The following is a 57,671-nucleotide window of genomic DNA, read 5'->3' as shown; positions in this document are numbered from 1 at the left end:
CGGCCCACTGCTCGATCGATTCCGGCAGGGGTTCGGCACCGGAGAGCGCAGGCGACTGCAACCCGTAGATCGGACGATCGTCGCCGAGGTACGCCGACAATCCACCGAAGGCCCAGGACAGCCCCACGATGGGATGGATGCAGAACAGTGGTGAAGAGGAACCACCGATCCGAAGAGGAATCAGTGTCTCCAGCCCGGTGGATTCGACCCCCTCGACCGGCGACGTTGTCGCTGCCGTGATCCGCACGGCGAGCGAGTCCACGGTCGCGTCGACGAACAACCAGTTCAGCGGTATCGGCCCGCCGCCCACGGCGGCTCTGAGCCTGGAGACCAACTTGACCGCCAGCAACGAGTTGCCACCCAACGCGAAGAAGTCGTCGTCCAGCCCGACGCGCTCGACTCCCAACACTTCCGCGAACACCGCGGCGACCGATTCCTCGACCGGCGTCTGAGGAGCCCGAAAGTCGCGGATCTCGAATTCCGGGGCAGGCAACGCCCGACGGTCCAGCTTCCCCGCTGCATTGAGCGGCAGCGCATCGAGCACCACGAACGCGGACGGCACCATGTACGACGGCACCGCCGACCCCAACTCCGACCGCACCGCCTCGACCTCGATATCGGCCCCGACCGCAGGCACCACGTACGCCGCCAACGACTCCCCCACCGACAACTGCGCCACCACCACGACGGCCTGACTCACCGACGACAACGCCGTCAACGCCGTCTCGATCTCCCCCAACTCGATTCGCTGCCCACGAAACTTGACCTGAAAGTCGGTACGACCGATGTACTCGAGCCGTCCGGCATCCATCGACCACCGCACCAGATCGCCGGTGCGATACATCCGCGCCCCAGCAGCACCGAACGGATCGGCAACGAAACGCTCCGACGACAGATCCGCCCGCGCAACGTAACCCCGAGCCAACTGCACCCCGGCGAGGTAGAGCTCACCCGGCACACCAGCAGGCACCGGATGCAACCGCGAATCCAGAACGTAGACAGAGGTATTCCACTCCGGCACCCCGATGGACACCGAACCATCCACCGCGACGTCCTCGGAGACGTCGCGGTACGTGACACTCACCGCGGCCTCGGTCGGACCGTACAAATTGTGCACCTGAGCATCCGACACGGCCCGGCACGCACCCACGGTCCGCGCGGGCAACGCCTCACCGATCACGAAGATATGCCGAAGCGAAGAAATGGACTGCGCAGCAACCGATTCGGCAAACACCGTGAGCATCGACGGCACGAAATCCGTCACCGTCACACCATGACGGGCGATATCGGCCGCAACGGCCTCCACATCGCGCTGCGCGCCCGGGGCCGCCACGATCAACCGACCCCCGGTACGCAGCGGCAGGAAGAACCCCCACAACGACACATCGAACGTCGTAGCAGTCTTCTGCAAATAGACATCCGCCGCGTCGAGACCGTACTCCTGCGCCATCCACGCCATCTGATTGACGATCGCACGATGCTCCACGGCCACCCCCTTGGGCCGACCGGTCGACCCCGACGTGAAGAGCACGTACGCCAGATCGCCACCCACAGCACGAGGGAACGCCACCGGCACACCCGGTACCGGCGGGTCCGTGATGTCGACAACCGGAATCGCTGTCCCCGTGACGAATTCATCCCGCGCCGTCGACAGAACGACAACCGGCGACGCCGTGTCGAGAATGTAGTCGTTACGCTCGGCCGGCTGATCCGGATCCACCGGCACGTACGCCGCACCGGACCGCAGCACGGCATACATCCCGACCACCAGCTCGACCGATCGACGCATGGCCAACCCCACCAAAACACCCGGCCCGGCACCACGCTCCTGCAACAACCACGCAGCCGCATCCACCCGGTCCGAGAACTCCCGATACGTCAACGACCGCTCACCGAACACCAACGCCACCGCATCCGGCGAATCGACCACCACGCGATCGAAACCATCCAACAACACCTCACCCGGAGCAGCCACCGAAACCCGAGTGTCGTTGACAACCGACACAATTCGATCATGCTCACCGGCGTCGAGCACATCGATGTCACCGACCGCGAGCTCGGGCCGAGCGGTCACCGCGTCCAGAACGGTCACCAACCGCTGCCCGAAGGACGTCACGGTCGACTCGTCGAACAGATCCGTCGCGTACATCAACTCGACGGCCAGTCCTGCGTCGTCGCCCCGCTCGGTGAAGGTCACCTGGAGGTCGAACTTCGCCGATGCCACGCCGGAACCGAACGCCTCGACACCGAGATCGGGCAGCTCGAACGAACCCTGTGAGAAGTTCTGGAAGAACAGTGCAATCTGCACCAGCGGGTGTCGTCCCTGCGAACGCACCGGATCGAGTACCTCGACCAGACGCTCGAAGGGAACGTCGACGTTCTCGAACGCCTCGAGGTCGGCCGTACGCACCGTGTCGAGAACCTCGACGAACGAGGCATCCGAGGCAACAGGGGTTCGAAGCACCACCGTGTTGACGAACATGCCGACCAGATCGTCCAGCCGGGCGTCACCACGGCCACCTACCGGCGCCCCCACGGCGATGTCGGCCGTACCTGACAATCTCGCCAGCAGCACGGCCAGCGCGGCGTGCACCACCATGAACGGGGTCGACTCGCTCGTCCGGGCGCACGCGAGCACTCGGGCGTGCAACTCGGGGTCGATATCGAACGACACCACAGCCCCTCGTCCCGACGCGACCCGTGGGCGCGGCCGGTCGGCTGGCAGCTCCAACTGTTCGGGTAGGCCGTCGAGCGCGTGCTGCCAGTACTGAATCTGCTTGTTGGCGAGAGATTTCGGGTCCGATTCGGAACCGAGCATGTCGAGTTGCCACAGCGTGTAGTCGACGTACTGAACCTGCAGCGGCGCCCACTGTGGTGCCGATCCGCTGCGGCGCGCGAGGTATGCCGTCATGACGTCCCGAGACAGCGGAGCCATCGACAGACCGTCGGCCGAGATGTGATGTGCCACGAAGGCGAGCACGTACTCCGGTACCGGACCGACGGGATCGGTGACCTCGAACAGTCGAACGCGGAACGGAATTTCGGTTGTGACGTCGAATCCACGCGTGAAGAACTGGGTGACGTCGGCCAGGGCGCTCTCGCGGGTGACGGGAACCACGGCCGTGTCGACCTGCGTGTCGACCTCGTCGAGCACGTGCTGATATCCGCTGCCGTCGATGTCGGGGTAGACGGTGCGCAGCGATTCGTGGCGCCCCACCACATCGAGGACGGCGGCCTGCAGCGCATCGATGTCGAGTGAACCGCGCAGCAGCAAGGCAACCGGCACATTGTTGATTGCCGACGCGGTGTCCAGTCGGTTCAGGAACCACATGCGTTGCTGAGCGGACGAGAGCGGAATGTGTTGCGGCCGAGCTCTCGTGGCGTCGAGCTGGGCCCGGACCGGAGAGTCGACCGAGTCGGCTGCGTTCGCGAGCGCTTCGACGGTGGACGACTCGAACACAGAACGCGCAGGCACGTGCACGCCGAGTGCCGAACCCAGCCGCGCAGCGAGTTTGGTAGCGATCAGCGAGTTGCCGCCGAGCGCGAAGAAGTCGTCGTCGAGACCGACTCGTTCGACCCCGAGCAACTCGACGAAGATGTCGGCTACCGCCTGCTCGGTAGAGGTCGCTGGAGCCCGGAACTCGGCGACCTCGAACACCGGCTCCGGCAATGCATCTCGGTCGAGTTTGCCGGTGGGAGTCAGCGGAATCGACTCGATCACGGTGACCACGGACGGCACCATGTGCGCAGGCAGACTGCGCCCGGCCGCGTCGAGCAGGTGGTCGACGTCGAGTTCGACCCCTGTCGTCGGCAGCACGTAAGCCGCGAGCACCGTTGCTCCCGTGGGCCCCCGGTAGCCGAGGGTCGCTGCGAACTCGACACCGTCGAGTGCGGTCAGAACCGCGTCGATCTCGCCGAGCTCGATCCGGAACCCCCGAATCTGGACCTGGAAGTCGTTGCGGCCCATGTATTCGATGACGCGTCCGGACGCCCCTTCGCGCCATCGCACCATGTCACCGGTTCGGTACAGCCGCGCCTGGTTCGAATCACCCTCGACCGCATAGGGGTTGGCGACGAAGCGGGCTGCCGTCAGCCCGAACCGACGATGGTAGCCGCGAGCAACGCCCGCCCCGGTGAGGTACAACTCGCCCGGCACTCCGGCAGGGACCTGACGAAGCCGGTCGTCGAGAACGTGATGACCCATCTCCCTGGTCGACTGCCCGAGCAGCACTGGCTCGCCTGCGGTCAGCGGTTGCGAGATGTTGCACACCATGGACGCTTCGGTGGGTCCGTAGACGTTGTGGAACCGTCGACCGGTGGCCCATTTCGACATCAGTTCGGACGAGAAGGCCTCACCGCCGACCGCGAGAACTCGAAGGTCGGGCACATCTGCCGGGTCGAGCGACGCCAGCGCCGCCGGAGTGATGAACGCATGCGTGACTCGGTGCCTGCGCAACACCTCGCTCAGATCGGCACCACCGTAGACGCCTGGTTCGATGATGACCATCGTCGAACCGGCCCCGACGGCCATGAGCAGTTCGAGGACGGACGCGTCGAAACTGGGAGACGCGAAATGCAGCGTGCGCGAGTCGGAGTCCAGGCCGTACGTCTCGACCTGAGTGACGGCCAGTGGTGCCAGGCCCGCCTGAGAGACCGCGACGCCCTTCGGTAGCCCCGTCGAGCCCGAGGTATAGATGACGTATGCGAGATCGGACGCGCGAATCGGTGCGCGTCGATCGTCCGCGACCACAGGACCGTCCGACAGCCCACGCAGTTCGTCCTCGATGTCGGATGCGTCGAGCGCGATCCACGACACCGTACTCGGCATCGCGGCCTCGAACTGTGTTGCCGTGATGCCCATTCGGACACCCGAATCGTCGGCCATGTGCTCGATGCGAGCAGCCGGGTAGTTGGGGTCGATCGGCACGAACGCTGCCCCGGTCTTGGCCACCGCCCACACCGCCATGACCGATTCGATCGATCGGGTCAGGGCCAGCGCCACGAAGTCCCCTGGCCCCACCCCACGTGCGAGCAGCAGGCGGGCCAGCCTGGAGGATCGGGAATCTATCTCCCGGTAGGTCAGTGACCGGTCCCCGAATTCCGCGGCAATGCCGTCCGGGTTCTTCTCCACCGCCGCCGCGAGCAGAGTCGGCAGCGCAACAGTACGGGCGGGGCGAGTACGCGTCGGCCGGGACCGGGTGGGCCTGGGACGGGCGGGTCGGCCCCCCACTCGGCCGCCGGACTCGGACGGTGTGCCGGTCGATCCATCCGCACTCATCTTAAGCAATGACTCCTCACCAGTTCTTCGCCGCACCGTCGACCGTGGGGGTGACCGGCGGTCGCCCCCACGGTTGATCGTTCACGCGGTGGTCGGCGTTGCAGTTCGCCTCAGCCTATCGGTCGGCCGGGCCCGATCGGTTCAGGCAGACGGTGCACCGGGGTGCCGTCCTCCATCGCCTCGTGGCGGTCACCGTCGACCGAAACGATGGCGACGAGATCCTCCAGATCGGCGGGTGCCAACTCTTCGACGGCGACGATCGATGCTGCGGTGAGGAATGCGTGCGTCACCCATTCCGCGGACACGATCTCGGCTGCGTCCTCGGCCGACTCCGCCTGGTCCAGCACCAGGGCCGCGCCCGCCGTCACCGCGACGACACCGGCCAACACCGCCTGCGCAGTGTCGAAACGGGCAGGTACCGCAAGCCGCGAATCGTACGCAACCGCCCAATCGCTGACTGCTCTGGCCGCCACGGCCGCGAGGGTTCCGTGGTCGACGACGGTTCCGTCGTTCCCGACCAGTGCCGGGCTGTCGGGCCCGAGTACCGCGGTCCGATCGGTGTACGTCACCGACCGCGAGGAATGGGCGGCGATCGCATCGACGATGTCGGTGCGACCGAGTTGGACGACCGTCATCGACCCGGCCCACGCCGGTACGTCGTCGTCGTCGAAGACCGCAACCGACGCACCCGTCCGCTCGACCGACGTAGGCGTGCCGTCCGAATCTGCCGAATCGACGGGAGCGAGGGCTGCTCCCGCTTTTGCGACCGCCCAGCGCGTCACCACTGCCTGGACCCCGTCCGAGACCGCGACGGCAACGACGACGCCCGGCCCGACGCCCGTGTCGATCAGTAGGCGGGCCAGACGCGACGAGTCCTCGTCGAGCTGACGATAGGTCGTCTCGGCACCGCCCGAGGACAATGCGGGCGCATCGGGATCGGTGTCGACCGCGGTGGTGAGCACCTGGGGCAGAGTCAGATCCGATCGAACCGGTGCCGCAACGGGATCCGCGGCCTCTCGGGCGTCGGACAGCACCGCACGCTCGGCGGCATCGAGTACGTCGATTTCTCCGACGATCACCGCCGGTGTTGCCGCCACGGTCTCGGCGATACGAGTGAATCGAGCTGCCAGAGAAGCCACGGTGGACTCGTCGAAGATGTCGGCGGCGTACACCCACTCCACGATCAGAGTTCCGGTTCCCGAGTCTCCTTCGGCGTGCTGTGTCTCCACCGTCACCTGCAGGTCGAACTTCGCCGTCGGCTCGAAGCCGCTCACGGGTTCGACCACCAGGTTCGGCAGTTCGAAGCGCGCATCACCGTGTGGTTCGACCGACAGGACCGTCTGGAACAGCGGGGTGTACCCGGCATGTCGGTCCGGGGCAATGGCGTCGACCACTCGCTCGAACGGTACGTCGGAGTTGGCGAAAGCACGAAGGTCGTTCTCGCGCAGTGTGTTCAGGAGCTCACCGAATGTGGCGTCCGGGTCCACATTCGTACGCAATGCCAGTGTGTTGACGAACATCCCGACGAGCCCGTCGAGCTGTTCGTGCCCGCGCCCGGCAATGGGTGTGCCGACCGCGAAGTCGCGGGACCCACTCATTCTCGACAACAACACACCGAGTACCGCGTGCAGCACCATGAACAGCGTGGCGTTGTTCTCGCGCGCGATGGCGACGAGCCCGGAGTGGGTCGATTCGTCGAGCTGGGTACTCACACCGGCCCCGCGCAGTGTCGCGGTGGCAGGGCGAGGTCGGTCCCACGGCAGCGACACGACCGGAGTGATGCCGGCCAGTTCGTCCGCCCAGAATGCCAGCTGCTCGGACAGTATCGAGCTGGGATCGCTGTCCGATCCCAGCACCTGACGTTGCCATACGGCGAAGTCGGCGTACTGCACCGTCAGCGGTTCGGGGCTGTAGGCCTGTCCCGAGGCTGCAGCGAGGTAGGCGGTCATGACGTCGCGGGCCAGGGGCGTCATGGAAGCGCCGTCGCCACTGATGTGGTGCATGACGATGACGAACACGTGGTCGTCCGGGCCGGCGCGGAACAGGGCTCCGCGGATCGGTGGTGCCACGGTGACATCGAAGCCGCCGTGGATCATCGCGCGTATGCGATCGGCGGTGTCGGCATCTCTCGGCGCATCGACGGGCGTCAGGTCGGGAACGACACCCTCGACGTCCATGATCTCCTGGTAGGGAGAACCGTCCGTGTTCTCGGGATACCGGGTACGAAGCGACTCGTGGCGTTCCACTGTCGACGTCACCGCAGCCTGCAGTGCAGCGACATCCAGTTCACCTCGAAGACGCAGGGCCAACGGCATGTTGTACGCCCCGGAATCGGGGTCGAGTCGGTTGAGCACCCACATGCGCTGCTGAGCGAGCGACAGCGGAACCTGTCCGCCGGGTGCCCTTCGCCGCAACGGCACGTCGTTCGCGTCGTCGATACGCGACTCGGCACGGGCTGCGAGCGCGGCAACGGTCGAGGCCTCGAACAGATCTCGAACACCGACCTTCTTGCCGAGCGCCGCCGCGACGCGTGCGGCAACTCGGGTCGCGATGAGCGAGTTGCCGCCCAGATCGAAGAAATCGTCGTCCGATCCGACGCGCTGCACGCCGAGCAGTTCGGCGTAGATCTGCGCGACCGTCTCCTCGACGGGGGTTGCAGGAGCGCGGAACGTCTTGACCTCGAACACCGGTTCCGGCAATGCTTTTCGGTCCAGCTTGCCGCTCGTGTTGAGCGGGAACTCCGAAAGCACCATCACGGTGGAGGGCACCATGTAGGCCGGTAGAGCGCCGCCGACGAACGTGCGCACCTCGGCCGGGTCGAGCGTTCGGCCCGGCGCAGGAACGACGTAGCCCACGAGCTGATCTCCGGCGCCTGTCGTCGCGACCACCGCGGTGGCCTGATTCACGTCGGGATGAGTCAACAGCGCGGTCTCGATCTCGCCGAGTTCTATGCGCTGGCCACGGAACTTGACCTGGAAGTCGGTGCGTCCGATGTACTCGAGCACCCCGACCTCGTCCTGGCCAGGACGCCATCTGACCAGGTCACCGGTGCGATACATCCGGTCACCGTTCGTCGCGAACGGGTTGGCCACGAATCGGTCCATCGTCAGGTCGACGCGGCCGAGGTAGCCGTCGGCGAGCTGGGTGCCCGCCAGATACAGCTCACCCGCGGTTCCTGCTGCCACGGGGTGCAGTCGCCCGTCGAGGACGTACGCCTGGGTGTTCCACTCGGGCGCACCGATCGGCACCGTCGAGAGATCCCCCGGCTCGGTCTCCCAGAACGTCACTGTCACAGCGGCTTCCGTGGGGCCGTACAGGTTGTGGATCCCGGCCGAGCTGATCGCCCGGAAATCGGTCACCGTTTCCGGCGGTAGCGCTTCACCGACCACGAACACATGTCGAAGCGAACGGCACTGATCGGCTGTGGCGTACGCAGCGAACACCGTGAGCATCGACGGCACGAAATCGGTGACGGTCACACCGTGCCGAGCGATCCGATCGGCAACGTACGCGGGATCGCGGTGGCCGTCCGGTGTGGCCAGAACAACCGTCGCACCGACCCAGAGCGGAAGGAAGAACCCCCACAGCGATACGTCGAAAGTCGTGGCGGTCTTCTGCAAGTAGACATCGTTCGCGTCGAGCGAGTACTGGTGCACCGTCCAGGCCATCTCGTTGACGACGGCACGGTGCGACACCGCGACGCCCTTGGGTCGTCCCGTCGAGCCCGAGGTGAAGATGACGTACGCGGTGTTTCCCGGGCGCACCGGTGCCAGTCGATCGGCGTCGGTCACGGCACCGGCCGAGTAGACGGTGAGGTCGAGAGTGTCGAGTTCGAGAATCGGGAAACGCTCCGGTAGACCCGTCCGATCGTGACTCGTGGAGAGCACCACGACCGGCTCTGCGGTGTCGAGGATGTACTCGATCCGATCCGAGGGGTGGTCCGGATCGATGGGCACGTAGGCACCACCGGCTTCGAGGACGGCGTAGATGCCGACCATGAGGTCGATTCCGCGCCGCATCCCGAGTGCGACGAGCGACTGCGGCCCCACACCGAGAGACACCAGGTGCCGCGCAAGGCGATTGACTCGATCCGAGAACTCCGCGTACGTGATGGTCGTGTCCTCGAACACCACTGCCGGCGCATCCGGGTTCGCGGCCACTCGAGCCCGGAACTGCCCGGTCAGCATGACGCCTGCGTCGACCTCGTGGGCGGTGTCGTTCCAGGTCTCGATCACTCGGGTTCGTTCTTCTGCCCCGAGCAGATCGATATCGCCGACCGCGACCGTCGTGTCGGATACGAAGGTTTCGAGTATGCCGACGAGGCGTGCCAGCACGGAGTCGATGTACGCGGGATCGAACAGATCGCTGATGTACTTGAGCGTGAACGAGATTCGGTCCTCGGCCACGACGAGCAACGTCAGTGGATAGTGGGTGTTGTCGTTGGAGCTCACGCCCTCGACGGTCATACCGTCGATGGCCGCAGCCTGTTGCGTCAGTTGCGCTTCGTCCACCGGGTAGGACTCGAAGATGGTCAGGGTGTCGAACAGATTCCCGACGCCGATAGCCCGCTGGATGTCGACCAGCCCCATGTGGTGATGGTCGAGAAGGTCGGCTTGCTCACCCTGGATCCGGCCGAGGTATGTCTCCACCGTCTCCGCCGGGTCGAATCGCACTCGGACGGGAATGGTGTTGATGAACAGCCCGATCATCGACTCCACGCCCGGCAGACCTGCGGGACGACCGGACACCGTTGCACCGAACACGACGTCGGTTCGCCCGGTGATGTGAGCGACCAGCAGACCGTACGCCGCCTGCACCAGAGTGTTGACGGTGACGCCGAGCCGGCCACCGAGCGCCACGAGCGCCGCGGTCGTCTCGACATCGGTCGACTTCTCCGCCTCGGCCGATCTCGACGAGATCTCTCGTCCGACGCTCGGCGGCGCGACGAAGGTCGGTTCCTCGACACCGTCCAGTGCCCGGGTCCACGCGCTCAGAGACACGGCCGGGTCCTGTTGGTCGAGCCACGCCAGGTACGAGCGATACGACCGCACCCGAGGCAGCGACGCCGTGGAGCTCTGCGCGGCGTACAGGTACAACAGTTCCTTCATCACCAGCGGCAACGACCATCCGTCGAGCAACACGTGATGATTGGTCATCGCGAGCTTGTACGTGGTCGGCGTGATCCTGACGAGCAGGAATCGCAGCAGGGGTGCCGTGGAGACATCGAAGTGTCGACGCTGATCCGCGGCCAGTGCGTCGGCGACGGCAGCGTCGCGCTCGAGCCCGTCGAGATGAGACAGATCGATCGTGTTCCAGGGCAGACGAACGTTCTGCTGGACGATCTGCACTGTCTCGCCGTCCGCGGTCGCGGTGAAGGACGTCCGTAGATTGTCGTACCGGTCCAGGAGTGTCTGCGCCGCGCGGTGCAGTCGATCGTCGTCGACATCACCAGCGAGGTCGAGCACCACCTGCATCGTGTAGACGTCGATCGACGCGTCCGCGAACAGGGCGTGGAAGAGCAGTCCCTGCTGCAGCGGCGACAGCGACCAGATGTCCGTCAGGTCCGGGTACCGCGCCTCGAACGACGAGATGTCGGACTGTGAGAGCCGCACCAGCGGCACGTCGGACGGCGTCAAGCCACCCGAGCCGGGGGCGTCTGCATGCGTTGCGAGAGCGGTCAACGCATCCGACCACAGCTGAGCGAGCCGCTCGACGGTCGCCTCGGTCACCGCCCCGGTCGGGAATGCGAACGAGGCACTCAGTACGCCGCCGTCGTCGGTGTCGAGGACGATGGCGTTGATGTCGACGGTCTTGTTGGCCGCCATATCGGCATCACCGGCAGCCGACAGCTCGTTGTCCGCGGCGGGTAGCCATCCGAGCGACTTCATCTCGTCCGGCACCTCGCCGGTGTTGACGCGCCCGAGGTAGTTGAAGCTGATCTGACCGGTGCCGAGTTCGGAGAGCTCCACTGCGGTCTCGGGGTTGAGGTACCGCAACAGCCCCCAGCCCATTCCTCGCTCGGGCAGCTCCAGCATCTGCTCCTTGACGGCCTTGACCGCGTCACTCAATTTCGGTCCACCGGCGAATGCGGCATCGACGTCGATACCGGTCAGGTCGAGGCGCACCGGGAACAAGCTTGTCAGCCATCCGACCGTGCGTCCCAGATCGGCTCCCGGCACCACTGCTTCCTCGCGGCCGTGCCCTTCGAGCTGCACCAGCGTGGCCGGTGCCGAAATTCCCTGCTCCGCACGCAGTTTCGTGACCGCGAGCGCCAACCCGGCGAGCAACCCGTCGGCGACGCCACCGCGGAAGATCTCCGGCACCGTCGTCAACAGGCTGCGCGTGACCTCGGGCGTCAGCTCGACATCGACCCTGTCGAGGGTGGCAACGACGTCGAGTGCAGGGTCGAAGGGACGGTCGCCGAGAACAGGGTCCTCGGTGTCGGCGATCCGACGCCACATCGGCAGTTCTGCCAGGCGCGCCTGACTCGATGCCGCATCGACCAACGCATGCGTCCACCGGCGCATCGACGTTCCCACCTCGGGAAGAGTCGGGACCGCTCCCGCGGACAACTGCGCCCAGGCGGAGACGAAGTCGGGGATCAGGATTCGCCAGGACACTCCGTCGATCACGAGGTGGTGGGCGATGACGGACAGCGTGCCTGCTTCGGTGGGACCGTGATCGACCCAGACGAAGGCCAGCATGCGTCCGGCCGCGGGGTCGAGGGTTCCGACAGCGGTGTCGAATGCCGTTGCGGCCGACTCCGCATCGGTCTCGGTCAGCAACGAGCCCGCATCGACACTCCCTGGTGCCGCAGCGTCGAGCCCCCACCCGCGGTCGTCGTGGACCAGGGTGGAACGCACGACGTCGTGTCGATCGATCACGGCGTTCAGCGTCGCGAGAATTCGGGCCCGGTCTATGCCGATCGGCAGTTCGAGCGTGACGGCCTGATGGAAGCGCGACCAGCCCCCGCCGCGCTCGATCAGTGCAACACCGAACGGCGGCAACGGCATCCAGCCGATTCCCCCGCCGTCGAGTTCCTCGAGCACGACAGCGTCGCTGCCTTCACCCACGGTCACCGCGATCTCGGCGAGACCCGCGACGGTCTTGCGCTCGAACACATCTCGCGGTCCGAACTGGATTCCCCGTGCCTTCGCGCGGGAGACCAGCTGGATGGAGACGATGCTGTCGCCCCCGAGCGCGAAGAACGAATCGTCCACGCCCACGGTGCCGAGCCCGAGTACGTCCGCGAAGACCTCCGCGATGATGCGTTCGGTATCGGTACTGGCGGTGCGGTATTCGGCGTCGCTGCCGAATTCGGGTTCGGGTAGCGCTCGTCGGTCGAGCTTGCCGTTCGGGCCGAGCGGCAATGCGTCGAGGACCACGAGACCGGCGGGAACCATGTACTCGGGCACCGATGCGGCGACGGCGGCGGTGACCGTGTCGGTGCCGATCGTCGCCCCGGCAGCGGGCACGAGGTAGCCCACGAGGATTTCACCGGACGACGGTGTCTGCCGAACGAGCACCACGGCCTGATCCACGGTCGGGTGTGCGGTCAGGGCGGCCTCGATCTCGCCCAGTTCGATGCGCAGTCCGCGCAGCTTGACCTGGAAGTCGGTGCGGCCGAGGTAGTCGAGCTCACCGTCGGCGTTCCACCGAACGAGGTCTCCGGTGCGGTACATCCGCGAGCCGGCAGTGCCGTGCGGGTCGGCGACGAACCGGTCGGCGGTGAGATCCGCTCGCCCCAGATATCCACGAGCGAGTTGAACTCCGGCGAGATACAGCTCCCCGGGTACCCCGACCGGGACCGGGTGCAGGCGTGCATCGAGCACGGTGACTCGGGTGTTCCAGACCGGAGCACCGATGGGGACCGACGCGATGTCGGCCGGCACCACGCGGTGGTAGGTGACGTCGACCGCGGCCTCGGTCGGGCCGTACAGGTTGTGCAGTTCGGTGGTCGGCAGTGCAGCGCGTAGGGCCGAGGCAACCGAGGCAGGCAGCGCCTCGCCGGAGGCGAAGACCGCACGCAGGCCGGTGCAGTTCGAGACGCCCTCGGCGGTCGCGAACACCGCGAGCAGCGACGGCACGAAGTGGGCAACGGTGATGCCTCGTTCGGCGACGGTGCTCACCAGATAGATCGGATCCCGATGGCCGTCGGGTTCGGCGATCACGAGCTCGGCACCGATCTGCAAAGGCCAGAACAGCTCCCACACCGACACGTCGAACGTGACCGGCGTCTTCTGCAGCACCTTGTCGCTGTCGGTGAGTGAGTACTCCGACTGCATCCACAGCAATCGGTTGACGATCGACTCGTGGCTGACCGCGACACCCTTGGGGCGTCCGGTCGATCCGGACGTGAAGATGACATAGGCGATGCCGGTCGGCCGCAGCGGTGCGATCCGCTCCGCGTCGGTCACCGGTGCGGCGGACACACCTGTGGTGTCGACGGCGTCGACCAGGATTCGGGTGACATCGGACCGGAGCGCGGTGCCGTCCCGCTCCGTCGTGAGCAGGACCACGGGTGCCGCGGTGTCGAGGATGTACCCGATTCGTTCGGCGGGCAGATCCGGATCGACCGGCACGTAGGCCCCACCTGCGGTCAGCACCGCGTAGATACCCACCAGCATGTCGACCGATCGCCGCATGGCGGTCGCAACGACGGTTTCCGGCCCCACGCCTTCCGAGATGAGAACTCGGGCCAGTGCGTTCACGCGGTCCGAGAACTCGCGGTAGCTCACCCGTTCGTCGCCGAAGCTCGTCGCGATGTTCTCCGGACTCGCCGCAACCTGTGATTCGAAGAGAGACACCAGCGTCGCCGCAGCATCCACCTCGTACCCGGTGGCGTTCCACTCGTCCAGGACGCGGGACCGCTCACCGTCCTCGAGAATGTCGATGTCACCGACGATCCGATCCGGATCGTCGACGAGAGTGCCGAGAACGCGCACCAGGCGACGCGCGAGCGAGCTCATGGTCGACTCGTCGAACAGATCTGTGGCGTAATCGAATTGGACGTCGACACCGGCAGGAGCGCCGGATTTGTCGACGTTCTCCCACAGCGTGACCTGCAGATCGAACTTGGCGAACGCGCTGCCGAGGTCGATTCCCTCGACGCTCAGCCCGGGCAGGGCCAATGTCTGACGGTTCAGGTTCTGGAACGTCAACATGACCTGGAAGATCGGGTGACGAGCCTGAGAGCGGTCCGGTGCCAGCTCGTCGACGAGCCGCTCGAACGGCACGTCGGCGTGCCCGAAGGCACCCAGGTCGGCCTCACGAACTGCGGCGAGTTGCTCGCGCAACGTGGCCGCAGGGTGCACCCCGGTACGGAGGGCGAGCGTGTTGACGAACATGCCGACCAGCTCGTCCAGATCCGCATCACCGCGGCCGGCGACCGGGGTTCCGATCGTCACGTCGTCGGTACCCGCCATCGCGCCGAGGAGCACCGCGAGCGCGGTGTGCACCACCATGAAGTTCGTGGCGTTACCGGCTCGGGCGGCCCGAGCGATGTTCGACTGCAGTGTCGAGTCGATCGAGAAGTTGTATGCCGCACCGCGATACGACGCCACCGCCGGGCGCGGTCGGTCGGTCGCGAGATCGAGCTGCGCCGGGGCACCGGCCAGAGCCGACGTCCAGTAGGCGAGCTGCTTCGCCAACGGCGAATCGGGGTCGTCCTCGGAACCGAGTACCTCGCGTTGCCACAACGCGTAGTCCGCGTACTGCACCGGAAGTGGTGCCCACTGCGGGCTCTCACCCGCGGCACGGGCGGTGTAGGCCACCATGACGTCGCGCGTCAGGGGTCCCATCGAGAACCCGTCCGCGGCGATGTGGTGGGCGACGAATGCCAATACGTGCTCGGTCTCGCTCACCCGCAAGATCCGGATTCGCACCGGAACAGCTCGGGTCACATCGAATCCCGTGGAAACGAAGTCGCGCAGGGCCTGCTCGATCGAACTCTCGTCCACGTCGTCGACGACAACCGTCACGCCGGCCTCCGCGGTACCGAGCACCACCTGATGGCCTCGTCCGTCGACCTCCGGGTACACGGTGCGCAGAATTTCGTGCCGCGCCAGCACGTCGTGCACGGCGCCGGTGAGTGCATCGACATCGACGTTGCCGGACAACCGAATTGCCACCGGAATGTTGTTCACGGCAGAAGTCGGATCGAACTGGCTCAGGAACCACATGCGCTGCTGCGCCATCGACAGCGGCACCACATCGGGCCGCGGGCGTGCCGTGAGTGCTCGTCGTGCACCGGTGCCCACCTTGGATTCGACGGCACGGGCGAGCGAGAGAACCGTCGGCGACTCGAAGATCGATCGCACCGGCACCTGAGTGTCGAGCGCTGCTCCCAGTCGGGAGACCACCTGAGTCGCGATCAGCGAGTTGCCGCCGAGTGCGAAGAAGTCGTCGTCCAGACCGACCCGCTCCACCGAGAGCACCTCGGCGAACACCGCCGCCACCGCTTCTTCGACCGGGTTGGTCGGTGCGCGGAACTGTGCCGTCTGGAACTGCGGCTCCGGCAACGCTTGTCGGTCCAGCTTCCCGTTCGCGTTGCGGGGCAACGCATCGAGGATCACGAAAGCCGACGGAACCATGTACGACGGCAACCGGCCGGACAGAGCTGTGCGCAACCTGTCGGAGTCAACCGTGGCACCGACAGCGGGCACGACGTAGGCCACGAGGCGCGCACCGAGTCCGGTGTCGTCGAGCGCAAGCACCGCAACGTCGCCGACCTCGTTCAGCGACCCCAGCGCGGCATCGATATCGCCGAGTTCGATGCGGAATCCACGAATCTTCACCTGGAAGTCGGTCCGACCGACGTACTCGAGTTCGCCGTCCTTGCGCCAGGTGACCAGGTCGCCGGTGCGGTACAGCCGTCCGCCTGGAGTGAACGGGTCGGCTACGAACCGCTCCGCAGTCAGGTCAGGCCGAGCGACATAGCCATCGGCCAGCTGTGCTCCCGCGAGATAGAGTTCGCCCGCTACGCCCACCGGTACCGGCGCGAGGCGCGAGTCCAGGACGTAGACCCGGGTGTTCCATTCGGGTCCACCGATGGGCACGGAGGTGCCGGTCGTGTCGACGACGCGATGCGCGGTGACCGACACAGCGGCTTCCGTCGGCCCGTACAGATTGTCCAAACGTGCGGTGGAACCGCGCAGTGCGCGGTCTGCCGTCGCGACCGGAAGCGCCTCACCGATCGCCAGGATTCTCTTCAGGCTCTTCGGAAGTGATCCCGCCGACGCAGCGACGATGGCGTCGAGCACGGAGGGCACGGTGTGCAGCGTGGTGACCGATCGTTCGGCGATCAGGTCCACCAGATAGGCCGCATCGCCCTGCGCACCGGCCTCGGCGATGACGACGGCACCGCCGGAGATCGTGGCCACCCAGAATTCCCAGACGGACAGGTCGAATGTCGCCGCGGTCTTGAGCAGCACTCGGTCGGTGCTGTCGATTCCGTAATGCTCTGCCTGCCAGAGCAACTGGTTGACGATCGCGCGGTGGCTCACCGCCACGCCCTTGGGTCGACCGGTCGAACCGGACGTGAAGATGACGTACGCGGTGTTCGGTGCGCGCAGCGGCGCGGTGCGCTCGGCGTCGGTGACGGGCGCATCGGACATCACCGCATCCGAACCGTGCAGCCTGTCGTCGGTGTCGACCGACACGACCGGCACCGTTCCTGTGTCGATGTCGACTCCGGTGGTGCTGAGCACCAGAGCCGGAGCGGCGACCTCGAGGATGTAGGTGTTCCGCTCGGCAGGCTGATCGGGGTCGATCGGCACGTACGCGCCACCGGCCTTGGTGACCGCGTACATGGCCACCAGCAACTCGACGGACCTGCGGATCGCCAGGGCCACGGTCACCTGCGGGCCGACCCCCGAGGCGATGAGGACACGTGCCAGCCGGTTGATCCGTGCGTCGAACTCACGGTAGGTCAACGACTCTCGTGCGTCGATCAGTGCGATCGCGTCCGGGTCCGCCTGCACCCGACGGTCGAACAGTGTCGCCAGGGTCAGCTCGGAATCGACCGGATGCGCGGTGTCGTTCCACTCGCGCAGAATGGTGCGGCGCTCTGTCGCAGTGAGGACATCGAGATCCCCGACGACGACCGAGGGGTCGCTGGCCACGGTCCGCAGCACCTCGACGAATCGCTCGACGAAACCGTCGATGGTCGACCGATCGAACAGGTCTGTGGCGTAACTGAATTCGGCTACCAACTCGGCCGGCGAACCATCCGGGGCGTACTGGTCCGATATCGACAGCTGCAGATCGGTCTTGGCCGTCGTCGTGTCGGCGTCGACCGCACTGACCGTCAACCCGGGCAGCTCGAACGTCGAATCGGCGAGATTCTGGAAACTCAGGCCGATCTGGAACAACGGGTTGCGGGCGGTCGAACGTATCGGGTTGAGCACCTCGACGAGGCGCTCGAACGGTACGTCCGCATGCGCGAATGCGGACAGGTCGCGCTCACGCGACTGCGCGATCAGCTCCTCGAACGTCATCGACGGCTCGACCGTCGACCGGAACACCAACGTGTTGACGAACATGCCGATCATCGGATCGAGTGCACGCTCGCCGCGCCCGGCGATGGGGGTGCCGATGGCGATGTCCTCGGAACCGGAGAGCTTGGCGAGGAACACCGCGAACGCCGAGTGCACGACCATGAACAACGTGGACTGATGTGCGCGTGCGAGTTCGGCGAGCCCCTCGTGCAGTCCCGCGTCGACGGTGAAGCGCACCGTATCGCCGCGGAAACTCTGACTCGGCGGGCGTGGGCGATCGGCGGGGAGCGCCAGCTGGTCCGGTAGCTCGGCCAAGGCGCGCTTCCAGAACGAGACCTGCTGTGCAGCAACAGAATCAGGATCGGATTCGGAACCGAGCACGTCACGCTGCCACAACGCGAAGTCGACGTACTGCACGGTGAGAGGTTCCCAATCCGGCGCGCTACCAGTCGATCGCGCGGTGTACGCAGTCATGATGTCCACTGCCAACGGGCCCATCGAGGCACCGTCCGCCGAGACGTGGTGGACGACGAATGCCAGGACGTACTCGGCGTCGGCCACGCGGAACAGTCGTGCGTCGACGGGCACCTCGCTGGTGACGTCGAAGCCGCGTCGGAAGAATTCCCCGACGACCGCCACCACATCGGCCTGCCCACCGGCGGACAGGTCACGGACAGTGAGGTCGAGGGCGACCCCGGAGGCCGGGAGTACCTGCTGGTAAGGACCTTCGGGTGAGTCGGGGTACTGCGTCCGCAGCGATTCGTGACGTTCGAGAACGTCGAGAACGGCCGACTGCAACGCCACGACATCGAGGTCACCCGACAACCGGACCGCAAACGGGATGTTGTCCACCGACGACGTGGTGTCGAACCGGTTCAGGAACCAATAGCGCTGCTGGGCCGACGACAGGGGCGGGCGTTCCGGACGCGGCCTCGGTGCGAGTGCCGCCCTGGCACCGGATCCGACGGCTGTCTCCACGTGCGCCGCCAGTGCCGCAACGGTGGGGCTCTCGAACAACGCCCGTACCGGCACCACGGTGTCCAGAGCCGCGCCGAGCCGCGACACCACCTGCGTTGCGATCAACGAGTTACCGCCGAGCGCGAAGAAGTCGTCGTCGAGCCCCACCCGGTCGATACCGAGCACACCGGCGAACACACCCGCGACGGTCTCCTCGACCGCGGTGGTGGGTGCCCTGAACCGAGCGGCCTCGAACACCGGGGCAGGTAGTGCGGTCCGGTCGAGCTTGCCCACCGGGGTCAGCGGGATCGCATCGAGAACGATGATGGACGCCGGAATCATGTACCCCGGCAGGGACTTCCCGATGAACGCGGCGAGTTCCTCGACATCGATCACGCTGCCGCGCACGGGCAGAACGTACGACACGAGAGTCGTGACGCCGGAGGGAAGCAGATGACCTACCGTCACCGCGAAGTCGACGCTGGGATCGGCGGCGAGCGCCGAGTCGATCTCGCCGAGCTCGATGCGGAATCCGCGCACCTTCACCTGGAAATCGGTACGCCCCACGAACTGCAGCTGCAGATCCTCCGTCCACCGCACCACGTCACCGGTGCGGTACATCCGGCCACCGTCGACCCCGTACGGATTGGCCACGAATCGGTCCGAGGACAGACCCGGCCTGCCGAGGTATCCGCGGGCCAGCGCGCCGCCGGACAGATAGAGATCGCCCGGTACTCCGGTCGGCACCGGCTCGAGTCGGGAGTCGAGGATGAGCACGGACATGCCGTGAATCGGTCGACCGATGGTGATCGGCTCACCGGGCGTCAACTCGGCGAAGCTGGAGATGATCGTGGTCTCGGTCGGCCCGTAGCCGTTGAAGTACTTCCGGTCCCCCGCCCACCGGGCGAGGAGTTCGGGAGTGGTCACGTCGCCGCCCACTGAGAGCACCTCGAGCGAATCGATCCCGTGGGGATCCATCGTGCCCAGTACCGCGGGGGTGATGATGGAGTGAGTGACCCTCTCCGCCTTCATCAATTCGGCCAGTTCCGTCCCGCCGAGGATCGAAGCCGGTACGACGACCAATGTCGCCCCGACGGAGAACGCAGCCATCCATTCCAGGACCGACGGGTCGAAGTTGGGCGAGCAGACGTGCAGGAATCTCGACGCCGGCTTCAGGTGGTATAGATCGGTTGCTGCGTCGAGGACACCGCCGAGTCCGGCATGCGTGACCACCACGCCCTTCGGCTTTCCGGTCGAACCCGAGGTGTAGATGACGTAGGCCGGATTCTGGAATGTGACGGGCCGTAGCCGATCGGCGTCGGTAACCGGCTCGGCCGAGCAGGTGCGAACCTCGGCCACGAACTCGTCCTCGTCGAGGCTCAGCCAGGCCAGATCCCGCTGCCCGGCGGCCACCTGTGCCGAGTGCGCGCGGGTGGTCAAGCCGAAGACGGCCTCGGAGTCCGAGACCATGTGGCCGATGCGATCCTGCGGATACGTGGGGTCGACGGGTAGATGTGCAGCACCGGATTTCGCTACGGCCCAGACCGCCAGCACCATGAAGTAGGAACGCTGAAATCCCAGCGCCACAACGGATTCGGGGCCCGCGCCGCGCTCGATGAGCACACGGGCAAGCTGCGACGACGTCGCGTCGAGTTCGGCATACGAGATCGAGCGACCCTCGGAGCGAATCGCGGTCGCGGACGGATCGAGGGCGGCTCCGGCCGTGAGGATCTCGGCCAGCGTGCCGCCGGCCAACACGTCGTCACCGTGCACGTGAGTGAGGCGGTCGTACTCGTCGTCGTAGAGGATCGACAGGTCGCCGACCGGAACATCCGGTGTGGCGGCGACCGCGTCGAGCAACCAACGGAATCGGCGAGAGAACACTTCGATCGTGTTCTCGTCGAACAGGTCTCGCGCATAGACGAAGCTGGCCGCAAGGCCGGTTCCGTCGGGCTTCTCGTGCAGGGTCAACGACAGGTCGAACTTCGCGGTGTCGACCTCGACGTCCACGGCAGAGACCGTGAGTCCCGGAAGCTCGAAGTGGCTCGGCGGGAGATTCTCGAAGGCGATCGCCACCTGGAACAGCGGATGACGCGCCGTCGACCGTTCGGGCTCGAGCAGATCGACGAGCCGCTCGAACGGTATGTCTGCGTGCGCGAACGCCTCCAGGTCGACGTCACGAACCTGTGCCAGCAGTTCGGTGAATCCTCGGTTCCTGTCGACTTTCGTTCGCAGGACCAAGGTATTGACGAACATGCCGATCACATCGTCGAGTACGGCCTCGCCTCGTCCGGCTACGGCAGTACCGACGGCGACGTCGTCGGATGTCGACATGCGCGCCAGGAACAGGGCGAGGGCGCTGTGGACGACCATGAACAACGTGGTGCCGGTCGACTTGGCGAGCTCGACCAGCGACGCATGCACATCGGCATCGATGTCGAACTGGAATCGCCCGCCCTCGTAGGACTGCACGGCCGGACGTGGTCGGTCGTACGGCAACGTCAGCTCACTCGGCAGATCCGCCAGCGCAGTGCGCCAGTAGTCTGCCTGTGTTGCCATCAGGCTGCCCGGTTCGGTGTCGTCACCCAGAACTTCGCGCTGCCACACGGCGAAGTCGGCGTATTGCACTGCCAGCGGTGTCCACGCGGGAGAATCTCCGGCCACTCGGGCCACGTACGCAGTCATGACGTCGCGGGTCAACGGCCCCATCGACCAACCGTCGGCACTGATGTGGTGCACCACGAACGCGAGCACGTACTCGCCGTCTGCGATCTCGAACAGCTCGGCGCGCAACGGAGCCGACTCCGTCACGTCGAAGCCCTCGGACGCGAACGCGATGAGGTCGCCGATCACCTGTTCCGCCGAGGAGGCGGTCGGGGTCAGGTCCGGCGCGACCGACGCGGCGGACAGGACCACCTGATGCCCTGTGCCGTCCACGCTCGGGTACACGGTGCGCAGCGCTTCGTGTCGGTCGAGGACATCGGTGACGGCGGACTGCAGCGCCGACACGTTCAGCGCACCGGAGAGCCGGATGGCCACCGGAATGTTGTTGACGGCCGATTCGGGCTCGAATCGGTTCAGGAACCACATCCGCTGCTGTGCAAGGGACAGCGGGATCTGCTCGGGGCGCTCCTGCGGCACCAACGGTGCCGAGGTACCGGTTCCGACATGGCTTTCCAATGCCGCAGCCAGGGCCGCAACGGTACTGGCCTCGAACATCACACGGACGGGCACGGTCGTCCGCAATTCGGTACCCAGCCGCGAGGCGACCCGAGTTGCGACGAGCGAGTTTCCGCCGAGGGCGAAGAAGTCGTCGTCGACGCCGATGCGATCGATGCCGAGAACGGCAGCGAACACGTTCGCGACGATCTCCTCCAGAGGATTCGTCGGAGCTCTGTACTCGGTTGCCTCGAAGTGCGGATCCGGCAGCGCTTTTCGATCGAGCTTGCCACTCGCACCGAGCGGGAACTCGGCCAGTTCGACAAGTGCGGCCGGAACCATGTACTCGGCCAACCGTTCACGCAGCGCCCCGAGGACCTGGGTGTGGTCGACCGATCCGTCGGCGGGAACGACGTAGCCCACCAGCTGGTCTCGGCGGACCAGCACCACCGCTTGCGCGATGCCGGGCAGTTCCAGCAATGCCGATTCGATCTCGCCGAGTTCGATGCGCAGGCCGCGCAGCTTCACCTGGAAATCCGACCGACCCACGTATTCCAGCTCACCACCGGGGAGCCACCGCACCACATCGCCGGTGCGGTACATCCGAGAACCGTCGGACCCGAACGGATCTGCGACGAAGCGGTCCGCGGTCAGGTCGGGGCGGCTCACGTAGCCGCGGGCCAGCTGGGTACCTGCGAGATAGAGCTCGCCGGAGATCCCTGCCGGTACGGGAACCAAGTGGGAGTCGAGCACGTACACGGAGGTGTTCCACACCGGTGCACCGATGGGCATCACGTCCGAATCCTCGTCCGTGACAGAGTGATAGGTCACGTCGACGGCAGCCTCGGTGGGGCCGTACAGGTTGTGAAGCGACAACTGTGGCAGGGCAGTACGCAACGCATGCGCCGTCGCGGGAGGGAGTGCTTCGCCCGAGGCGAAGACCAGGCGAAGCGATTCTGCAGCGTGCGGTGCGCGCCGAGCTTCGGGCACGAACACCGACATCATCGACGGCACGAAGTGCACCACCGACACATGCTCACGAGCAATGACATCGAGCAGATACAACGCATCCCGATGACCATCCGGAACAGCGATCGCCACCGACGCACCGTTCTGCAACGCCCAGAAGAACTCCCACACCGACACATCGAACGTCGACGGAGTCTTCTGCAACACCACATCCCCGGCACTCAACCCGTACTCGTGCTGCATCCACAACAACCGGTTGACGATCGCCTCGTGCGACACCCCGACGCCCTTCGGACGACCCGTCGACCCCGACGTGAAAATCACATAGGCGATGTTCGAGGGCCGAAGCGGCGCTCTGCGCTCGGCGTCGGTCAGCAGCGTCGGCGACAGGTCCGACACGTCGAGAGTGTCGATATCGATCGTCTCCACGCCGGCGAACTCCACATGATCGCGCGTGGTCGACAACACTCGAACCGGCGCAGCCGTAGCCACGATGTACTCGTTGCGATCAGCCGGCTGCGTCGGATCGATCGGCACGTACCCGGCACCGGCCTTCACGATCGCGTACATACCCACGAACAGGTCGAGGCTTCGACCGATCGCAAGCCCGACGAGTGAATCAGGCCCCACCCCGGTCGATACCAGATGTCGCGCAAGACGATTGGCTCGTGCTGCGAACTCCGCATACGTCAACCGCTCACCCTCGAACACCAACGCCTGCGCATCGGGACTCTCGGCCACCTGACGATCGAACAGATCGACCAGCGTTGCACCCGGATCGATCTCGGACACCGCTCCGGCTCCGAGCGCGAGAATCGACGTGCGCTCGGCCGGGTCGAGCAGGTGGATGTCTCCGATCGCCGTGGTGGGCGAGTCGGTGACCGCAGTCAACAACCGCTCGAAGCGCCGACCGAATTCGGCCATCGTGGATTCGTCGAAGAGGTCGGCGGCATAGGTCAGGGCCACGGTCAAACCCGACGGTGCACCTTCTGCGGCAATCGAATTCCACAACGTCACCTGCAGGTCGAACTTTGCCAGATCGGCCTCGTAGTCGAGTGCGGCAACGCGAAGACCCGGGATCTCCACGGAGGTCTGATCGAGATTCTGGAACGTGAGCATCACCTGGAAGAGTGGATGCCGGGCCTGCGACCGCGCGGGAGCCAACGCGTCGACCAACTTCTCGAACGGCACGTCGGCGTGCGAGAACGCCGCGAGGTCGACGCCCCTCACCTCACGCAGGAAGTCTTCGAACGTCGCGCCCGGTTCGACGGCGGTGCGCAGAACCAGAGTGTTGACGAACATACCGATGACGTTGTCGAGGACTGCGTCACCACGTCCGGCCACAGGTGTGCCGATCGAGATGTCCTCGCTGGCAGACAGTTTGGCGAGCAGGATCGCCAGTGCGGCGTGCACGACCATGAAGGTGGTCGCGCCGTGTGCGCGGCCGAGCTTCTCGAGCGAGAGAACCAGATCTGCATAGATCTCGAACTTGTACGTGCCACCTCGGGTAGTGGCGACGGCGGGACGGGGCCGGTCGGTGGGCAGTTCCAGTTGATCGGGCGCTCCGCCGAGGCGCCCGCGCCAGTAATCCTGCTGAGCTGACAGCACCGACTCGGGGTCGTCCTCGTTGCCGAGAACCTTTCTCTGCCACAGCGTGAAGTCGGCGTACTGCACCTCGAGCGGAGTCCACTGCGGAGCCTGCCCGTTCGAGCGGGAAACGTAAGCCGTCACCACGTCGCGAGTGAGCGGACCCATGGAGAATCCGTCGGCGGCGATGTGATGGACCACGAACGCGAGCACGTGCTCGGTGTCCGACAACGCGAGCAGCAATGTCCGGAAAGGCAGCTGAACCGAGAGATCGAACGGGCGGAGAGCGAACTCGAGCAGGGTGGCGGGAAGCTCCGCTTCCTCCGCAGCCGAGATCTCCAGTTCGACTGTGGCCGAATCGGATCGGAGTACGTGCTGGTAGCCGACACCGTCGCGGTCCGGGAACACGGTGCGCAGCGATTCGTGCCGATCGAGAACGTCGGCGAGCGCGGCACGCAGTGCCGTGAGGTCGAGCGCCCCGGACAGGGTCAGGGCCACCGGGATGTTGTTCACGGCAGATTCTGGCTCGAATCTGTTGAGGAACCACATGCGCTGCTGAGCCAGCGACAGAGGGACGTGATCGTGATCCGGCTGCGCCGTCAACGGAATGCGGTGGCCGGTCGAATCCGACGCGTCCACGGCCGCAGCGAGTTCGGCAACGGTCGGAGCGTCGAAGAATGCGCGGACGTCGACGGCGGATCCGCGTTCGGCGTTGACCCGAGCGATCACGCGGGTGGCGTTGAGAGAGTTGCCGCCGAGTGTGAAGAAGTCGTCGTCGACGCCGATGAGGTCGATGCCGAGTACGGTCTCGAAGATCGCGACCAATGCCGACTCGGTCTCCGTGCTCGGTGCGCGATATTCCCGCGCCAGGGACGCGAAATCGGGCGCGGGCAACGCCTTTCGGTCGAGCTTTCCGCTGGCGCCCAGCGGGAACTCGTCCAGGACGACGAACACCGACGGCACCATGTACTCCGGCATGCGCCGTCTCACCGCGTCCGCGAGGCCGCCGTGATCGAGATCGGGATCGGTGCTGACGACGTAGCCGACGAGCTGTTGTTCCGACTGCTCCGACGAATGAACCAGCACAGCCGCTTGAGTCACCTCGGGCTCGGCGAGCAGAGCCGATTCGATTTCGCCCAGCTCGATGCGCAGGCCGCGTAGCTTGACCTGGAAGTCGGTGCGCCCGATGTACTCGATGAGGCCGTCGCCGCGTCGGCGCACCAGGTCGCCGGTGCGGTACATGCGGTCGCCCGGCTCACCGAACGGGTCGGCCACGAACCGGTCGGCGGTCAGGTCGGTGCGTCCGAGGTATCCGCGAGCGAGCTGCACGCCCGCGAGATAGAGCTCACCCTCGACTCCACGGGGCGATCGCCGCAGTCCTTCGTCGAGCACGTACAGATCGGTGTCGTCGACGGCAGCGCCGATGGGAACCGAGGCTTCTTCCACCTGCTGGGTTCGGTAGTACGTGACGTCCACTGCCGCTTCGGTGGGACCGTAGAGGTTGTGCAGTTCCGCGTTCGAGATCGAGTGGAACGCGTTGACGGTGCGTGCCGGGAGCGCCTCGCCGGAGGCGAATACCATCCGAAGCGAATCATCCTGCGCAGCAGTGGGTTCGGCGACGTACACCGAGAGCATGGACGGTACGAAGTGCGTCACGCTCACGCTCCGCTCGCCGATGATGCGGGCGAGGTATGCGGGGTCGCGGTGGCCCTCGGGCTCGGCGATCACGAGTGTGGCACCGATCTGCAACGGCCAGAAGAACTCCCACACCGATACGTCGAACGTGAACGGTGTCTTCTGCAACACGACGTCGGCAGCGCTCATCGCGTATTCGCGCTGACGCCAGGAGATGTTGGCGACGATGGCCCGGTGACTCACCGCCACACCCTTCGGACGTCCCGTCGAACCGGAGGTGAAGATGACGTAGGCGAGGTCGTCCTCGGTCAGGGCAGCTGCTCGATCCGCATCGGTGATCCGTCCTCCCGGCACGTCGGTCAGGTCGACGTCGTCAAGAAGAACGGTGACGGTGCCCTCGGGCAACTGCGGCATGTCGTTCGTGGTCGTCAGGACCAGGACCGGGTTCGCGGTGTCGAGAACGTACCCGAGTCGATCGATCGGATGATCCGGGTCCAACGGAACGTAGGCTCCGCCTGCCGCGGAGACGGCGTACATGCCCACCAGCAGATCGAACGACCGGCGGATCGACAGTCCCACCGCTGAATCGGGGCCGACTCCGCGTGCGATCAGAACCCGGGCGAGACGCTCGACCGACGCGGCGAACTCGGCGTAGGTGCGAGTCTCGTCGCCGAAAACGAGGGCAGATGCGTCCGGGGTGCGCTCGGCCTGATCGGCGAACAGCGCGTACAACGTGGTGGCGCCCGGATCGGCCGAACTCGACGTCGAATCGTCGTCACCGAGAACCGACACTGCATTCGTGACGACGGTCGACACGACGGCGTCCAGACCACCCTCGGTGGCCTCGATGAGGCCTGCGAGAGTGTTGGACAGAACGACCGGGACCAGCGCGTCGGGGCCGAGGACGCCGCCCATGGCCGCATCGAGGGTGGTGATTTCCTCGTCCAGGCGGGCGTAGGTCAGTTCCGTACCGAGGTGCGTGAGCGCTACGCGGTCGGGTTCGACCGCTGCAACGCTCCGAACCAAGCGCGGAAGGTCCTCGACCGTCAGAGCTGCATCGCTTCGACGTCCTACCGCCATCTAACTTTTCCTCCTGATCGATCCACGTGCACAACCGCCGAACTCGGTTCTCGTCACGACGACGCGATCACCGACTCCGCCCGTTCGATCAACGATGCCAGAGCGGTGTTCAGCCCTTCCGCACCGAGGGCGGGCAAGATACCCGGAACCAGTGCCGACAACGTGACCGTCACCAGAGCCTGCGGCTTCATAGCCGCGCCCATCGTCGCCGACATCTGTGCCAGTTTGGCGTGCAGAGCAGCGAAATCGACCGTCGTCGATTCGTGTTCGAGGGCCACCGCATCGGGCGCGACGGTCGCTGCCAGGGCAACCAGTTCGGGCAGATCGTCCACCGTCTTGGGCTTGGCTCGTGGCGCGAACTCCGCCTTCTCCTCGTCGGAGAGGATGTCGATGGATCGCAGCACCACAGCCGGATCCGAGACGACGGCATTCAGAATCCGCAGCAGCCGATCGGCGAACGTCGCGATCGACGACTCGTCGAGGATCGCCGTCGCGTAGGTGAACGTCGCCTCGATGTCGCGTAGTGCTCCGGTGTCGTCGAACCTCTCGACGGCGGTCAGCTGCAGATCGAACTTGGCCTGGTCGTCGCCCGCGGGCAACGCCTGCACCTGCAGACCCGGCAGCTCGAACGTTCCGGTCACGTGGTTCTGGAAGGTCAGCATGGCCTGGAACAGCGGAGTGTAGGCACTCGACCGCGCCCGGCCCAGTGCGTCGACGAGCCGCTCGAAGGGGACGTCCGCGTGGCCGAACGCCGCCAGGTCCTTGTCCTTCGCCTGCTGCAGCAGGTCGACGAACGTGCCGCTCTGATCGAGTCTCGTTCGCAACACGAGCGTGTTGACGAACATGCCGACGAGCTCGTCGAGTTGCTGCTCACCGCGACCTGCAGTGGGTGTGCCGATGCTGATGTCGGAAGAGTTGCTCAGCCTCGAGAGCAGCACGGCGAAGGCACTGTGCACCACCATGAACGTCGTCGCCGAGTGTTCGCGAGCGATCTTCTCGATCGCCGACGCGATGTCGGTGCCGAACGAGAAGTCGTACGAGGCACCCTGCATCGTCGGGCGAGGTGGTCGCGGCCGATCCAGCGGAAGCGCCAATTGTTCCGGCGCTCCTGCCAACTCGGTCGTCCAGTACGCCAGTTGCTTCGCGAGCGGACTCTCGGGATCGCTCTCGCTGCCGAGCACGTCGCGCTGCCACAGCGCGAAGTCGGCGTACTGGACCGGCAGCGGCGACCACGGCGGCATCTCCCCCGCAACCCGAGCGGTGTAGGCCACCATGACGTCGCGGATCAGCGGACCCATCGAGAAGCCGTCGGCGGCGATGTGATGTGCCACCACGGCGAGTACGTGCTCGTTCTCGGCGACCTGCAGCAACGCAGCCCGTACCGGAACCGACTTCGTGACGTCGAACCCGGCACCGAGGGTCTCGGTCAGGCGGGAGATCACCACATCCGGTTCCACCCGCTCGGGCGTCAGATCGACCCCCACCTCGGCGACGGAACCGATCTGCTGCACCGGCCCGTCCACCGAATCGGGGTATGCCGTGCGCAGAATCTCGTGGCGACCGAGAACGTCGTCGAATGCCCCGCGCAGGGAGTCGATGTCGAGTGCGCCGGTCAGCCGGACCGCGACAGGAATGTTGTATGCCGAGGAACCGGGGTCGATCCGGTTGATCGTCCACATTCTTTCCTGAGCGATCGAGAGCGGAAGCAGATCGGGTCGCTCACGAACGGTCAGTTCTCGGCGCGCACCGCCACCGACGAGCGGGGCGATGTGGGCGGCCAGGCCTGCGACGGTGGACGCCGCGAACACTGCGCGCACCGGAATCTGGGCGTCGAGCGCCTGGCCAAGCCTCGAGACCAATTGCGTTGCGACCAATGAGTTTCCACCGAGCGCGAAGAAGTCGTCGTCGAGTCCGGCGCGGTCGAGACCGAGCAGTTCCGCCACGGTGGCCGCGACGATCTCCTCGATCGGAGTAACCGGCGCACGGAACTCGGCAACCTCGAACTGCGGTGCCGGAAGGGCCCGTCGATCCAGTTTGCCGTTGGCATTGAGCGGGAGGGCATCGAGGACGACGAACGCTGCTGGAACCATGTACGACGGCACGGCGCGAGCGAGTTCGACTTCGACACTTGCCACGTCGAGTACTGCTTCGGACTGTCCGACGACGTAGGCGACCAGCTGGTCGCCCATCGATTCGCCGGTGTGCACGACGACGGCGGTGTCGGCCACCGTTGCCTGAGTGCGCAGGGCTGCCTCGATCTCACCGAGTTCGATGCGGAATCCGCGAATCTTGACCTGGAAGTCGGCACGCTCGATGTAGTCGAGACGGGCCGCTGCCGGTGCGCCGTCGACGAGCGGAACCCGCCAGCGCACGAGGTCTCCCGTGCGATACATCCGCGTTCCGTTCGCGTCGAACGGATTCGCCACGAACCGTTCGGCGGTGAGGTCTGCGCGCCCGAAGTATCCTCGCGCCAATTGCGCACCGGCGAGGTAGAGCTCTCCGGTGACTCCGGCCGGAACCGGATGAAGGCGAGAGTCGAGCACGAACACGGCAGTGTTGGACTCGGGCACGCCGATCGGCACGGCGACGGTGTCGGCATCGGTGACCGGGTGCGAGGTCACCGACACTGCCGCCTCGGTCGGGCCGTAGAGGTTGTGCAGCTCGGCAGCACCGTTGTGCCGCCGGAAATCCTGCGCCACCGCTGCGGGTAGTGCTTCACCGATGGCCAGGACGCGTCGCAGATCGGGTGACAGCTCGCCCGCAGCAACGGTGCCGAGCATCGACAACATCGACGGCACCAGATGCAACGTCGTCACCGCGTGCCGACGGACCAGCGTGAGCAGGTAGTCGGGATCGCGATGTCCCTCCGGGTTCGCGACGACGAGTCGTCCACCCGAGGTCAGTTGCGACCAGAACTCCCACACCGACAGGTCGAATGTCGCTGCGGTCTTGAGCACAGACGCATCGGTCTCGTCCAGGCCGTACTCCGCGCGCAGCCAGTTCAACTGGTTGACGACGGCTCCGTGCGAGACCGCAACGCCCTTGGGTCGGCCGGTGGAGCCGGACGTGAAGATGACGTAGGCCGTGTTGTCGGCGGAGAGCACGCCGTGGCGCTCGGAGGCCTCCACCGGCGCGGGCGACCAGCTCCCGAGATCGAGCTGCGGAAGATCGACAACCGTTGCCGCAGAAGAGATCTCCGGCCCGACGGCACCGGATGTCAGTACGCACAGCGGAGCTGCGGTCTCCAACACGAGCGCGTTGCGCTCGGCCGGCTGATCCGGATCGATCGGGACGTAGGCACCACCGGCCACGGAGATGGCGTACATGCCGACCAGCAGATCCACCGATCGCCGAATGGCAAGCCCCACCGGAACTTCGGGTCCGACACCCAGGCCGATCAGATGACGGGCCAGACGCGACACCCGCTCGGAGAACTCGCCGTACGTCAGCGAGCCGTCGTCGTGCACGAGTGCAACGGCGTCACCGTTGCGCGCTGCCGAGTCCACGAACAGATCGGCGAGCGTGGTGCCGCCTGCGGAATCGAAGTCGCGGTCGGTGTCGTTCCACTCGTGGACGATGGCGGGCAGCTCACCGTCGAGGAACAGATCGAGGTCGCCGACCGGGGTCGACGGCGACGCAGCGACGGCGTCGAGAACGGCCTCGAACCGAGCGACGAGCGAGCGAGCGGTGCGCTCGTCGAACAGATCGGTCGCGTAGGTCAACAACGCATCGAAGCCGCCCGGTGCCTGGTCGTCGTGCTGGGCCTCGTCGTCGCGCGGGGCGTCGGAGACGATCAGGTGAAGGTCGAACTGCGACGTTCCGGTCTCGGTGTCCAGTGCCGAGATTTCCAGTCCGTCGAGCTCGAATTCTCGGCGCGCGAAGTTCTGGAACGAGAAGCCGACCTGGAACAGCGGGTGACGCGCCGTCGACCGGGTGGGGTTGACGACCTCGACGAGCCGCTCGAACGGGATGTCCGAGTTGGCGAAGGCCTGCAGATCGGTTTCTCGAGCCGCGTCGAGAAGGTCTTCGAAGCTCGCGCCGCCCGCCACGTCGAGCCGCAGCACCAACGTGTTCACGAACATGCCGACGAGGTTTTCGATGTCCGCTTCACCACGACCCGCGATGGGGGTTCCGACGACGATGTCCGGCGATCCCGAGATGCGCGAGAGCAGCACGGCGAACGCCGCGTGCACGGCCATGAACACCGTCGCGTTGTGCGCGCGTGCCAGTTCGGTCAGTCGCGCGTGCGCGGCTGCGTCGATTCGGAAGTCGACGCGGCTGCCCCGGAAGGTCTGCTCGGCGGGACGCGGACGATCGAGCGGTAGTTCGATCTGCTCGGGCAGCTCGGCCAGAGCACTTTCCCAATACCGAATCTGCTGCGCCGCAATCGATTCCGAGTCCTCCTCGGACCCGAGAACCTGACGTTGCCACAGCGCGTAATCGGCGTACTGCACCGGCAGCGGTGCCCACGCCGGATCGGAACCGCGGGTGCGCGCGGCGTATGCGGTCATGACGTCGGTGGACAACGGCATCACCGACAGACCGTCGGCACTGATGTGGTGGATGACCATGCCGAGTACGAATTCGGTGTCCGAGACTCGGAAGAGTGCGGTCTTCAGCGGAACCTGGGTCGTGACGTCGAACGTCGCCGCCAGGAGCTCGAGAACCCGAGCGGTCACCGACTCCGCATCGGTGTTGATCACCTCGAGGGTGGTGGGCACCTCCGACATCGGCACGATCACCTGGTGCGGGCCCTCGGGTGAGTCCGGGTACACCGATCGCAGAGTCTCGTGACGCTCGATCACGTCGGAGACGGCACGCTGCAACGCGTCGACGTCGAGACGTCCGCTCAGACGAAGCGCGAACGGGATGTTGTACGCAGTTGACTCGGAATCGAAGCGGTTGAGGAACCACATCCGCTGTTGTGCCAGCGAGAGCGGCACTCGGCTCGGTCGCGTCGATGCCACCAGCGCCGGCCGCGCACCTGCGCCCGAACCCTGCTCGACCCGCGCGGCCAGAGCCACGACCGTCGGTGCCTCGAACAGTGCGCGGACGGGAACAGTCGTGTCCGCTGCGGCACCGAGCCTGGACACCACCTGTGTTGCCACCAGCGAATTGCCGCCGAGCTCGAAGAAGTCGTCGTCGAGACCGACGCGTTCGACGCCGAGAACGTCGGCGAAGACGTCGGCGACCATGTTCTCCACCGGGGTGGTCGGTGGCCGGAACTCGCGGGTGCGCGCAGCCGGTTCGGGCAGCGCTCGTCGGTCCAGCTTTCCGTTGGCGGTCAACGGAATCGCGTCGAGGATCACGAAGGCGGAGGGCACCATGTACTCGGGAAGGTTCTCCGCGACCGCTGCCCTGACGACGTCGATGTCGATCGTCGACTCGGCCGCGGGCACGACGTAGGCAACCAAGCGTGCGGCACCAGGGGTGTCCTCGCGCACGATCACCGCTGCCTGCCCGACGGCAGGAGCGGACGCGACGGCGGATTCGACCTCGCCCAGCTCGATTCGGAAGCCGCGGATCTTGACCTGGTCGTCGGCGCGACCGACGAACTCGAGTTCGCCGTCGGTCGACCACCGTGCCACGTCGCCGGTGCGGTACAGCACGGATCCGTCGCCGGCGAACGGATCGGCGACGAACCTCGTCGCGCTCAATCCGGCTCGACCGAGATACCCGCGCGCGACCTGACCACCGGAGACGTACATCTCCCCCGGCACACCTGCGGGTACCAGCGACAGCCGCGAATCCAGTACGTACACCGACAGCCCGGAGATGGCGCGTCCCACCAGGGATCCCGATGCCTGCGTCGCGGACCGCGCGTCCACGACACGGTGCGATACGTGGACCGTGGTTTCGGTGATGCCGTACATGTTGACCAGTTGCGGGGAATCGTCGCCGTGACGATCGAACCAACCGGCCAGTCGTCGCAGTTCCAGCGCCTCACCACCGAACACGATGTACCGCAACGAATAGCCATCCGCCGAGCCTGCGGTGCGATCGACCTGATCGAGCTGGTAGAACGCGGACGGAGTTTGGTTGAGAACTGTGACACGCTCACGAATGAGCAACTCCCGCAATGCTTCCGGCGACCTGGAGGTGAAGTAGTCGACCACGACGACGCTTCCGCCGGTGGTGAGCGGGCCCCACAGTTCCCACACCGAGAAGTCGAACGCGAACGAGTGGAACAGCGTCCACACGTCGTTGCGACCGAAACCGAAGTGCCGCGCAGTGTTCGCCAACAGCCGTACGACGTTGCGATGCGGGATCAGCACGCCCTTGGGCTTGCCCGTCGAGCCCGAGGTGTAGATGACGTAGGCCGTCGCAGCCGCGGTCGCCGGAATCGGATCGGCCGCCGACACGTCGCTCCCGGTCGAGGCGGTGTCGATATCGATCCTGGGGAGCGCTGCGGGAAGCGCTACGTCCACACCGGTCCACGTCAGGACGGCCACCGGACGAGAATCGGTGAGGACGAATTCGATACGGTCGGCCGGGTAGGACGGATCGATCGGAACGTAGGCACCACCGGCTTTGAGCACCGCGAGCAGTGCCACGACGAGACCGGCGGTGCGCGGCAGCACGACGGCCACCAGCGACTCCGGCCCGACCCCCTGGGCGGTGAGAATTCTCGCCAGTGTCGTGGAGGACTCGTCGATCTCTCGGTAACTCGTGGAGGCACCCTCGAACACCACTGCGGGAGCGTCGGGGTCCTCGGCTACCCGAGCGGCGAAGAGATCGACGATCGTGTCGAGCGAATCGGCGACGGCAGGCGCGTCCTGGGCGAGCGCGAGCACACGGCCGCGTTCGGCGTCGTCCATCACCGGGACGTCGCCGATTCGCTGACCCGGATCGCGTGCCACGGACTCGAGGACGCGGATCAGGCGTTCACCGATTGCACGCGCTGTGCCGTCGTCGTACAGATCGCGGGCGAAGGTGACGTCGATGGTCATGCCGCCGTCGACGTGGTTCTCGGTGAACGTGAACTGAACGTCGAACTTGGCCGTCTCGACCTCGAGGTCGACGGCGCGCACGCTCAGGCCGGGGAGTTCGAGCTCGGTCTGCTCCATGTTCTGCACGGTGAGCATCACCTGGACGAGCGGGTGACGAGCCGCCGACCGCGGTGGGTCGAGTACCTCGACGAGCCGCTCGAACGGCACCTCGGCGTGGGCGAACGCCGACAGGTCGGTCTCGCGTGCCTGCGCCAGAAGCTCGGTGAATGCGCCGCCGTGATCGATGTCGGTCCGCAGCACCAGCGTGTTGACGAACATTCCGATGACGTCGTCGAGTGCTGCCTCACCGCGCCCTGCGACCGGAGTACCGATCGCGATGTCGGTCTCACCGGACAGTCGGGTCAGCAGCACGGCGAGCGAGGAGTGCAACACCATGAACAGCGAGCTCTGGTTGGCGCGGGCCACGTCGCCGAGGCGGCCGTGCGTGTCTGCGTCGAGGGCGAGCGTGATGTTGCCGCCGCGATACGACGATCGGTCTGGGCGGGCGCGATCACCGGGGAAGGTGACCTCGTCCGGCAGCGACGACAGCGCCCTGGTCCAGTGCCGAATCTGGTTCGAGACCGGTGACGTCGGATCCTCCTCGGAACCGAGAACGGCCTGCTGCCAGAGGGTGTAGTCGACGTAGCGGACGGCGAGCGGGACCCAACCGGGCTCGGTGCCCGCGCTACGGGCTGCGTACGCGACCATCAGATCCCGAGTCATGGGTCCGATCGAGAAGCCGTCTGCGGCAATGTGGTGGGTGACGAACGCCAGAACGTGGCGGTCCGTCTCCAGCTCGAACAACGCAGCGCGCAACGGCGGCGCAGCGATGACGTCGAACCCTCCCATGGCCAGCGCCGCCAACGCCGACGGCAGTTCGGCCGTGGTGGTCGCAATGGGCAGCAGATCGGGAACCACCTGCTCCGCCGGAACGATCACCTGGGAGGCGACGCCGTCGACCTCGGGGTAGACCGTTCGCAGCGACTCGTGCCGCTCGACCACGTCGGCCACTGCCGCGCGCAGGGCGGGAATGTCGAGATCGCCGCTGAGCTCGATGGCGACGGGGAGGTTCTCCGTCGCGGACTCCGGGTCGAACCGGTTGAGGAACCACATCCGGCGCTGAGCGAGCGAGAGCGGTACCGAGTCCGGCAGATCGGTGCGCACCAGTGGAATTCGACGGCCCGAACCCGAGAGCTCGTCGAGCTTGGCCGCCAGGGCGGACACGGTCGAGGCCTCGAAGATCGTCCGAACGGTCACTGTGGTGTCGAGTGCCGCGCCGATTCTCGACGCCACTCTCGTGGCGACGAGGGAGTTGCCGCCGAGGGCGAAGAACTCGTCGTCGGCACCGACCACATCGATACCGAGAACGTCGCGGAACACCTCTGCCACTACGGTTTCCGACGTGGTGGCCGGCGCACGGAAAGCACGCTGCTCGATGTTCGGCTCCGGTAGAGCGCGACGATCGAGCTTGCCGTTGGGCGTCAGCGGCAGCGCGTCGAGCACGACGGTCGCGGCCGGGACCATGTAGCCCGCGAGCGAGCGCGACGCGAAGTCCGTCAATTCGGCAACGTCGACGGTCCCGCCGACCGTGGGTACGACGTAGGCGACCAGCTGATCGCCGACGGCAGCGGTCTGCCGAACCAGAACGACGGCGGATTCAACGGACGGATGCTTGCGCAGCACGGTCTCGATCTCGCCGAGTTCGATGCGCAGTCCCCGGAGCTTGACCTGGAAGTCGGTGCGGCCCAGGTACTCCAACCGTCCTGAACCGGAGGACACTGCACGCCAGCGCACCAGGTCACCGGTGCGGTACATGCGCGTACCCGGTGCTCCGAACGGGTCGGGGAGGAATCGATCGGCCGTCAGGTCCGTTCGCCCGAGATAGCCGCGGGCCAGTTGAACTCCGGCGAGGTACAGCTCGCCCGCCACCCCGGGAGCGACCGGAGACAGTCGAGCGTCGAGGACATACGTCCTGGTGTTCCACACCGGGACACCGATCGGAACGAGGTCGACGTCCGCCTCCGTCACTGCGTGGTAGGTGACGTCGACGGCCGCCTCGGTGGGACCGTAGAGGTTGTGCAGCGCCACGCCCGGCAGGACGTGTCGGAGCCGATCGCCGACCTCGGCGGGCAGTGCCTCTCCGGAAGCGAACAGAGTCCGCAGAGAGGTGGCCGCAGGCGACGGCGCCGCTGCCACGACGGAGACGAAGACCTCGAGCAGCGATGGTACGAAGTGTGCAGTGGTGACCGACTGCGCCTCGATCGTCTCGAGCAGGTACTGGGGATCACGATGGCCGTCGGGCTTTGCGATGACCAACGTGGCACCGATCTGCAACGGCCAGAACAGTTCCCATACCGACACGTCGAACGTGACGGGGGTCTTCTGCAGCACGACGTCGTCGGCGGCGAGCTCGTACTCCGACTGCATCCACAGCAGGCGGTTGACGATCGAGTCGTGCGTGACGGCCACACCCTTGGGCTGCCCGGTCGAGCCCGACGTGAAGATGACGTAGGCGGTGTTGGACGGTGCCAACGGCTTGATTCGGTCCGCGTCGGTGATCGGCGTACCGGAGAAGCCGGACAGATCGAGGGTGTCGATATCGAGGACCTCGACACCGTCGGCCTCCACCGCGTCTCGTGACGTGGTCAGCACGCAGACCGGTGCCGCGGTTCCGAGAATGTGTGCGATCCGCTCGCCCGGCTGGTCCGGATCGATCGGTACGTACGCACCACCGGCGGCGATGATCGCGTGAATTCCGACGAGCAGTTCCACCGAGCGACGGGCAGCGATGCCCACTGCGCTCTCGGGTCCGACACCGCGGGCGATCAGGAACCGCGCCAGACGAGCGACCCGTTCCTGGAATTCGCCGTAGGTGAGCGTGTCGTCTCCGAAAACCAGTGCGGCGGAGGACGAGTCGACCTGGCCGGCGAGCGAGGCCAACGTCTGGGCCCGGTCGAGCTCGTGCTCGGTGTCGTTCCACTCGACCAGCACCCGCCTACGTTCGACGGGCTCGAGCAGTTCGATGTCGCCGACCACGGTCGAGAGGTTGTCGGCGACGGCTTCGAGAACTGTGATCAGGCGATCGCCGAGCGTGACGACCGTGGCTTCGTCGAAGAGATCGGTGGCGTAGGTGACGTCGACGGTCATGCCCTGCGGAGCACCGCTGGGTCCGATCGACTCGACGAACGTGAACTGCAGATCGAACAGAGCGACCAGCGTCTCGAAATCGACACCGGAGACCGACAGTCCCGGCAGTTCGAGATCCTTCTGTCCCAGGTTCTGGAACGCGAGCACCACCTGCACGAGGGGATGACGAGCCGTGGATCGGGCGGGGTTGAGGATCTCCACCAGGCGCTCGAACGGTACGTCCACGTGGGCCAGAGCCGACAGGTCGGTCTCGCGGGTGTCGGCGAGTACCTGGTCGAATCGCCGCGCCGTGTTGATCTCGGTGCGCAACACCAGGGTGTTGACGAACATGCCGATCAAGTCGTCGAGGGCGGCCTCACCACGACCGGCGACCGGGGTGCCGATGGCGATGTCGGCTTCGCCGGACAGCCGCGACAGCAGTACGGCCAACGAGGTGTGCACCACCATGAACAGCGAGGCGTTCTCTGCTCTGGCGGCATCGATCAGTGCGCGGTGCAGATCCTCGTCGATGGAGAACCGCACGAGCGCACCACTGTTCGACGCCACGACAGGCCTCGGCCGGTCGGACGGCACGTCGAGCTGATCCGGCAGGCCGGCCAGAGCGGTTGTCCAGTAGTCGATCTGCTGCGAGACGACAGACTGCGGGTCGTCCTCGGAACCGAGTACTTCGCGCTGCCAGAGGCTGTAATCGGCGTAGTCGACCGGCAGCGGAGACCAGAAGGGGTCCTGGTTCAGCGAACGAGCCGCGTACGCGTTCATCACGTCTCGGGTGAGCGGGCCGAGCGAGAACCCGTCGGCCGCGATGTGGTGGACGACGAACACCAACAGGTGCTCGGTGGGGCTGACCTCGAAGAGTCTGGTTCGGAAGGGCAGGTCCTTCGACAGGTCAAATCCGGTGGTCGCCAGTTCGCGCAACGCATCCGCGACGTCGTGCGCGGCGATGTCGATCGGCGTCAGATCCGGTGTGGCCGAGGCGGCGTCGACGATGACCTGGTGAGCGGTTCCGTCGGTCTCCGGGAACACCGTGCGCAGGGACTGCTGCCGAGCCACGACATCCGCGACCGCGATCTGCATGGCGCGACGGTCCAGCAGACCGGACAGTCGCACGGCGATCGGGATGTTGTTGGCCGCGGATTCGACGTCGAACTTGTTGAGGAACCACATGCGCTGCTGCGCCAGCGACAACGGAATATGTTGCGGCCGTTGCTGAGGCACCAGCGGCGGGCGGCTTCCGGTGGCGACCAGTGTGCCCAACCGCGCGGCCAGATCGGCCACCGTGGAGGTGTCGAACAGCTCTCGCACCGCGATTCGAGTGTCCATGGCGACGCCCAGTCGTGACACCAGTTGCGTTGCGATGAGGGAGTTTCCACCGAGCTCGAAGAAGTCGTCGTCGAGACCGACACGCTCGACTCCGAGGACCTGGGCGAAGACCTCGGCAACGGTGCGTTCGATGTCGTTGGTCGGTTCCCGATACTCGGTCACCTCGAAAGCGGGATCGGGCAGGGCCTTGCGGTCGAGCTTTCCACTCGCGCCGAGCGGAAATTCCTCGAGCACGATCAGCGTCGACGGCACCATGTACTCCGCGAGTCGAGACCGCAGCGCACCGAGGACGGCTCCGGTCTCCACCGAGGCGCCGGACGGCACGACGTACCCGACGAGTTGCTCGTTGCGGACCACGACGACCGCCTGGGAGATCGAGCGTTGCGCCAGCAATGCCGATTCGATCTCGCCGAGTTCGATGCGCAGGCCGCGCAGCTTCACCTGGAAATCCGACCGACCCACGTATTCCAGCTCACCACCGGGGAGCCACCGCACGACGTCGCCGGTGCGATAGAGGCGCCGCCCGCCCGTTGCGAACGGATGGGCCACGAAGCGGTCCGCGGTCAAGTCCGAGCGTCCCACATACCCACGAGCCAGCTGCGTGCCTGCGAGATAGAGCTCACCTGCGACACCGACGGGAGTGGGATGCAGACGCGAATCGAGCACGTACACAGAGGTGTTCCACACCGGCGCACCGATGGGCATCACGTCCGAATCCTCGTCCGTGACAGCGTGATAGGTCACGTCGACGGCAGCCTCCGTGGGGCCGTACAGGTTGTGCAACTCCACTCCAGCGATTGCCCGTCGCAGTGCGCGGGCCGTGGTGGGGGCCAACGCCTCACCGGATGCGAGCACCAACCGCAGCGAGGCACCCGATGCTCGGCGTCGCTCCACCTCGGGCACGAACACCGACATCATCGACGGCACGAAGTGCACCACCGACACATGCTCACGAGCAATGACATCGAGCAGATACAACGCATCCCGATGACCATCCGGAACAGCGACGACCACCGACGCACCGTTCTGCAACGCCCAGAAGAACTCCCACACCGACACATCGAACGTCGACGGAGTCTTCTGCAACACCACATCCCCGGCACTCAACCCGTACTCGTGCTGCATCCACAACAACCGATTGACGATCGCCTCGTGCGACACCCCGACGCCCTTCGGACGACCCGTCGACCCCGACGTGAAAATCACATAGGCGATGTTCGAGGGCCGAAGCGGCGCTCTGCGCTCGGCGTCGGTCAGCAGCGTCGGCGACAGGTCCGACACGTCGAGAGTGTCGATATCGATCGTCTCCACGCCGGCGAACTCCACATGATCGCGCGTGGTCGACAACACTCGAACCGGCGCAGCCGTAGCCACGATGTACTCGTTGCGATCAGCCGGCTGCGTCGGATCGATCGGCACGTACCCGGCACCGGCCTTCACGATCGCGTACATACCCACGAACAGGTCGAGGCTTCGACCGATCGCAAGCCCGACGAGTGAATCAGGCCCCACCCCGGTCGATACCAGATGTCGCGCAAGACGATTGGCTCGTGCTGCGAACTCCGCATACGTCAACCGCTCACCCTCGAACACCAACGCCTGCGCATCTGGACTCTCGGCCACCTGACGATCGAACAGGTCGACCAGCGTCAGCTGATCCGGTATCTCGTGTTCGGTGCGGTTCCACGCCGTCACGACTCGGTCGCGCTCGCCGTCGTCGAGAAGGTCGATATCTCCCACCGACAGCGAGGGATCTGCCACCACAGCGGTGAGCATTCGCACGAAACGTTCGGAGAAGCCGCGGACCGTTTCGGCGTCGAACAGGTCTGTCGCGTAGGTCAACTCGGCGGCCATGCCCTGTCCGCGACCGTCCACTCCGATGGACTCGGTGACGGTCAGCTGCAGGTCGAACTTCGCCACCTCGGCATCGAGGGCGACGCTGTCCACCGACAGTCCCGGTAGGTCCACGTGCGTGCGGCTGAGGTTCTCGAACGAGAGCATCACCTGGAACAGGGGATGCCGCGCCTGCGACCGGGACGGGTTCAGCACCTCGACCAAGCGCTCGAACGGCAGATCGGCGTGCCCGAACGCACCGAGCGCCACTTCTCTCGCACGCCCGATCTGCTCCGAGAACGTCCGACCCGACTCGATGTCGGTGCGCAACACGAGGGTGTTGACGAACATGCCGACCACGTCGTCGAGGGCTGCGTCGCCGCGGCCTGCGACCGGAGTACCGATCGCGATGTCCTCGGTGCCGGACAGGCGCGCGAGCAGTACCGCCAGAGCAGCGTGAACGACCATGAACAGCGATGCGTTGTGCGTGTGGGCCAGCGAGGACAGGCCTCGGTGGACCTCGGCCGGTACGTCGAATCGGATCGACGATCCCTGGTAGGACTGACGATTCGGGCGCGGCCGATCGGTCGGGAGATCCAGCTGATCGGGAAGACCGGCAAGCATGTCGGCCCAGTAGTCGACCTGACCGGAGATCAGCGATTGCGGATCGTCCTCGGAGCCGAGAACCGAACGCTGCCACAGGCTGTAGTCGGCGTACTGTACCTGCAGCGGCATCCACGCCGGGTTCTCCCACGCGGTGCGCGAGGCGTACGCGATCATCAGGTCGCGGGCCAGTGGACCCATGGACCAGCCGTCGGCCGAGATGTGGTGCACCACCATGGCGATGACGTGTTCGCGAGGACCGATCTCGAAGAGGCGAGCCTGAATCGGAACGTTGACCGTCACGTCGAACGTCGTCGATGCCAGTGTGAAGACCTGCCGCTGGATATCGGGCGCGGACGTCGGAATGGGCATCAGATTCGGCACCGTCTGAGCGGCGTCGAGGATGGACTGCTGCGGGCCCGCCGCGGTGTCCGGGTAGACCGTGCGCAACGATTCGTGCCGGTCGATCACGTCCATGATCGCAACCTGCAGCGCGGCGACGTCGAGTTCGCCGGTCAGTCTCAGTGCGAACGGAATGTTGTACGCGGTGGAGTCGGCGTCGAATCGATTGAGGAACCACATTCGCTGCTGCGCGAGCGAGAGCGGAATTCGCTCGGGCCGGACGGTCGCGACGAGTGCGGTACGACCGCCCTCCCCGGCAGCCTGCTCCACCCGTACGGCGAGCAACGCCACGGTCGATGCCTCGAACAGCATGCGCACCGGCACGGTGGCATCGAGAGCGACTCCCAGGCGCGAGACCACCTGCGTGGCGATCAGCGAGTTGCCGCCGAGCTCGAAGAAGTCGTCGTCCAGACCGACGCGCTCCACCCCGAGAACGTCCGCGAAGACGTCGGCGACGATCTCCTCGATCGGTGTCGTCGGGGCACGGAACTCGCGCACCTCGAACACCGGAGCCGGCAGTGCCCGGCGATCGAGCTTGCCGTTGACGGTCAGTGGGATCGCGTCGAGCACCACGAAAGCCGACGGCACCATGTACTCCGGAAGTACCTCGGCGATACCGGTTCTGATGTCTTCGATGTCGACGATCGGCCTACCCTCGACGGCAGCGGACACCACGTAGGCGACCAGTCGAGCGGCACCGGGCGAGTCCTCGCGCACGACCACGGCGGCCTGGGTGACGGTCGGCTGCGCGGTCACCGCCGCCTCCACCTCGCCCAGCTCGATGCGGAATCCACGAACCTTGACCTGATCGTCCGAACGACCGAGGTACTCGAGTTCGCCTGCGGCGTTCCACTGTGCGAGGTCACCGGTTCGGTACAGCAGCGATCCGTCGTCGGCTCCCGACGCGAAGGGGTTCGCCACGAAGCGAACCGACGTCAGTTCTCGGCGGCCGAGGTAACCGCGGGCGAGTTGTCCACCGGCAACGTACATTTCACCGGGTACCCCGACCGGAACCGGATGCAGGCGGGTGTCCAACACGAACACCCGCAGTCCGGCGATGGGCTTGCCGACCACCGAGGCGCTGGTCTCGACGGACGCGGCATCCAGGGCACGGTAGGACACGTGCACGGTCGTCTCGGTGATGCCGTACATGTTGACGAGTTGGGGCGCGCGGTGCCCGTGCCGCTCGAACCACCCGGTCAGCCGCCGTTGTTCGAGGGCTTCACCACCGAAGATCACGTAGCGCAGCGACAATTCGCCGTGCTCGGTTGCCGTTGTGCGATCGGCCTCGGAGAGCTGGTAGAACGCAGACGGCGTCTGGTTGAGCACCGTGACCTGCTCGTCGACGAGCAGTCGATGGAAGGCCTCCGGCGACCGCGAGGTGAAGTAGTCGACGACGACCAACGTGCCGCCGTACAGCAACGGGCCCCACAGCTCCCACACCGAGAAGTCGAAGGCGTAGGAGTGGAACATGGTCCACACGTCGTCGGAACCGAAGCCGTAGACCGAATCGGTGTTGTCGAGCAGCCGAACGACGTTGCGATGCGGAATCATCACGCCCTTGGGACGGCCCGTCGAACCCGAGGTGTAGATGACGTAGGCGACGTTGTCGGGCCGCAGCGGACGCGTCCGGTCCTCATCGGTGACGGGATCGTCGGACACCGACGACAGGTCGACGGTGTCGATATCGAGCAGTGCTGCGCCGGTGCGGGTTTCGACGTCGGACGGCAGTTCCACTCGGTCGGAGCCGGACAACAGAACGGTAGTCGGCCGTGCGTCGTCGAGCATGTATTCGACTCGGTCGAGTGGGTAGCTCGGGTCGACGGGGAGGTATCCACCGCCGGCCTTGATCACCGCGACGAGCGCGACGACGAGTTGCGCCGACCTCGGAAGGGCGACAGCGACCAAGCTTTCGGGGCCGACGCCGTGCGAGATGAGAACGCGGGCAAGACGGTTGGCGTGCGCGTCGAACTCGGCGTAGGTCATCGACGAGCCACCGAAGCGCACCGCGACGGCGTCCGGGTGACGTGCGGCAGCAGCATCGAGCAGATCCACCAGGGTCGACTCCCGAGAGACGTCTTCTCCCGAGGCGTTCCACTGCGACACCACGGACCGGTGCTCCGCGGCATCGACGATCGCCACGTCGCCGACCGGCACTGTCGCGTCCGTGGTGACCGCATCCAGAATCGTCAGGAAGCGACGAGCGAAACTCTCGACGAGATCTGCGTCGAACAGATCTGTGGCGTACTCGAACACCGCGTCGATACCCGCGGGTGCTCCGTCGTCGAGATGCTCGGTCAGCCACAGCTGTACGTCGAATTTGGCGATGGGAACGTCGAATTCGGCGGCTTTCGCGCGCAGGCCACCGACGGTGAGTTCACGAGACATCGCCGATTCCAGCGAGATCGCGACCTGGAACAGTGGGTGCCGCGACGTCGAACGCACCGGGTTCAGCACCTCGACGAGGCGCTCGAACGGTACGTCCGCGTGCGCGAACGCGGACAGGTCCGTGTCACGAACGCGCGAGAGGAGTTCCTCGAACGTCAACGCCGGATCGACCTCGGTGCGCAGTACGAGCGTGTTGACGAACATGCCGACCAAGTCGTCGAGTGCGGGTTCTCCCCGACCGGCCACGGGCGCACCGATGGCGATGTCGGTGGTTCCGCTGAGCCGGGCGAGCAGCAGCGCGTACGCGGATTGCATGACCATGAACAGCGACGCGTTGTTCTCGCGTGCCAGGCTCGCAAGCGAGGCGTGCAGATGCGCCGGAACGTCCACCCGGAGCTTGCTGCCCGCGTTCGAGGACACTGCGGGGCGTGGCCTGCTCGACGGCAGTGCCAGCTGATCAGGCAGATCCTCGAGAGTCGCGCTCCAGTAAGCGATTTCGCGCGACGCCAACGACAGCGGATCGGTCTCGGGACCGAGCACCGCTCGTTGCCACATCGCGTAGTCGGCGTACTGGACCTCGAGAGGCGTCCACTCGGGTGCGCGCCCCTTGATTCGACTCGAGTACGCCACCAGCACGTCCCGCGCCAGCGGACCGAACGACGCCCCGTCGGCGGCGATGTGGTGCAGCACCATCGCGAGTTCGTGTTCGGTCGGTGAGATCTCGAAGAGTGCGATGCGGAACGGTGTGTCGACCGTGACGTCGAATCCCTTGGCGACCAGTTCGTGCAGGCGACCGCCCAGTTCGTCCCGTTCGATGCGGACCGGCAGGATCGTCGCCGGGGTCCGGGCCGCCGTGAGCACAACCTGTTCCGGTGAGCCGTCCACCTCGGGGTAGACGGTGCGCAGCGTCTCGTGTCGATCGACGACATCGGCGAACGCGGCCGACAGGGCCACCACGTCGAGCGGCCCGGTCAGACGGACGGAGAACGGCAGGTTGTACACCGCAGTGGTGGGGTCGAAGCGGTTGAGAAACCACATTCGCTGTTGCGCAGGTGAGAGCGGAATACGCTCGGGCCGTTCCCGCGACTCCAGTACCGGGGTGTCCACCCCGAGCCGGGCCGCCGATTCGGCCCTGGCCGCGAGTGCGCCGACGGTGGGGGCCTCGAAAAGTTCACGGACACCGAGGCGCACTCCGAGAGCGCTGCCCACTCGCGTCACCAATTGCGTGGCGATCAGCGAGTTGCCGCCGAGCTCGAAGAAGTCCTCGTCCAGACCGACCTTGGAGGCTCCGAGCAGATCCTCGTAGATGCCGGCGACCACGTACTCCGCTCGGCTGTGCGGGGCCCGGTACTTCTTCGCACTGCTGAACACCGGTTCCGGCAATGCTTTTCGGTCGAGCTTGCCGCTCGTGTTCAGGGGCAGGGCGTCGAGGACGACGACCGCTGCAGGCACCATGTACGACGGTAGGGCGTGACCGGCGAACTCGATGGCCGCGGCGGATTCGATGGATCGTCCTGGAGTGGCGACGACGTACGCCACCAACTGATCACCGGTGACCGTCTGGACCACCAATACCACTGCCTGCGAGATGGTTTCGTGGGAGAGCAGAACCGTTTCGATCTCGCCGAGCTCGATGCGTTGTCCACGGAACTTGACCTGGAAATCGGTCCGGCCGATGTAGTCCAACACTCCGTCGCTACGCCAGCGCACGAGGTCACCGGTGCGGTACATCCGCTCGCCGTCGGTACCGAAGGGGTTGGCGACGAAGCGATCCGAGCTCAGATCCGGTCGGCCCACGTACCCGCGCGCCAACTGGACTCCGGCGAGGTACAGCTCGCCCGATTCGCCGATCGGGGTGGGGCGCAGCCGACCGTCGAGAACGAACGCCCTGGTGTTCCACTCGGGGACACCGATCGGAACGGTGCGGGTGTCCTGCGGTCCGCTGGGGTGATAGGTGACCGAGACCGCAGCCTCGGTGGGGCCGTAGAGATTGTGCAGCCCCGCCGAGCACAGTCCGCGGAACGACGCTGCGGTCTCGACCGGCAGTGCCTCACCGATGACGAACACGTGGCGCAGCGAACTGCAGGTGCCCATCGGCGCGTTGGCCACGAACACCGTCAGCATCGACGGCACGAAATCGGTGATGGTGACGCGATGTTCGGCGATCTTGTTGGCCACGTAGACCGAGTCTCGATGCCCGTCGGGGGTAGCGAGCACCATCGTCGCGCCGACGCGCAGCGGCAGGAAGAATCCCCAGAGCGAGACGTCGAAGGTGGTGGCCGTCTTCTGCAGATAGACGTCGGTGGCGTCCATCGGATACTCCGAGAGCATCCACTCCATCTGATTGTGAATCGCCGCGTGCTCGACCGCGACACCCTTCGGCCGTCCGGTCGAACCGGACGTGTAGATCACGTAGGCAGTATTCGAAAGTCGAAGTGGCGCAGTGCGTTCGGCATCCAGAACGGGTGCCGTGGACCTCGACGTACCGTCGACGAGATCGACCGCGACCGTCTCGGTTCCCTCGGGGAGCGCAACATCGTCGCGCGAGGAGATGAGCACGCACCGCGGCTGCGCGGAGTCGAGAATGTACGCGGTCCGATCGGCGGGGTGATCGGGGTCGATCGGCACCCAGGCACCGCCTGCCGCCACGATCGCGTACATGCCGACGACGAGGTCGAACGAACGACGAATCGACAGTCCGACGAGAGTCTCGGGACCCACACCCATGTCGATCAGGTGGCGGGCGAGCACATTCACTCGAGCGGAGAGTTCACCGTAGGTCAGCGCCTCGCCCTCGTACACCAGGGCGCTCGCATCCGGGTTCGCGGCCGCGGCGGTCTCGAAGGCGGACAGCAGGGTCCGCGGTTCGGTCTCGTGCTCGGTGGCGTTCCACTCGGCCACGACCTGTTCGCGTTCGACACCGTCGGTCAGTGCCAGATCCCACACCGCGTGCTTCGGTCCCGACGCCACGAACCGGGCGAAGAATTCGACGAATCTCTCGTGGTTCCGCCCGGACTGCTCCGGTCCGTACAGATTGGGGTTGGACTCGAAGTCGATGTGGGTGGTCGACCCGGCAACGCTGGTGTAGAGGTTGAGGCCGAAGTCCTCGATGAGGCCGGTCGAGAGAATGTTGATGCCGCCGACCATCGAACCGAGGCGCACCTCGCCGAAGAACAGCATGATGTTGACCCACGGGCCGAAGAACGATGCCTGACCGCTGGCCGCTCCGGCATCGCGCCGAATGTCCTCGTGCCGGTATCGCTGATGACGCAGGGCCCCGGAGACCTCGGCGTTGACGCGCGCGAGCAGCGTCTCGACGGTGGTGTCACCCGACACGTCGAGCCGTAGGGGAACGACGTTGGAGACCATGCCGCCGGAGCGGCGCAACACTGCGGTGGTGCGCGCGGTGACGGGGAGCGAGAGCACGACGTCCTCGCGTCCGGTCATCTGCGCAAGGTAGGCGGCGAAGCCGGCGATGACGATGGTTGCCATCGTCGTGTCGGTCTCGACACGCAGGGCCTCGAGCCGTTCCATCGTCTCGGCGGACAGAGCTGTGCTGTCGATCTGACTTTTCGCCGCAGGCGCAGCCGTGTGACCGGCGAGGGTGGTGACTCCGTCGATACCGTCGATCCGCGATGCCCAGTACTCGCGGTCGGCCTCGAAACGGGTCGAGTCGCGGTAGGCCACGTCGATGTCGTAGACCTTGGTCAGGTCCGATGCCAAGTTCTTGTTGGGTTCGGTGCCCTCGACCGCCGCGGTGTAGAGCTCCGCCGCACGGTTCATGAATGTGACGGCACCGAATCCGTCGAGCACCACGTGATGCACGCGCTCGTACCAGAACCAGACGTCGTCCTCGAGGCGCAGGACGGTCGCGGCGATCAGTCGGTCGCGGAGAATGTCGATCGGCGCGCTGTAGTCGCCGTGCATCCACGCCAGCGCCGCTGCCCGCGGATCGGCCTCGCCGCGTAGGTCCAGATAGTTCAGAGAGTCGTCGAGGGCGGGATCGACGATCTGCCGGGGTTCGGCGTCGATCTCGACGATGCGCACGAATCCGGACTGCAGCTCGAGTGCCGCCTGCGAGGATGCTCGACGGAGCAGCTCCACGTCGAGCTCGCCGTGCAGCTCGATGTACTGGGCGATGTTCGCGGGTACCGAGGGGTCCACATGCTGCGCGAACCACATTCCCAATTGGGCCGGTGACAGTGGGAACGACGAATGCTCAGGACTGCCGACTCCGTCGTCGTGTCCAGCACCTTCCACACCTAGCGGGTCCAATCGATTCCTCTCTTTCCCACAATCACACGCGCCCCCACCGGCTGCCGAACCGGCAGCGATCGGTGGGCACCGAACACGTCGAGCAAGTTGCTTACTTCGTTCTCTATTTTCTCACCGGGAACAACTCGAAGTTACCTTTCAGTACATATCCGTATGTATGTACCGGACCGTTACATGTCGGAACCGATTCGAGCGCACCGACTCCGACTCGATTCGGCACCCGGTCAATCTACAGTGCCGACCGTGCGGAGACAGTCGGTCGTCATGCCGTCATGTCGAAAGCGGCAATCACCCTGTTCGGCGTCACCCGAACGATCAATTCGCCCGGAACACCGTTCCGAGCGCCGAACTCCTCGGCGCGATCGCGGCCCATGTACCTGGCCCCGATCTCGGTTGCGGTGCGGAGCAACTCCGCGGGGTCCTCGTCGACCGACGCGATGCCCTGCACCTGGACGAATCCGTACGGCGGCTCTTCGAGATCGACGGTCAGCACGACGCGGGGATCACGGCGAATCGACTTTCCCTTCGCCGTGCCGGCCCCGGTGTTGAACACGATCGCATCGCCGTCGACGACGAACCAGATGGGTGCCACCAGTGGCCTTCCGTCGGAGGCGAGGTACCCGAGCTTGCCGGTGCGGGTACCTGCGGACAGAAACTCGCGTACGCGCGGATCGGTGATCGACGTCATCGCAGTCACGCTACGCGGGTGGTCCGACAGAATCGGTGATCCAGGACACCTCGGCAGGTCTGCGGGGTCGATTCACGCTGCTCCGGCATCCCCGGCGGGCTCGTGTGCTTCGAACGGATGATGCGCGAGGTCTAGATCGTTCGATACCGGCACCGACTCAGCGGCCCAGGGTCGCTCCGATCAGGATCAACCTCATCGCTCGCTCCGTGGCATCGGTCAGAAACTCGGCACCCCTTTCGAGCGCTTCGACCAATTCCACCGGCGAGGGCAGAATGCCGGCGAAGGCGTCGATACCCGAGTCGTAGTTCGCCCGGGCATCGAGACCGATGGTTCCCGCGAGCGCCACCACTGGTTTTCCATGTAGCTTGGCTCGGCGGGCAACCTCCGTCGGGATCTTCCCCTTCGGCGTCTGCTTGTCGATGGAGCCCTCGGCGGTCAACACCAGATCGGCTGTCGCGATGAGGCTGTCGAGGTCGACATGATCGAGCATCACCTCGAATCGCGGTAGCAACTCGGCCCGCAGGACCGCTGCCACGCCCGCGCCCATACCGCCGGACGCGCCCGTGCCAGGCCCGGTGCGTAGGTTCAGGCCGACCGGCCGCGTCGACACGTCACGCTCCAACACCTCCGCCCAACGGTCCATCGCAGCCGAGAGGACCTCCACTTGCTCTGAGGTGGCGCCCTTCTGCGGTGCGAAGACTCGTGCGACTCCGCCTGGCCCACAGAGAATGTTGTGTGGATTGCATGCGACCCTGATCTCCACGCCGCTTCCCGGAGTCAGACGTGGATCGAGGCCGGACACATCGACGTGATCGAGGCGAATCAACTCGCCTCCGCCGTCGCCCAGTTCGAGGCCTTCGGCATCGAGGAGTCGCACACCGAGCGCTTGCAAGAGCCCTGCCCCGCCGTCCGAGGTGCCGGAGTCGCCGCAGCCCAGCAGGATTCGCTCGGCACCGTAGTCGAGGGCAGCGCGGATGAGCTCACCGACTCCGCGGCTCGTGGTAACCGTCGGGTCACGCATATCTCGCGGAACCAGCGACAGACCGGCCGCCGCTGCCATCTCCACGACCGCAGTGACCGGCCCCTCTGTTCCCAGCAGAGCGAAATGGGAATCGACCGGCTTGCCGACCGGTCCCGTCACGACGGCGTCGATCACCTTGCCCAGGGTGGCACCGGCAAGTGCGCGGGCGGACCCCTCCCCCCCGTCGACGAGGGGGACCGAGCTGACGATGGCTCCGGGTACCACCCGGCGAATACCTGCGGCGATAGCCAGTGCGACCTCGTCGGCACCGAGAGATTCCTTGAACCCCGACGGGGCGACGACGAAACGTAGTGGAGTAGACGACGGCATGGTGATCGATTCCTTTTCGAGAGTGGGAGATCAGGCGATGGGAGTGCCGAGCAGAGGCCACACGACCACGGCAAAGAACAGCACGGTCACTGCGGTCAACGGCGCGAGAAACGCGGACAGTCGCAGCAAGTCGTTCGGTGAATAGGTCTGCACGCCTTCAGCTTTGGCGAATATCGCCACTGGCTTCGCCGAGGACGGCATGGTGTGACAGAAGCCCGCTGCAGCCGTCGAGGCGAACGCCGCGGCCACTGGATCGACTCCGAGCGCCAGAGCCGCGGTGACGACCAGAGGAACGAGGACGGACGAACGTGCCGAGCGAGATTGGATGAGAAGGTGCGAGGCCACGGAGAGAACGATCACCACCGCGATGAACACCCAGGGCGGTGCCGACCCGATCGGGACCAACGTGAACAGCCCGTCCGAGAGCCACCCTGCCGCCCCGGACGTAGTCAATGCGGTCCCGAGGGCCAGCGTCGCCGCCATGAACAGCAGCAGCGACCACGGCACAGTAGCGAGAGCCTTTCCGAAGTCGGTCGTACCGAAGCGCGGCGAGGTGGAGATCAACGCACCCAGCAGAGCGATGATGGCAGGGTGCACGCCGTGCAACGGTTCGGAGCACCACAGCACAATGACGACCGCCAGCAGCGTCGCGGCGCGGTTCTCTGCGATGGTCAGCGGTCCCGTCACCGGCGTCGGGAGCCGCGACGCCATGTCGGATACGTTCACCGCCAGCGGGATTCGGCGATCCTCACGATCGGTGAACAGCAGCAGCACGAGTTCCGCTGCGCAGTGGCTGCTGACCACGGCCAGCGGCACACCGAGTAGCAACCACGCGGTGAAGCTGATGCCGGTGCCCGTGGCACTCTCGAGCACCTGGCTGGTGATCAGATGTGCCCCCGCACCGATGAGGGTCGCCACGGCGGACAGCAGGATGACGGTTGGAAACAGAATTGCCAACGCCCGCACCACCCGCTTGCGCTCGGCAAGCGCCTGCGCCAACGCCAGAAACACCGGCAGCGCGAGAGCCGCCCGACCTGAGGTGGCGGGGATTGCGAAGGCCGTCACGATCAGTGCGGCCGTCACCAGATGCGCCAGCTGGCGTACGGTGCCCGCGCCACTGACGATGAACACTGCTGCGCGCGTAGCCAAACCGGACTCGCGAACTCCAGCGGCGATGATGAATGCCGCGATGAGAAGCCAGATGGTCTCCTCGCCGAGGGTATCGAACAGTGCGTCGGTGCTCACCACACCGGTCAGTACCAGAGCCAGTGCGGCACCGAGAGCAACGTAGGTGTCGTCGATCTTCGTGAACACCCAGAGCGCGACAGCTGCAGTGAACACGACGAGCGTGGTCCGTCCCGCGCCGGGCAACCCGTCCGCCGCGCCGGCGAGTACGGCCAGGAGCATCAGCAGCGCAACCGAACTCATGACGACCTGAACCACCCGGCGGGTCAACAGATCGCGAAAGCGCCACGACCGCATCGGTTCTGGGACGGGAGGTGGCTGCGTTCTGAAGCTGACCGTGTTCATGTAGACCAGTCTCCGGCCGACCGATGAAACCTCGATGAACAGTCGGTGAGCGTTCTTTCATGAGCTGTTCCGGTCAGGCCAGTCGATACCCCATCCCGCGCACCGTCTCGATGCGGTCGGAACCGATCTTCTTGCGCAGCATACGAACGTAGACATCGACGACATTGGAACCGGGGTCGAAATCGTATCCCCACACGTGACTGAGGATCTGCTCACGCGAGAGGACCTGCCGTGGGTGACGGAGAAACATCTCGAGCAGAACGAACTCGCGCGAGGTCAGCGACACCACCACGCCGTTCACCACGGCACGTCTGGTGAGCAGATCCACTGCCAGAGAGCCTGATTCCAGGACGGAGACCGAGGACTCTCGGTCACCGCCACGCAGACGCAGTCGAATACGTGCAAGTAGCTCCTCGAACCGGAACGGCTTGGTCATGTAGTCGTCCGCTCCGCCTTCGAGGCCGGTCACGGTGTCGTGCACCGAGTCACGGGCCGTCAGGATGATCACCGGAACACCGACACCGGCACCGCGCAGCGATGCGATCACCTCGAACCCGTCTTTGCCTGGCAGGCCCAGATCCAACACGACGAGGTCGAAATCTCCGGTCGTCGCATAGTCGATCGCGGTGATGCCGTCGGCAACAGTGGTCGTGGTGAAACCGTTGGCCCGTAATCCCTTCTCGATGAAGGACGAGATGCGGTCGTTGTCCTCGGCGATCAATATTCGGCTCATCGTCGCTCGCTCATCGGGCCGGCAGGTCGAGCCCGAATGTCGCACCCGCACCGGGCCGACTGTCGAGCGTCGCGGCACCGTGGTGCCCGTCGGCGATTGCTCGGACGATACTCAGACCCAGACCCGCGCCACCACTGTCCGAGCGACTCGATCCAGTACTGCCCCGGGCGAACCGTTCGAAGATGGTTGTCGCGTCCTCGCTGGTCACACCGGGCCCGGTGTCACTCACCCACAACAGAACTCGATCTTCGGTACGCTCCGATCCCACCACGATCCGGTCACCGGGCCTGGTGTGCGACACCGCATTCTGCGCCAGCTGAAGCACTGCCTGCGTGACTCGTTGCGGATCGACCCGTACCGAGCCCGTACCGACGTGCCCCAGTACCCAGTCGCGGTCGGCGAGCGCGCGGACCTTCGCGTCGATGTCGCGCGTGAGGGTTTCGAGATCCACCGGCTGCTTGCGAACGAAATCCGGGCGCTCGGCTTTCGCGAGGAGCAACAAGTCCTCCACGATCCGGTTCATTCGGTCCAACTCGTCGGTGACGAGCCGAACCGTCTCTTCGCGCTCGCGTGGATCATCGCCCATCAGTTCGAGATGCCCGAGGACGATCGTGATCGGCGTGCGTAGCTCATGGCTCGCGTCGTCGACGAATTGTCGCTGCGCGGCGAACGCGGACTCCAGTCGATCGAGCATGTCGTTGAACGTGTCGGCGAGTTCGGCGACATCGTCGCGACCGTCCACCTCGATCCGCCTGGACAGGTCGTCGGTGGTGATCTGGGCAGCGGTCCGGCGAACCAGGCGCACGGGCGCAAGGATCTGCCCGGCCACCACCCAGGCGATGCCACCGGTGAACAGCAGTGCCATCAGTGACACTCCGACCACTACACGAATGGTGTCGGACACGTCGTCGCGCTCGCGGTCGACGAGGATTCCGATCGCAAAAGTTCCGGCCTGGCCCCCGCCGGACGGTTCGGCGACCTGTTTCGCCCAGGCGACTTCGCCTTCCGAAGTCTGCGTCGATCCAACGCTGTCGGGTGAGTTCACGATGGTCGATACGACAGCCGCGTCGGCGACCAGATCTCCTGGACCGCTGCGCTCCTGACGCAGCAGTCGATCGGTGTAGCCGAACAGGATCTCGTCATCGTCCGGATATTGGCGCTGCAGGTGCAACTGGAGCAGATCGGCGACGTTGCTGAACGGCAAACCGTCGTCCGGGTCGCGGCCGGTCGCAGCGAACTCGCTGAACTCGCCGATTTCCTGCTCGAGAGCTACCGCAGTGTCTCGCTCGACCTCGGCGAGAAGGATTGTTCGCACGGCAACCCCGACGGCCAACATGGCCAATGCCATGACGAACAACAGCCAGCCGAGAATGCGCACCCGCGCCGGAACACGCGTCCCTACCCGGGCGCGACGAAGCGCAGGCTCGGGCACCGGTCCCTCCAGCGCGAGCACCTCGGTGCGAGCGTTCCTGCCGTCGATCATCTCTTCCGTCGAGTTCACCCGTCGTCATCTTCCGCATCGTCGTCGCCATCCGCATCGTCCTGGTCGCCGACGTCGTCATCATCATCCCCGTCCGGCAGGACTTCGACAGGCGGCGGGGCGGGGACGACGATGGACTGCGGTGCTGCCGGAGGGTCTGCTGCGGCTGGAGCCGTCCCGACCGCTGGGCCCGGGTTGTTCGAGGGGGCCGGTGCGGTCGCTGGGCCCGGTTCGTTCGACGGGGCCGGCTCGTTCGACGGGGCCGCCGACTGTACCGCGCCGGACGGCTGGGGTGACGCGCTCGATGTGGCGACTCCGACGGTGACTCGAGGCTCGAAGCTCGGTGGCTGCGGGGTGTCGGCAAGTACGGTGCTCGCCAGCGCCACTCCGACCGGAACGATCACCACGGCCGCCAGGACTGCGATCTTGGGTGCGAACTTCACACCACCACACTCCCTCCAGTGCGTGAGACGACGATGAAGGCGACATGAGTAGATTTTCATGTCCGCGCCGACGCTGGATCGTCGTACGCTGCCGGCTATCGCCGAACCGGGTGCCTACCCCGCAGCTGCGTGAGTGAGCGCACCGGCGCAGATCGTGGCTCTGATCTCCGTCTCGGCGAGATCGTGCACCGAGCGGTGCACGGGATGCTCGACGAGAACGACGATGTCCGCTGCCTCCCCTACTCGGAGCGCCCCACGGCCACCGCACGCCGCGCGTAGTGCAACGTCGAGGGGTACTGCTTCCTCGAGGTGCCACGGGGGCCGGTCGTCGTCGGTACGGAACACCGCTGCTGCGACTCCCGCCAACGGCTCAGGTGGACTGACCGGGGCATCGGAACCGAACAGCAGGGTCGCACCGCTTCGGTGCAGCGAGCCGTAACCGTAGGCCACCGAGCGCCGCCCGGACCACAGATTCTCGGCGATGTCGCGATCGGACATGGCGTGCTGCGGCTGCACCGATGCCGCGACACCCAGTGCGGCGAAACGTTCGATGTCCTCCGGCAGGATCTGCTGCGCATGTTCGATTCGACCACCGCAGCCGGCCCGCTCGAACGCATCGAGTGCGATGCTGTTTGCGCGGTCGCCGATCGCGTGAATGGCCGGCACGATGCCACCGCGCGACGCCCGCGAGACGAGCGCGTGCAGACCGTCCTGGGTTTCGAGTAACAGACCGTACGCGTCGTCGCCCTCGATGCCCGGGTACCGATCGTGGCAGCACGCCGTTCGAGTGTTGAGCGAACCGTCGAGCATCACCTTGAGCGGTCCGCGCCTGATCAGTTCCGACAGAGCCGAGACGTCGCCGGTGCGCTCGCCGCGCTCGAGTGCTTCGTCGAGCCATTGAGGCCACACCGTCGTGTCGACGCGAACTGCAGGCGAGCCGGCCGTCAGGCGTCGATCCCAGACCGTCTTGTTGTCGGCGAACTCGAAATCCACGACGCCGGTGACGCCGCGGACCGCCAGTGCTGCGGTCGCGTCGAGCACGGCCCGATCGAGTTCGGCGGGGTCGTCCTGTTCCTCGAGAGCCATGACCGCTTCGAGGCCGTCGACGTCGCGCAACACACCGGTGGGGTGGTCGATACCCAGGTCGTCGAGCAGCGCCGGGCTCAGCCACAGCGTGTGCAGATCCATGCTCGTCATCGCCACCCTGGCACCGGGCAGCGCATTCTCGAGTAGGTCCTTGTGCGGCTCTTCCGGCCAGTGTGCGTCACGGAAGCCGTTGGCGCGCACCACAGATTCGCCTGCCGTGCGCGCGTAGGGGTACACCAGGGCGACCGCGTCGGCCGCCGACGCAGCGGGCCCGACATCGATTCGTCGCCGCGCCGCCGCCCACTGCGTCAAGTGCACGTGAGAGTCCACGAACCCGGGCAGCGCGACCCCACCCCCACCGTCGAGCACCTCGTCGCCCGGTGCGCGTCGGGTGCCTGCAGGGGTGATCGACGCGATGACCGAGCCTGCGAGTTCGATGTCGAAGAGCACGCCGGAACCATCCAGTGCGACATTGGCGATAATCACTCCTGGGACTCTAGAGCGTCGTCTTCACGGGCGCGCATGCCATCCTCTAGCAATGAAAACAGAGCCTGTTGCGATGCAGACAGAGCCGACCGAGCCCGTCGGATATCACGCGAGCGTGACGGTGCGCTGGTCCGACATGGACGCCTTCGCGCACATCAACCACGCACGGATGGTCACCTTGCTCGAAGAAGCGCGGATCGAATGGCTGCTCAGCGAGGGCGAGGCCAACGAGTCTCTGATCAAGAGTGCGTTGATCGCCAATGTGACCATCGCGTACAAGAAGCCGCTCCGGCATTCGGACGGTCCACTCGACGTGACACTCTGGTTCGAGAAGGTGCGCGCTGTCGATTTCACCATCGGGTACGAGGTCCGCGCCGCGGGCGCGGCACCCGATTCGCCGCCCGCCGTGGTGGCGACGACCCGGATGGCGATGGTCGACGTCGGTGCCGAGACCCTGCGCCGTATTGCGCCCGAGGAGAAGGCCTATCTCGCGCGCTGGACTCGCTGAAACTCGGTCGCCCGGTCGACGAACCACGCCAACGCAGCCGGATCGTCGACGGCACTCGTATCGAGAGTGCCTGCGGCAGTGGCACCTTGGAAGAGTCGTTTGAGAGGTACCTCGAGCTTCTTCCCGGTTCGAGTGTGGGGTATCGCGGGCGTGGCGATGACGTCGTCGGGAACGTGTCGCGGCGACGCCTGCGTTCTGATGACGGATTCGATGCGTTGACGCAACTCGTCGGTCGCGCCGCCCGGGACCACCACGAACAGGGGCATCCAGTATCCGCCGTCGGGTAGCTCGATGCCGAGAACGAGCGCCTCGGTGACCTCGTCCAGCGATTCGACGGCCTGGTAGATGTCGGCGCTCCCCATGCGAATTCCGTTGCGATTGAGCGTCGAATCGGATCGCCCGTGTACGAGCACACTGCCGCGCTCGGTCATGGTGATCCAGTCGCCGTGCCGCCAGATTCCCGGATAGGTGTCGAAGTAAGCGTCCCGGTAACGAGATCCGTCCTCGTCGTTCCAGAAATACAGCGGCATCGACGGCATCGGCTCGGTCACGACCAGCTCACCGACGGTGCCACGGACTGCGTCGCCGTCCTCGTCGTAGGCGTCGAGCGCGACGCCGAGGAACGGCACCGACAGCTCCCCCGCCCAGACCGGCGCGGTCCGCACTCCCCCGGCGAATGCCGACACCACGTCGGTGCCGCCGGAGATGGAGAAGACCGGCACGCGGGCTCCGATGTTCTCCGACAACCAGATCGACGACGTCGCAGGCATCGCGGATCCGGTGATGCCGACGGCCCGCAGCGCCGAGAGATCGTGGTCGGAGCCCGGATGCGCGTCGGCCTTGATGCACGCGAGCACGTACCCGGGGCTGGTGCCGAGGTAGGTCACACCCAGCCGACCGGCGATGTCCCACAATGCATCCGGCGTGGGAAATGCCGGATTGCCGTCGGCGCACACGATCGTGGACCCGGCCAGTAGACCGGCGACCTGGAAGTTCCACATCATCCAGCTGGGGCTGGTGTACCAGAAGAACACGTCTTCGGGCCTCAGATCGGAGTGCAGAACAACGGATTTGAGATGCTCGAGCACCACACCTCCGTGACCGTGCACGATTCCCTTGGGTAGACCCGTGGTGCCCGAGGAGAACACGACCCACAGCGGGTGATCGAAAGGCACCGCGACCGAGTCCAATTCACGACTCTGCGCTGTTGCGGCAGACCAACTCACTGCGCTTCCCGACGCCTCCCC

The 57,671-nt window shown here is 65.9% G+C and carries 12 protein-coding genes (2 of these 12 cut by a window edge); 1 reads left to right on the top strand and 11 read right to left on the bottom strand.

The genetic code is table 11. The features are described 5' to 3' along the window. The 10 genes from R4P57_RS01135 to R4P57_RS01090 all read right to left on the bottom strand — a co-directional run. Positions 1-5,278: the 5' portion of a non-ribosomal peptide synthetase gene (locus R4P57_RS01135; RefSeq protein WP_317801074.1), read on the bottom strand. The gene continues 584 nt to the left of window position 1, outside the view; only the first 5,278 of its 5,862 coding nucleotides appear in the window; its start codon is at positions 5,276-5,278; its stop codon lies off the left edge, out of view. Positions 5,279-5,388: 110 nt separating this feature from the next. Beyond that, complete coding sequence (locus tag R4P57_RS01130) at positions 5,389-27,162, bottom strand: non-ribosomal peptide synthase/polyketide synthase (RefSeq protein ID WP_317801073.1); 21,774 nt, start codon at positions 27,160-27,162, stop codon at positions 5,389-5,391. Positions 27,163-27,215: 53 nt separating this feature from the next. Further along, positions 27,216-48,104, bottom strand: a complete 20,889-nt coding sequence (locus R4P57_RS01125) for a non-ribosomal peptide synthase/polyketide synthase (RefSeq protein ID WP_317801071.1) — start codon at positions 48,102-48,104, stop codon at positions 27,216-27,218. 277 nt (positions 48,105-48,381) lie between these two features. Beyond that, complete coding sequence (locus R4P57_RS01120) at positions 48,382-48,807, bottom strand: PPOX class F420-dependent oxidoreductase (protein ID WP_317801070.1); 426 nt, start codon at positions 48,805-48,807, stop codon at positions 48,382-48,384. Positions 48,808-48,964: 157 nt separating this feature from the next. Continuing rightward, positions 48,965-50,158 (bottom strand): glycerate kinase, encoded by a 1,194-nt coding sequence (locus R4P57_RS01115; protein ID WP_317801069.1) that lies wholly within the window; start codon positions 50,156-50,158, stop codon positions 48,965-48,967. 30 nt (positions 50,159-50,188) lie between these two features. Further along, on the bottom strand, positions 50,189-51,688 hold the full coding sequence (locus R4P57_RS01110) for an SLC13 family permease (RefSeq protein WP_317801068.1): 1,500 nt from the start codon (positions 51,686-51,688) through the stop codon (positions 50,189-50,191). Positions 51,689-51,761: 73 nt separating this feature from the next. Next, complete coding sequence (locus R4P57_RS01105; protein ID WP_317801067.1) at positions 51,762-52,421, bottom strand: response regulator transcription factor; 660 nt, start codon at positions 52,419-52,421, stop codon at positions 51,762-51,764. A gap of 10 nt (positions 52,422-52,431) precedes the next feature. Then, positions 52,432-53,922, bottom strand: coding sequence for an ATP-binding protein (locus tag R4P57_RS01100; RefSeq protein WP_317801066.1), 1,491 nt, complete (start codon positions 53,920-53,922; stop codon positions 52,432-52,434). Continuing rightward, entirely contained in the window at positions 53,919-54,344 is a 426-nt protein-coding gene (locus R4P57_RS01095) for a hypothetical protein (protein WP_317801065.1), read from the bottom strand. The genes R4P57_RS01100 and R4P57_RS01095 overlap by 4 nt, the downstream gene beginning before the upstream one ends. A gap of 114 nt (positions 54,345-54,458) precedes the next feature. After that, positions 54,459-55,916: an amidohydrolase gene (locus R4P57_RS01090; RefSeq protein ID WP_317801064.1), complete on the bottom strand. Its 1,458-nt coding sequence runs from the start codon at positions 55,914-55,916 to the stop codon at positions 54,459-54,461. Between the two features lie 73 nt (positions 55,917-55,989). Here R4P57_RS01090 and R4P57_RS01085 point away from each other — a divergent pair, with 73 nt between their 5' ends. Further along, positions 55,990-56,424, top strand: a complete 435-nt coding sequence (locus tag R4P57_RS01085; RefSeq protein WP_045195989.1) for an acyl-CoA thioesterase — start codon at positions 55,990-55,992, stop codon at positions 56,422-56,424. Here R4P57_RS01085 and R4P57_RS01080 read toward each other — a convergent pair. Continuing rightward, a protein-coding gene (locus R4P57_RS01080; protein WP_317801063.1) for an acetoacetate--CoA ligase crosses the window boundary here: on the bottom strand, positions 56,400-57,671 show its 3' portion. The gene runs 675 nt beyond the window's last position; the window shows 1,272 of its 1,947 coding nt (coding positions 676-1,947); the start codon falls outside the window, past its right edge; it ends in the stop codon at positions 56,400-56,402. The two genes, R4P57_RS01085 and R4P57_RS01080, sit on opposite strands and share 25 nt — an antisense overlap.

This window comes from Rhodococcus sp. IEGM 1330 (assembly GCF_033142445.1).
GTDB lineage: Bacteria > Actinomycetota > Actinomycetes > Mycobacteriales > Mycobacteriaceae > Rhodococcoides.
This window is presented reverse-complemented; position numbering and strand designations above follow the sequence as displayed.

What these genes read in the sequence shown, in the direction of transcription:
- R4P57_RS01130 (WP_317801073.1), bottom strand. Translation starts at nt 27,162, where the DNA reads ATGGCGGTAGGACGTCGAAGCGATGCAGCTCTGACGGTCGAGGACCTT.
- R4P57_RS01120 (WP_317801070.1), bottom strand. Translation starts at nt 48,807, where the DNA reads ATGACGTCGATCACCGATCCGCGCGTACGCGAGTTTCTGTCCGCAGGT.
- R4P57_RS01115 (WP_317801069.1), bottom strand. Translation starts at nt 50,158, where the DNA reads ATGCCGTCGTCTACTCCACTACGTTTCGTCGTCGCCCCGTCGGGGTTC.
- R4P57_RS01110 (WP_317801068.1), bottom strand. Translation starts at nt 51,688, where the DNA reads ATGAACACGGTCAGCTTCAGAACGCAGCCACCTCCCGTCCCAGAACCG.
- R4P57_RS01105 (WP_317801067.1), bottom strand. Translation starts at nt 52,421, where the DNA reads ATGAGCCGAATATTGATCGCCGAGGACAACGACCGCATCTCGTCCTTC.
- R4P57_RS01085 (WP_045195989.1), top strand. Translation starts at nt 55,990, where the DNA reads ATGCAGACAGAGCCGACCGAGCCCGTCGGATATCACGCGAGCGTGACG.